This is a genomic window from Pseudomonas sp. MYb327, from assembly GCF_040438925.1.
Taxonomy (GTDB): domain Bacteria; phylum Pseudomonadota; class Gammaproteobacteria; order Pseudomonadales; family Pseudomonadaceae; genus Aquipseudomonas.
On sequence record NZ_CP159258.1, the window covers coordinates 115343 to 171958 of the forward strand.

53 protein-coding genes (2 of these 53 only partly in view) are annotated in these 56616 nt (G+C 58.9%); 26 read left to right on the forward strand and 27 right to left on the reverse strand.

Annotated elements, in window-relative coordinates:
- On the forward strand, window positions 1-395 hold the 3' portion of the coding sequence (locus tag ABVN21_RS00500; protein WP_339556577.1) for a CynX/NimT family MFS transporter. 913 nt of this gene lie to the left of the window's left edge; only the last 395 of its 1308 coding nucleotides appear in the window; its start codon lies off the left edge, out of view; the stop codon is at window positions 393-395.
- 119 nt (window positions 396-514) lie between these two features.
- Here the strand turns inward: ABVN21_RS00500 and ABVN21_RS00505 are convergent, their stop codons facing one another.
- The 7 genes from ABVN21_RS00505 to ABVN21_RS00535 all read right to left on the reverse strand — a co-directional run bounded on the left by ABVN21_RS00505 (window position 515) and on the right by ABVN21_RS00535 (window position 8195).
- Window positions 515-1126: a DUF1120 domain-containing protein gene (locus ABVN21_RS00505; RefSeq protein WP_339556578.1), complete on the reverse strand. Its 612-nt coding sequence runs from the start codon at window positions 1124-1126 to the stop codon at window positions 515-517.
- A gap of 403 nt (window positions 1127-1529) precedes the next feature.
- Entirely contained in the window at window positions 1530-2147 is a 618-nt protein-coding gene (locus tag ABVN21_RS00510) for a DUF1120 domain-containing protein (RefSeq protein ID WP_339556579.1), read from the reverse strand.
- 112 nt (window positions 2148-2259) lie between these two features.
- On the reverse strand, window positions 2260-2877 hold the full coding sequence (locus tag ABVN21_RS00515) for a DUF1120 domain-containing protein (RefSeq protein WP_339556580.1): 618 nt from the start codon (window positions 2875-2877) through the stop codon (window positions 2260-2262).
- Between the two features lie 81 nt (window positions 2878-2958).
- A complete protein-coding gene (locus ABVN21_RS00520; RefSeq protein WP_339556581.1) occupies window positions 2959-4101 on the reverse strand; it encodes a DUF1120 domain-containing protein in 1143 nt (380 codons plus the stop codon).
- 11 nt (window positions 4102-4112) lie between these two features.
- A complete protein-coding gene (locus tag ABVN21_RS00525; protein WP_339556582.1) occupies window positions 4113-6620 on the reverse strand; it encodes a fimbria/pilus outer membrane usher protein in 2508 nt (835 codons plus the stop codon).
- Between the two features lie 139 nt (window positions 6621-6759).
- Window positions 6760-7476, reverse strand: a complete 717-nt coding sequence (locus ABVN21_RS00530; protein ID WP_339556583.1) for a fimbria/pilus chaperone family protein — start codon at window positions 7474-7476, stop codon at window positions 6760-6762.
- Window positions 7477-7568: 92 nt separating this feature from the next.
- The gene (locus ABVN21_RS00535; protein WP_339556584.1) at window positions 7569-8195 is read right to left on the reverse strand and encodes a DUF1120 domain-containing protein; all 627 of its coding nucleotides are present in this window, start codon (window positions 8193-8195) and stop codon (window positions 7569-7571) included.
- Window positions 8196-8620: 425 nt separating this feature from the next.
- Here ABVN21_RS00535 and ABVN21_RS00540 point away from each other — a divergent pair, with 425 nt between their 5' ends.
- The 4 genes from ABVN21_RS00540 (at window position 8621) to ABVN21_RS00555 (ending at window position 11191) form a co-directional block, all read left to right on the forward strand.
- Window positions 8621-9244, forward strand: coding sequence for a response regulator transcription factor (locus tag ABVN21_RS00540; protein ID WP_339556585.1), 624 nt, complete (start codon window positions 8621-8623; stop codon window positions 9242-9244).
- A 121-nt stretch (window positions 9245-9365) separates the two neighbouring features.
- Window positions 9366-9836, forward strand: coding sequence for a nuclear transport factor 2 family protein (locus ABVN21_RS00545; protein WP_339556586.1), 471 nt, complete (start codon window positions 9366-9368; stop codon window positions 9834-9836).
- A gap of 40 nt (window positions 9837-9876) precedes the next feature.
- Entirely contained in the window at window positions 9877-10167 is a 291-nt protein-coding gene (locus ABVN21_RS00550) for a GIY-YIG nuclease family protein (protein WP_339556587.1), read from the forward strand.
- Window positions 10168-10255: 88 nt separating this feature from the next.
- Window positions 10256-11191, forward strand: coding sequence for a glutathione S-transferase family protein (locus ABVN21_RS00555; RefSeq protein ID WP_339556588.1), 936 nt, complete (start codon window positions 10256-10258; stop codon window positions 11189-11191).
- A gap of 122 nt (window positions 11192-11313) precedes the next feature.
- Here ABVN21_RS00555 and ABVN21_RS00560 read toward each other — a convergent pair whose 3' ends face one another.
- Both ABVN21_RS00560 and yejK read right to left on the reverse strand, forming a co-directional pair.
- On the reverse strand, window positions 11314-11664 hold the full coding sequence (locus ABVN21_RS00560) for a glutaredoxin family protein (RefSeq protein WP_339556589.1): 351 nt from the start codon (window positions 11662-11664) through the stop codon (window positions 11314-11316).
- Window positions 11664-12668 (reverse strand): nucleoid-associated protein YejK, encoded by a 1005-nt coding sequence (gene yejK / locus ABVN21_RS00565; RefSeq protein ID WP_034148994.1) that lies wholly within the window; start codon window positions 12666-12668, stop codon window positions 11664-11666. Before yejK ends, ABVN21_RS00560 begins: the two co-directional genes overlap by 1 nt.
- Before the next feature lie 408 nt (window positions 12669-13076).
- Here yejK and ABVN21_RS00570 point away from each other — a divergent pair, with 408 nt between their 5' ends.
- Window positions 13077-13358 (forward strand): HU family DNA-binding protein, encoded by a 282-nt coding sequence (locus ABVN21_RS00570; protein WP_007905514.1) that lies wholly within the window; start codon window positions 13077-13079, stop codon window positions 13356-13358.
- A 194-nt stretch (window positions 13359-13552) separates the two neighbouring features.
- Here ABVN21_RS00570 and rlmF read toward each other — a convergent pair whose 3' ends face one another.
- The 5 genes from rlmF to ccsA form a co-directional block, all read right to left on the reverse strand.
- Entirely contained in the window at window positions 13553-14578 is a 1026-nt protein-coding gene (gene rlmF / locus ABVN21_RS00575; protein WP_339556590.1) for a 23S rRNA (adenine(1618)-N(6))-methyltransferase RlmF, read from the reverse strand.
- 228 nt (window positions 14579-14806) lie between these two features.
- Window positions 14807-17653, reverse strand: coding sequence for a valine--tRNA ligase (locus tag ABVN21_RS00580; protein ID WP_339556591.1), 2847 nt, complete (start codon window positions 17651-17653; stop codon window positions 14807-14809).
- Window positions 17654-17853: 200 nt separating this feature from the next.
- A complete protein-coding gene (locus ABVN21_RS00585; protein ID WP_339556418.1) occupies window positions 17854-19170 on the reverse strand; it encodes an MFS transporter in 1317 nt (438 codons plus the stop codon).
- 359 nt (window positions 19171-19529) lie between these two features.
- Entirely contained in the window at window positions 19530-20762 is a 1233-nt protein-coding gene (locus ABVN21_RS00590) for a transporter associated domain-containing protein (protein ID WP_339556419.1), read from the reverse strand.
- A 12-nt stretch (window positions 20763-20774) separates the two neighbouring features.
- A complete protein-coding gene (gene ccsA, locus ABVN21_RS00595; protein WP_034148999.1) occupies window positions 20775-21587 on the reverse strand; it encodes a cytochrome c biogenesis protein CcsA in 813 nt (270 codons plus the stop codon).
- Window positions 21588-21797: 210 nt separating this feature from the next.
- Between ccsA and ffh the strand changes: the two genes are divergently transcribed.
- The 5 genes from ffh (at window position 21798) to rplS (ending at window position 25369) form a co-directional block, all read left to right on the forward strand.
- Window positions 21798-23174 (forward strand): signal recognition particle protein, encoded by a 1377-nt coding sequence (gene ffh / locus ABVN21_RS00600; protein WP_075945558.1) that lies wholly within the window; start codon window positions 21798-21800, stop codon window positions 23172-23174.
- A gap of 250 nt (window positions 23175-23424) precedes the next feature.
- Window positions 23425-23676, forward strand: coding sequence for a 30S ribosomal protein S16 (gene rpsP / locus ABVN21_RS00605; RefSeq protein WP_003198088.1), 252 nt, complete (start codon window positions 23425-23427; stop codon window positions 23674-23676).
- 5 nt (window positions 23677-23681) lie between these two features.
- A complete protein-coding gene (rimM, locus tag ABVN21_RS00610) occupies window positions 23682-24218 on the forward strand; it encodes a ribosome maturation factor RimM (RefSeq protein ID WP_053155094.1) in 537 nt (178 codons plus the stop codon).
- Window positions 24219-24262: 44 nt separating this feature from the next.
- Complete coding sequence (gene trmD, locus ABVN21_RS00615) at window positions 24263-24973, forward strand: tRNA (guanosine(37)-N1)-methyltransferase TrmD (protein WP_231977984.1); 711 nt, start codon at window positions 24263-24265, stop codon at window positions 24971-24973.
- Between the two features lie 45 nt (window positions 24974-25018).
- Window positions 25019-25369 (forward strand): 50S ribosomal protein L19, encoded by a 351-nt coding sequence (rplS, locus tag ABVN21_RS00620; protein WP_003175895.1) that lies wholly within the window; start codon window positions 25019-25021, stop codon window positions 25367-25369.
- A gap of 90 nt (window positions 25370-25459) precedes the next feature.
- Here the strand turns inward: rplS and ABVN21_RS00625 are convergent, their stop codons facing one another.
- Window positions 25460-27259, reverse strand: a complete 1800-nt coding sequence (locus ABVN21_RS00625) for a sodium:proton antiporter (RefSeq protein WP_339556420.1) — start codon at window positions 27257-27259, stop codon at window positions 25460-25462.
- A gap of 109 nt (window positions 27260-27368) precedes the next feature.
- Between ABVN21_RS00625 and xerD the strand changes: the two genes are divergently transcribed.
- The 6 genes from xerD (at window position 27369) to ABVN21_RS00655 (ending at window position 34146) form a co-directional block, all read left to right on the forward strand.
- Window positions 27369-28265 carry a site-specific tyrosine recombinase XerD gene (gene xerD / locus ABVN21_RS00630; RefSeq protein WP_339556421.1) on the forward strand — a complete coding sequence of 299 codons (897 nt, stop codon included), beginning with the start codon at window positions 27369-27371 and terminating at the stop codon, window positions 28263-28265.
- 324 nt (window positions 28266-28589) lie between these two features.
- Window positions 28590-29321, forward strand: a complete 732-nt coding sequence (dsbC, locus tag ABVN21_RS00635; protein WP_034149004.1) for a bifunctional protein-disulfide isomerase/oxidoreductase DsbC — start codon at window positions 28590-28592, stop codon at window positions 29319-29321.
- A 133-nt stretch (window positions 29322-29454) separates the two neighbouring features.
- Window positions 29455-30759: a homoserine dehydrogenase gene (locus tag ABVN21_RS00640; RefSeq protein ID WP_339556422.1), complete on the forward strand. Its 1305-nt coding sequence runs from the start codon at window positions 29455-29457 to the stop codon at window positions 30757-30759.
- A 66-nt stretch (window positions 30760-30825) separates the two neighbouring features.
- The gene (thrC, locus tag ABVN21_RS00645; protein ID WP_075945553.1) at window positions 30826-32235 is read left to right on the forward strand and encodes a threonine synthase; all 1410 of its coding nucleotides are present in this window, start codon (window positions 30826-30828) and stop codon (window positions 32233-32235) included.
- A 120-nt stretch (window positions 32236-32355) separates the two neighbouring features.
- The gene (locus ABVN21_RS00650; RefSeq protein WP_339556423.1) at window positions 32356-33696 is read left to right on the forward strand and encodes a transporter substrate-binding domain-containing protein; all 1341 of its coding nucleotides are present in this window, start codon (window positions 32356-32358) and stop codon (window positions 33694-33696) included.
- 162 nt (window positions 33697-33858) lie between these two features.
- Window positions 33859-34146 (forward strand): DUF3509 domain-containing protein, encoded by a 288-nt coding sequence (locus ABVN21_RS00655; RefSeq protein WP_339556424.1) that lies wholly within the window; start codon window positions 33859-33861, stop codon window positions 34144-34146.
- Between the two features lie 171 nt (window positions 34147-34317).
- On the opposite strand, the gene ABVN21_RS00660 is transcribed toward ABVN21_RS00655, so the two are convergent.
- On the reverse strand, window positions 34318-35286 hold the full coding sequence (locus ABVN21_RS00660; RefSeq protein WP_339556425.1) for a TIGR02285 family protein: 969 nt from the start codon (window positions 35284-35286) through the stop codon (window positions 34318-34320).
- Window positions 35240-36439, reverse strand: a complete 1200-nt coding sequence (locus ABVN21_RS00665) for a CaiB/BaiF CoA-transferase family protein (RefSeq protein ID WP_339556426.1) — start codon at window positions 36437-36439, stop codon at window positions 35240-35242. Before ABVN21_RS00665 ends, ABVN21_RS00660 begins: the two co-directional genes overlap by 47 nt.
- A 148-nt stretch (window positions 36440-36587) precedes the next feature.
- Between ABVN21_RS00665 and ABVN21_RS00670 the strand changes: the two genes are divergently transcribed.
- The 3 genes from ABVN21_RS00670 to ABVN21_RS00680 all read left to right on the forward strand — a co-directional run bounded on the left by ABVN21_RS00670 (window position 36588) and on the right by ABVN21_RS00680 (window position 40230).
- Complete coding sequence (locus ABVN21_RS00670) at window positions 36588-37130, forward strand: YaeQ family protein (protein WP_339556427.1); 543 nt, start codon at window positions 36588-36590, stop codon at window positions 37128-37130.
- 57 nt (window positions 37131-37187) lie between these two features.
- Window positions 37188-38897: a single-stranded-DNA-specific exonuclease RecJ gene (recJ, locus tag ABVN21_RS00675; protein WP_339556428.1), complete on the forward strand. Its 1710-nt coding sequence runs from the start codon at window positions 37188-37190 to the stop codon at window positions 38895-38897.
- Between the two features lie 226 nt (window positions 38898-39123).
- Window positions 39124-40230 carry an NADH:flavin oxidoreductase/NADH oxidase gene (locus ABVN21_RS00680; protein WP_339556429.1) on the forward strand — a complete coding sequence of 369 codons (1107 nt, stop codon included), beginning with the start codon at window positions 39124-39126 and terminating at the stop codon, window positions 40228-40230.
- A 73-nt stretch (window positions 40231-40303) separates the two neighbouring features.
- Here ABVN21_RS00680 and glpD read toward each other — a convergent pair whose 3' ends face one another.
- From glpD to ABVN21_RS00700, 4 genes are all read right to left on the reverse strand, one after another.
- On the reverse strand, window positions 40304-41842 hold the full coding sequence (gene glpD, locus ABVN21_RS00685) for a glycerol-3-phosphate dehydrogenase (protein ID WP_339556430.1): 1539 nt from the start codon (window positions 41840-41842) through the stop codon (window positions 40304-40306).
- A 263-nt stretch (window positions 41843-42105) separates the two neighbouring features.
- Complete coding sequence (locus tag ABVN21_RS00690) at window positions 42106-42861, reverse strand: DeoR/GlpR family transcriptional regulator (protein ID WP_007971301.1); 756 nt, start codon at window positions 42859-42861, stop codon at window positions 42106-42108.
- A gap of 95 nt (window positions 42862-42956) precedes the next feature.
- Window positions 42957-44462 carry a glycerol kinase GlpK gene (glpK, locus tag ABVN21_RS00695; RefSeq protein WP_339556431.1) on the reverse strand — a complete coding sequence of 502 codons (1506 nt, stop codon included), beginning with the start codon at window positions 44460-44462 and terminating at the stop codon, window positions 42957-42959.
- Window positions 44463-44537: 75 nt separating this feature from the next.
- Window positions 44538-45389 (reverse strand): MIP/aquaporin family protein, encoded by an 852-nt coding sequence (locus ABVN21_RS00700; protein WP_339556432.1) that lies wholly within the window; start codon window positions 45387-45389, stop codon window positions 44538-44540.
- A 367-nt stretch (window positions 45390-45756) separates the two neighbouring features.
- On the opposite strand from ABVN21_RS00700, the gene ybaK reads away from it, so the two are divergent.
- Window positions 45757-46227 (forward strand): Cys-tRNA(Pro) deacylase, encoded by a 471-nt coding sequence (gene ybaK, locus ABVN21_RS00705; RefSeq protein WP_339556433.1) that lies wholly within the window; start codon window positions 45757-45759, stop codon window positions 46225-46227.
- 20 nt (window positions 46228-46247) lie between these two features.
- Window positions 46248-47030: a PhzF family phenazine biosynthesis protein gene (locus ABVN21_RS00710; protein WP_339556434.1), complete on the forward strand. Its 783-nt coding sequence runs from the start codon at window positions 46248-46250 to the stop codon at window positions 47028-47030.
- Window positions 47031-47119: 89 nt separating this feature from the next.
- On the opposite strand, the gene ABVN21_RS00715 is transcribed toward ABVN21_RS00710, so the two are convergent.
- Window positions 47120-48229 (reverse strand): ABC transporter ATP-binding protein, encoded by a 1110-nt coding sequence (locus ABVN21_RS00715; RefSeq protein WP_339556435.1) that lies wholly within the window; start codon window positions 48227-48229, stop codon window positions 47120-47122.
- Window positions 48226-49146 (reverse strand): ornithine carbamoyltransferase, encoded by a 921-nt coding sequence (gene argF / locus ABVN21_RS00720; protein ID WP_339556436.1) that lies wholly within the window; start codon window positions 49144-49146, stop codon window positions 48226-48228. Before argF ends, ABVN21_RS00715 begins: the two co-directional genes overlap by 4 nt.
- Before the next feature lie 462 nt (window positions 49147-49608).
- Here argF and ABVN21_RS00725 point away from each other — a divergent pair, with 462 nt between their 5' ends.
- Together ABVN21_RS00725 and grxD are read left to right on the forward strand one after the other, a co-directional pair.
- Window positions 49609-51714 carry a molybdopterin oxidoreductase family protein gene (locus ABVN21_RS00725; protein ID WP_339556437.1) on the forward strand — a complete coding sequence of 702 codons (2106 nt, stop codon included), beginning with the start codon at window positions 49609-49611 and terminating at the stop codon, window positions 51712-51714.
- 97 nt (window positions 51715-51811) lie between these two features.
- Window positions 51812-52153: a Grx4 family monothiol glutaredoxin gene (gene grxD, locus ABVN21_RS00730; RefSeq protein ID WP_128605459.1), complete on the forward strand. Its 342-nt coding sequence runs from the start codon at window positions 51812-51814 to the stop codon at window positions 52151-52153.
- Between the two features lie 108 nt (window positions 52154-52261).
- Here the strand turns inward: grxD and bfr are convergent, their stop codons facing one another.
- Entirely contained in the window at window positions 52262-52738 is a 477-nt protein-coding gene (gene bfr / locus ABVN21_RS00735; protein WP_339556438.1) for a bacterioferritin, read from the reverse strand.
- Between the two features lie 198 nt (window positions 52739-52936).
- On the reverse strand, window positions 52937-53155 hold the full coding sequence (locus tag ABVN21_RS00740) for a bacterioferritin-associated ferredoxin (protein WP_090324905.1): 219 nt from the start codon (window positions 53153-53155) through the stop codon (window positions 52937-52939).
- A 288-nt stretch (window positions 53156-53443) separates the two neighbouring features.
- Here ABVN21_RS00740 and ABVN21_RS00745 point away from each other — a divergent pair, with 288 nt between their 5' ends.
- Window positions 53444-54046, forward strand: coding sequence for a peroxiredoxin C (locus ABVN21_RS00745; RefSeq protein WP_008057532.1), 603 nt, complete (start codon window positions 53444-53446; stop codon window positions 54044-54046).
- Window positions 54047-54136: 90 nt separating this feature from the next.
- Here the strand turns inward: ABVN21_RS00745 and rnt are convergent, their stop codons facing one another.
- Window positions 54137-54814, reverse strand: a complete 678-nt coding sequence (gene rnt / locus ABVN21_RS00750; protein WP_339556439.1) for a ribonuclease T — start codon at window positions 54812-54814, stop codon at window positions 54137-54139.
- Window positions 54811-55857, reverse strand: coding sequence for a dihydroorotase (gene pyrC / locus ABVN21_RS00755; RefSeq protein ID WP_339556440.1), 1047 nt, complete (start codon window positions 55855-55857; stop codon window positions 54811-54813). The genes rnt and pyrC overlap by 4 nt, the downstream gene beginning before the upstream one ends.
- A gap of 159 nt (window positions 55858-56016) precedes the next feature.
- Between pyrC and ABVN21_RS00760 the strand changes: the two genes are divergently transcribed.
- A protein-coding gene (locus ABVN21_RS00760) for an OmpA family protein (RefSeq protein WP_339556441.1) crosses the window boundary here: on the forward strand, window positions 56017-56616 show its 5' portion. 306 nt of this gene lie beyond the right edge of the window; only the first 600 of its 906 coding nucleotides appear in the window; it begins with the start codon at window positions 56017-56019; its stop codon lies off the right edge, out of view.

Genomic DNA, 56616 nt, shown 5'->3' on the forward strand with positions numbered 1-56616 from the left:
CTACCCGTGGCAAAGATCAACGCCTGGCCATTGTGATCGTCATGGCGCTGACGCTCGGTGGTTTGTTCGGTTGCCTGTACGCGCCGATTGAAGGCCTGTGGGGCTGGGCAATTGTGCTGGGACTGGGGCAGGGCGCGACGTTCAGCCTGGCACTGACGCTGATCGTGCTGCGCTCGCGCGATTCCCATGTCGCGGCGAACCTGTCGAGTATGGCCCAGGGCTTCGGCTACACCCTGGCATCGATGGGGCCGTTCGCGGTCGGCATCGTGCATGACTGGACCGGTGGCTGGTCGGCCGTGGGCTGGATCTTCGGGGTCATTGGCCTCGGCGCGATCATCGCCGGGCTCGGCGCCGGGCGTTCGCTGTATGTGCAGGTGCACAGCGAAAAAGTCTGAGCCTGACGGTAATGCTGTTTACCGAAAGTGCAGGGGTGCAATCAGCGCCCTGTGGCGAGGTTGAGGCGAGTGAGGCGGTACCACACGTGATGACGCGAGGAGAGTGGTACCGCGTGCACTTACAGGTACATCACTTCGATGGTGACTTCTCCGTTGATGCTTTGATCGTCATTGAGTGTCAAACCGTTTGCCGGGGCAATGTAGGTATTTACAGAAAACGGTGTGCTGAGATCTTTCACCGGGACCGGCGTGCCAGATTGATGAGCGAACGACAGGAGATTGCTCGGAGATAAGCTGTTCGAACTCTCCCAGCTTGCTCCGCCGTCATCCGAGGTAATCGGTCGTAGTCGCTGCCCATCGGCCTCTGGATTGGATACGCGAAGTATGATGGCACCCAGTTTTTCGTCGGCCGTGGTGAGTCCTAGACCAAAGTAAGCAGGGAAAGTTGAGGTACCCGCCATGTGATCGATTGCATTCAGTGCGAGCAGAGTCGGCGCGTCACACGCTACGGTCAATTGCAACGTGTTGTTGCCCACTGGTGTGTCGGAGGTTGGATGAAGGGTATGCGACGGGATTTTCCCGAGCTCTATTTGACCGCCTTCGGACAGGCTCGGCGAGCAGGCCGCCGGGGTGATGATTCCGGTAACGGTCAGGTCAGTCGAAGACGCCAGGGCATAAGGCGCAACGCCGAACAGTGCGGTGGCGGAGAGTGCCGCGATGTACTTTTTCATGGGGTTTATCAGTCCTTCAGAAGTTGTTTTCCATCTCAGGCAAAGCGCCGGGGATGGAGGTGCAAGCCGAATCCTTCGCCCTGGCATGGCGAGTGGTTCGGCGTCGGGTGTGCTCACCGAAAATGCAGGGGTGCAATCAGTACCTAGTGGCGAGGGAGCTTGCTCCCGTTGAACTGCGCAGCAGGCCCATTTTTTGCGGCCGCTTCACGACCCGGCGGGAGCAAGCTCCCTCGCCACAGGTACCGTGTTCGCCGGTGTCAGAAGCCTTGCAGACACGGCACTTCCAGGCTCGCTGCGCCATCGAGAAGGGCATCGCGCTCAGGCCCGGCGTTGAAGTGGGCGCGAGAAAGTTTTTCAGCGATCAGTTCCTCTTCCAGGTTGAGGCGAGTGGCACCGCGTGCACTTACAGGTACATCACTTCGATGGTGACTTCTCCGTTGATGCTTTGATCGTCATTGAGTGTCAAACCGTTTGCCGGGGCAATGTGGGTCAATACTGAAAACTGTGTATCGAGATCTTTTAGCGGGATCGGCGTGCCGAGATCCAAGTGATGAGCGAACGACAGCAGATTGCTCGGAGTTAAGACGTTCCAATGCTCCCAGCTTGCTCCGCCGTCGGGCGAGGTAATCGGCTCTACTCGCTGCCCATCGGCCAGTGGATTGTTTACGCGAAGTATGATGCCACCCAGTTTTTCGTCGGCCTCGGTGAGTCCTACACCAAAGGCTTCATAGTTAATTGAGGTACCCGCCATGTGATCGATTGCATTCAGTGCGAGCAGAGTCGGCGCGTCACACGCTACGGTCAATTGCAACGTGTTTTGGCCCACTAGTGTGTCGGAGGTTGGATTAAGGGTGTGCGACGGGATTTTCCCGAGCTCTATTTGACCGCCTTCGGACAGGCTCGGCGAGCAGGCCGCCGGGGTGATGATTCCGGTAACGGTCAGGTCAGTCGAAGACGCCAGGGCATAAGGCGCAACGCCGATCAGTGCGGTGGCGGAGAGTGCTGCAAGGTACTTTTTCATGGGGGTTATTGCTTCTTTTCAGTGGTTGTTTTCCATCCCTGGCAAAAACGCCGGGGATGGAGGTGTAGCCGAACCACACACCCTGAAACGGCGAGTGGTTCGGCGTCGGGTCTTACAGGTAGGTCATTTCAAAGGTCACGGCGCCATCCATCACGACGTCATCGGTCAAGGTCAGGCTGTCGGCGCGCGCAATGTTGGTCTGGACCTCGAAATCCATGGTGAGGTCTTTGGTAAAAAGCGGGGTGCTCAAGTCGGAGGTGGACGCTACTGACAAGAGGTATCCGGGGCTTGTTACATAGGTCCGATTCCAGGATTTGCCGTCGTCATCGGAGTCGATCGCCTGTGCCGCCACGCCGTCTGCGAAGGCATTCTTGACATCGACTCCAACCCAGCCCAGCTTCTCGCCCGCATCGGTCAAGCCCAGGCCGAACCAACTTGTTAAATATCCCGTACCAGAGCGGTGATCGATCGGGTTCAAGGCAAATTGGGTCGGCCCGTCACAGGCCACCGTCAATTGCAGCAGATGAGTGCCGACCCGCGTGGTTTGGGTCGGGTTGAGGATCTTGGCCGAAATCTTGCCGATTTCGACGACACCGCCATTGGACAGGGTCGGCGTGCAGGCAGCCGGGGTGATGACGCCGGTGACCGTCAGATCGGTCGACGACGCAAAGGCATAAGGTGCGACGCTGACCAGGGCCGCGGTCGACAGAGCTACGAAGTACTTTTTCATTTTTTTTCCTTTTTCTGGTTGTTTCCTTGATTGACTCAAGGTGCGTCCAGGCGCCCCGGAGCCGACAAGGTGGGTTGGGTGTTACAGGTAAATAATTTCGATCGTTCCCGAGCCATCGAGCTCAATGGCACTGCTCAGGTCCAGGCTTGAGGTGGGGGCGATGACAGCCTCGACGCTGACGCCGGTTGTCAGGTTCTGGATCGCGACCGGGCCCGCCGTACTGCCGGCGCTGTCGGTAAAGCCCAGGTAGCTTTTCTGGCCAAACGGGATCGGGTTCGAACTCGCCGTGCTCCAGGCCACGCCGCCAGTGGTTGAGTCGGTTCGGTACAGGCGGGCGAAGTGGTCGGCGCTGGCATCGGCCGGGTCGACGTTCAGCGAGTACAGGCCGATCTTGTTGCTGCTGTTATCCCGCGACAGGCCGTAATAAATCTCGCTGTTGACCGTCGCCGAGCCGGCGCGGTTGTCGTGCATCACCAGGGCAAAATGCGTGGGCGCATCGCAGCCGATTCGCAGGGTCAAACCCTTGGGCGGCAGCTGCGTGCCGTTGTCGGCATTCAGCTCGCTTTTCGACATTGGGCCGAAATCGACCCGGCCGCCATTGGACAGTTCTGGCTTGCAAGCGGCGGGGGCGAAACTGGCGCGCAGGACAATTTCTTTCGAGCGACCGGCCGCGACGGCATCGAATACACCGGTGGTTTCCCAGGTCACCGCGTCACGTACCTTCAGCGCCTGTTCTTGCGCCCAAGCGGTCAATTCCAGTTGCGCCGAAAAGTGACTGCCCTCAATGGCAACGCCGCCACGCACCGGTACGATGCCTTGCTCCGGTCGCCACAGCAGGCTCGATGCGCTGGCTTCTGGTGCCTGGCCGACCCTGGAAATAAAACCCAGCTCCACCGACTGCCCGTCAACAACTGCATCGCCGACACGCACGGCGTAGCTGCCGCGCTCGGCAAAATGAAAGCGTTCGGCGGTGGCGGCCAGGGCGCGATAGAAGATACTCAGGTCGGCGGGTTGCTGGCAGGTCAGGTTCAGGCTTAGCCGGCGTTCGCCAAGGTCGCGTTCAGGCAGGGCATCGGTGCGTATCGCCCGATTCATCAAGCCGTAATCGAGTACCGGTTGGCTCAGGGTCAACAGGCATTCATCGGCGAGCGCCCACGCCTGTGGCGTGAGTGTGCTCAGGGTCAGCGCGCCGAGGGTGGACAGCAAAGGGCGGGAAAGCTTCATGACAGTCATCCTTAAAGAGCCCGACACTGGGCGGCGGCGGTCTCGTAGTACGCCTGGGTGTCGGCCTTGGCCGGCAGTTCGAAACGCAGTTGGCAGCGTTCCAGTCCCGGTGCGGTTATCCACAGGTCAGGCGTGTCCAGTGCGTTCGGCAGAAATACCAGCCCGCCCTCCTGAGCGAGGGTGACGAACTCCCCGTCAGCGGTGTTGACCGTCGCCCCACGGGGCAGCGGTGCGCCATCTTCAGTGGTGACCTTGAGCAAGGCGCGGCGAGTCAGCGTGATGCCAAACTCGACCTTGTCCACAGCCCCGCGCCCGGCGGAGACCATCTTCAGTCCGTTGTTGATGTCGACGTTGCGCGGCAGTGAACGGGTGTCGACTTCCACGACGCTGCGCCCATAGGCGTTGAGCTGGGGAACCACGGCCTTGCCTTTCCAGTCGGTCCAGACCGGACCACTTGGGGTCGTGACCTTGATCGCACTGGCCTCACCCACCGACAGCAGCGCAAACGTGTCGCGCACGGCGTACGGCGATAGCGTCAAGCCGTCGCCATGCAGCACCACACCCCCGCGCGCGCCCACTTGATAACTGGAGCGTTCGGCATCGGAGCGGGTATAGCTCAGGTCCAATTGGCTGTAGCGCGGCAGCAGCGAAACACCGGCAGAGGACTGCACCTGCCTGTTACGCGTGTCGTGCTCAACGCCGACCCGGTAACTCAATTGATCGTTGACCTGTTCGTTGAGGCCCACACCGCTACGGTATTCGCCGTCTGTATTGCGCACCCAGGTGCGCGCCCGGCGGTTTTCACCCAGGGGAAGGCTCAGGCTGAGGTAAACACTGTCGTCGCTGCGCCGGGTGCCGCTGACGTGCCATTGCGCCGAGGCCGACACCGACACGCCGCCAAGGTTGGTGCCCCAGGAGGCCAGGGCGCGGCCGCTGTCTTGCCCGTCGAATGCCGTTGAGCGGCTGAAGCTGCCACTGAACGTGCCCAACCCGGCGGACGACCAGGACAACCCGAGGCTTTGCTGGTCGCGGTAACGGGACTGGCTTTTTTCCGAAGCGGTATCGAACACCGTGTCCGCCAGTTCGCGATAACCGAATGTCCGGTACGACGAACCGGCATTGAGCGACCATTGTTCGCCCAGACGCTGCGACAGGTTCAGGTCGGCCTGAAGCCCTCGGTCGGGATGCTTGCCACTGGCGTCGGACGACTGAACGGTGACCTGGACTTGCCCGTCGGACCAAGGCTGAATGCCCAGGCCAGCGCCCGCAGCACGATAATCGTCGGCCAGGGTGGCGCCGCTGCTGAGCAACACACCCGGGCTGAATGCACCGCTCCAGCCACCAGAGATGATCCACGGATCATTGGACTGTGTGTTGCCCTGGTCGCGTACCTGGCCGGCAGCCAGCGAGAAGCCGGGGGCGGGCAGGCCGATCCCGAGCAGTACGGCTGGAACGGTAAAACGCTGCTCGCTGCCGTCCAGTTCCTTGACCGTGACCTCCACGTCGGAATGGCTGTCGAGTCTGCGCACGTTACTGATGGCGAACGGGCCGGCTGGCACCACGGTCGAGTGGATCAGCGAACCGTTCTGGCGTATTTCGACCTGGGCCTGGCTGCGGGCGATCCCTTCGATGGGCGTGCTGTGGCCTTCGGCTTGCAGCGCGTCTTCGGTCATCAGTTGCACACCGGTGATCTGTGCGCCGGCCAGCACCGGGTTGTAGAGGTTGATCTGGCCTGCCTGAAACACCGTTTGCGCACTGGCAAAGGTGCGTTGGGCGTAAGCCGCCAGATGGGATGTAGTGGACACACCGTTCTGCGAGGTCTGTACCTGGCGGCTGCGTACGATCCAGTCGCCGGCATTGAAACCCACCTCGGTGTTGGCCGACAGGTAGCGGCTCGCCTGATTGCCAGACTGGCTGTGCAGGCTGTTGACGTCGTAGTTGAGCAGCCCGGCGACGCCCCCGGTTTGATACCCCGAGAAGTCTCGCTGCGTCGGGCGAATCGCATCGGTGGGCACGATCAAGGCCAGGCTCAGGCTGGCCGGGTCCTGTTCGATCAGGGTTTGCGGCCAGGTGCCGAGCACGTCGAAACAGCGTTTGTCGCTGGCCGCTGCCCCCCCGTTGGGCTCAGTCGTGGTGGCCGGCTCCAGCAGGTTCGCGGCGTCGAGCAGGGCACGGTCGAAGCACAGGTCGCCCTTTCGATTGAACACGACATCCACACGACCATGACGCTGGCCATTGACCGTCAGCGTGACCGGATGCCGGCCGGCGGTGAAGCGTGGCGCTGCCAGCAGCAGCGTAGCCAGGTCCGGGTCGATGCCGCGTTGCAGAAGCATTTTCTGGTCGAACGACATCTGCAACGAAGCGCCATTGAGTTCTTCGGCCATGGCATTGGGCAACATCAGCGCGTTGCTTATCAGCAACACCGCGCCGGCCTGTTGCCGCGACAGGTGAGAACGTGGGCTGGCCGGCCGAATCGCAGGCATGGCTTCGCCATCACGGTATTTCAATACTGTGTTCATGGGATTCACTTGGGTTTTACCTGTGTACTGCCCGGGTCCGCTGCAGCTTCAGGTGCGCATCGGGCGACGGTTTACAGGTCGTCGCGTTGAACATTCAGGGCCCACGCTTCCTTGGTGGGCAACGTTGATCGTTCCGGTGTCAGAGGGTGATCGGTGCCTCATACGGCGGTACGGCAAAGCCATACACCGTGGCGGGTTGAATGCGCACCTGGCTCGCGGTTTTCGCGGTCACCGGCACGCTGATGCGTTCGCCCGGCAATACGTAGGTTTTGGGCAACATCGCACCCGTCGAGGACGGCAGCAACTGAACTTCCTGAGCCAGGCGCACGACGTAGGGAGTGTCGTTGTGCACGGTCAGTTGGTCGTCCTGCAGTGACCATTTCAGATCAGTCCAGGGCGTGCGATTGATGGCCAGGCCCGCCGGGTGAAGGATCAGCGGCAAGTTTTGGCGAACGGTCACACCTACGCGCGCATGCCCGGCTTCGGTGGCCGGCCTGCCTTGAGGAATGCCTTCGAAGATCACTCGTTTCAAGCGCTGGGTCAGCAGGGGTTTTTCCGATTGCAGGATGAAACGTACCAACTGGCTTTTGGACGCCTCGACCCGAGCCAGTGGTGGTGTGACGAACACCAATGGCTCGGCGTCCTCGGGAATGTCTTCAAGGATGACATGCATCAGCGCCAGGCTGTCGTCGGTATTGGTCACGGTAACGGCAGCCTCGCCGTCGGCCTCGTAGACAATCACCACGGAGGTGTCCGGCACCATGCCGTCGGCGCGGGCCTGTGCGATCAGCAGCAACGCGAAGGCGCCGATGCCGGTGTGGAGCAGAAGGCGTGCGGATCTGAAAAACAGCGTCATGACGTGTCTCATTGTGCGGATTGGATAAAAAGGCCGTCGGCAGGTCCCGGAGGGTATGTGTCGCTGCTGAAGGAGAGGCCGGGGCGGGGCGACTACAGATAGCGCAGTTCAACTGTGGCTTTGCCGGTCAGTGGCACCTCCTGAGTGAGGGTCAGGTCCCGGGTCGGGTTTATCAGGGGACGAACCCGAAGATCGACCAGCAATTGCTTGATCAATATCGGTGACCAGGCTCCGGACGATTGATCGCCGAAGGCAGCCAGGTGAAGCGGTGGCACGGGCAATGCGCCTGCTTCTATCCAGGTTTTACCATCGTCCAACGAGTGAATTTTCCTGGTCGGTTTGCCGTCAGCAAACGCGTTGTCCAGGGTCATCAGATAGTCGCCAATGTTCTCGCCGTCCGGCGTTTTACCCAGGCCGAAGAACACCTGGGGATCAGGAGACGAATCCTGATGATGGTCTTTGATCTGGAGGGCATACGTGGTCGGGCCATCGCACATCACTGCCAACTGTAGGCCCCGTGTTGGCAGTATTGTGGGGGTGGTTGAATTGAGTGTCCTGGCGGGAATCTCGCCGAAGTCGACAATGCTGCCACTCGACAGGTAAGGCTGGCAGGCTGCCGGCGTGATGATCCCGGTAATGGTCAGGTCGGTGCTGGACGCGAAGGTCGATGCTGCTGCGCTGAGGAGCAGGGCAGTGCAAAGCGTTTTTAACGAGGTCATGAGTTGTCTCTTGATCTGTCTGGTTTTCATGGGCCCGTTCTTGCTCGCACATCGGCGCAGCGACTGTGCTCAATAGCGACAGCGGGGCATGCGGCTGCGGTAGAAGGGCTTCACCGGTCGACGTGCAATTTAGGCGGGCAAGCCAAGGACTGGAATGCAACAAATACGAAAAGAGACCACCGTCTGTATGAAAGGGTGTTGCGGGCTACGTACTGCATTCTTTCCGAGTGCGTTCCTGCTTAGCTGTTTCCTGTAGTCCTATGCGCGGTGCGGTGTAGGAGTTTTCTTTTTTTGTGCGGGGGTAAAAAATAGACCCTTGATTACATTGGGGAAACTAACAAGGCGGTTTTTGGGGGGCGTTGTCGCGGGGGGAGAACGGCGCTATTTTCCGCGCCTTTTCCGCGACAATCAGGAGGTATCCCACAATGCGAGTCGTAATTGCCGACGACCACTGCGTCGTCCGTGTCGGGCTGCGCATTCTCATCAGCGCCAATCGACGTTGTGTAATCGTCGGCGAAGCCGACAATGCGGACAGCCTGATGGCGCTGCTTTCAAACACCCCTTGTGACCTGCTGATCACTGACTTCTCGATGCCGGGCGGGCAACAGATCGATGGTTTGAAAATGTTGAGTACGATCCGGCGTTGCTACCCGACGTTGCCGATCATTCTGGTGACGATGTTCACCAGTGTGGCAACGGCCCGGGCTGCGTTGGCGCAGGGGGTCAAGGCCATCGTCGCGAAATCCGCCTCTTCCACAGAATTGCCACGGGCCATCGGCGCGGTAGAGGAAGGGCGCAACTACCTCAGCGAGACCCTGCGCACGCTGCTGGCCAGCACCCGCAATCCGTTTCAAGAATCGCCGCTGTCGGCCAAGGAGCATGAAGTGGTGCGCATGCTCGCCAGCGGCATGACCGTCAGCGAAATCGCCAGTCACTTCAAACGCAGCGTGTCGACCATCAGTAAACAAAAAAACATGGCCATGCACCGGCTCGGCATTTCCACGGACGTTGATCTTTTTTCCTACGCCCGGGACAGCGGAATCGCCTGAGGAAATGGCAGAAAGGGACGGGACATTATTTTCGATATGAATGCCAATAGTGTTCGGGGCATTTGCAGACTATCGTGCAGGCCATCCATCGACGTCATTGTGCACATCCAGGGGACCTGCAATGAGTGAAGTTCACAGCGCCTTGATTACCCGTTTCTACCAGGCTTTCCAACGCCTGGACGCCGAAACCATGGCGGACTGCTACACCGATGACGTGGTGTTCAGTGACCCGGCGTTCGGCGAGCTGCGCGGTCGCGATGCCGGCGACATGTGGCGCATGCTCACCACCCGGGCCAAGGATTTCTCCCTGACGTTCGATAATGTTCGCGCTGACGAGCGCACCGGCGGCGCCCACTGGGTCGCGACCTATCTGTTTTCCCAGACCGGCAACACCGTGGTCAATGACATTCAGGCGCGTTTTGTCTTCCGTGACGGCAAGATCTGCGAGCATCACGACCGTTTCGATCTGTGGGCCTGGTCCAGACAGGCACTCGGGTTCAAAGGCCTGTTGCTGGGCTGGACGCCACTGGTGAGAAACGCCGTTCGGGCGCAGGCCTTGAAGGGGCTCAAGGCATTCCAGGCCAGTCGCTGATAAGATCGCGGCTTGTTTCCTTTCAAGCCCTGATCGTTACGTGACCACCCCAAGCGAGTCTCCCGTCAGCAAACCCTGGTTCGTCTACCTCGTTCGTGCGGCCAATGGTTCGCTCTACTGCGGGATCAGCGACGATCCCGTGCGGCGCTTCGCCAAACATCAAAGTGGTAAAGGGGCACGCTTCTTTCTTTCCAGCCCGGCCATGGCGCTGGTCTACACCGAAATCTGCCGCGACAAAAGCGAAGCGCTGCGCCAGGAACGGTTGATCAAGAAGCTCAAGAAAAGCGCCAAGGAATGCCTGGTGGCCAGCGCTGCCGGCTTATCAACCTGACTGATAAGTTCCCATCAGGCAGACCGGTAGGCTGCTTGCGGATAGCACGCTAAGCTGCGAGTTCCTAATCTGTGCGGCGGAGCCGAGCATGTCCGAGTTGATTCTCCATCATTACCCGACGTCCCCCTTCGCCGAAAAGGCCCGGCTGTTGCTGGGCTTCAAAGGGCTGTCCTGGCGCTCGGTGAAGATCTCGCCAGTGATGCCAAAACCCGATTTGACGGCCTTGACCGGAGGCTATCGCAAGACGCCGGTGTTGCAGATCGGCGCCGATATTTATTGCGACACCGCGTTGATTGCCCGTCGACTGGAGCAGGAAAAAGCCTTGCCGGCATTTTTCCCTGAAGGCCAGGAAATGATCGCCGCGTCCTTCGCGACGTGGGCCGATTCGGTGGTGTTCCAGCATGCGGTCAGCCTGGTATTTCAACCGGAATCGGTCGCGGTGCGCTTCGCCAGTTTGCCGCCGGAAGCCATCAAGGCGTTTATTGCTGACCGCGCCGGGTTGTTCAGCGGTGGCAGCGCTACACGCTTGTCCGCCGAGCAAGCCAAGCATCAATGGCCAACGATCATGGCACGCCTCGAACAGCAGCTGCAGCGCGAGGAGGGGGATTATCTGTTCGGCGAGCCGTCGATTGCCGACTTTGCCCTCGCACACCCCATGTGGTTCCTCAAGGCAACACCCGTGACCTCACCGCTTGTGGATAACTATCCGGCGGTCTCGGCATGGTTGGCGCGGGTACTGGGTTTCGGCCACGGTGCGCCGAGCGAAATGACTTCCGAAGAAGCGCTGGAGGTTGCACGCAACACCACGCCTGCGGCCTTGCCGGATGAAGTGTTTGAAGATCCGAATGGTTTCAAGACGGGCCAGCAGGTGATCATTGCCGCGACCGACTATGGCGTCGATCCGGTTGCCGGGGAGTTATTGTTTGCTGGCAGCGAGGAATTGATTGTGCGCCGGGAAGATGAACGCGGTGGTGTGGTGCATGTGCACTTTCCACGGTTCGGATTTCGTATCGAGGCACAGTAAGTACAGTCACACTCCAACCCTGTAGGAGCTGGCTTGCCAGCGATGGCGTCAATCGGGCAGACATCGACCTTGCCTGACACTCCGCTATCGCTGGCAAGCCAACTCCTTCAGGTCACCGAAAGTTATTTCAACGCCGCCAAAATCCCATCCGGGTCATACCCGCGAATCAGCGTCCCGTTCACATCGATGATCGGAATCCCGCCACCGCCCAACGCCTGATAGGCCTTGCGTGCCTCGGCATCTTTCTCGATATCGAACTCCTGGTACGGAATGCCCTTCTGGTCGAGAAAACGCCGGGTCAACTTGCAGTAGCCACACCATTCTGTGGCGTAGAGCACGACCCTGGCCTCGGCCTGGGTCTGCCCGGACACCACTTGTGACGGATTGAACACCCGCTCGATCTTGCCCCAGTTCTGGTAGACCACAACCACCAGCAGGATCAGCAGGAATTTCTTCAATACACTGCCGAGCATCAGTTGCGTCGCTTGAGCTGATCGGTGAGCGAGGTCGGCAGGCCCTTGATGACCAGCGTGCCGGCCTCCTCGTCGTATTCGATCTTCGAGCCAAGCAGATGCGCTTCGAAGCTGATGGACAAACCTTCGGCGCGGCCGGTGAAGCGACGGAACTGGTTCAAGGTACGTTTATCGGCCGGGATTTCCGGCGACAGGCCGTAGTCCTTGTTGCGAATGTGATCGTAGAAGGCTTTCGGGCGTTCTTCGTCGATCAGCTCCGAGAGTTCTTCCAGACCCATGGGTTCACCGAGCTTGGCCTGGCTGCTGGCGTAATCCACCAGGGTCTTGGTTTTCTCGCGGGCGGAGTCTTCCGGCAAGTCTTCGCTTTCGACGAAGTCACTGAAGGCCTTGAGCAAGGTGCGGGTTTCGCCCGGCCCGTCGACACCTTCCTGGCAACCGATGAAGTCACGGAAATACTCCGAGACCTTCTTGCCGTTCTTACCCTTGATGAACGAAATGTACTGCTTGGACTGTTTGTTGTTCTGCCACTCGGACACGTTGATCCGCGCTGCCAGATGCAATTGACCCAGGTCCAGGTGACGGGAAGGGGTGACGTCGAGCTGATCGGTCACTGCGACGCCTTCGCTGTGGTGCAGCAGGGCAATCGCCAGGTAATCAGTCATACCCTGCTGGTAGTGCGCAAACAATACGTGGCCACCGACAGAAAGGTTGGATTCCTCCATCAGCTTTTGTAGATGTTCCACCGCCACGCGGCTGAATGCCGTGAAATCCTTGCCACCGTCGAGGTATTCCTTCAGCCAGCCGCTGAATGGAAAGGCGCCAGACTCCGGGTGAAACAATCCCCAGGCCTTGCCTTGTTTGGCGTTGTAGCTTTCATTGAGGTCGGCGAGCATGTTTTCGATGGCTGCTGACTCAGCCAGCTCAGAGTCGCGAGCGTGGAGAACTGCGGGTGTGCCGTCGGGTTTTTTGTCGATCAGGTGGACGATGCAATGACGGATCGGCATGGGCTTCTCGGCTAATGGGATCGGCTGGTTGGAGAGAGCAGGGCGAGCTCCCCGAAAAAGCGCCAAGTGTACCGCAACCACTGGTTTTGGCGCGGTGCGAAGGGTAATTCCGGGGTGGTCGGTGGCGCTTATGCGGTTTTTTCCCGATTTAGAGCAATAAAGCTGACCAAATGGGTAGCCGGAGGCGGATATTTCCCCGTCTCTGTGCTAGTTTTGCCCGGTCTTGCGCGAAGTCACTGCGTTAAGCCTGCAGTCAGCTCTTGTCAGGTCGAACCAAACCCTGATTTCGGTATCTATAACCCCGATCCCGAGGTTATTTCGCCGAGGGTGCCAGATCCAGAAGATCGGGCTCGATGGCTGACATTGCACTCTGCAATCCATATGAATTTGATAGGGAAGGAACACTACATGGCTCTTACTAAAGACCAACTGATCGCCGACATCGCTGAAGCTATCGACGCGCCGAAAACCACCGCGCGTAACGCTCTGGACCAACTGGGCCAAATCGTTGCCGATCAGCTGGAAAACGGCGGCGAAATCACTCTGCCAGGTATCGGCAAACTGAAAGTGACTGAGCGTCCTGCCCGTACTGGCCGTAACCCTTCGACTGGCGCTGCCATCGAAATCGCTGCCAAGAAAGTGATCAAGCTGGTTGTGGCCAAAGGCCTGACCGATGCTGTTAACAAGTAAGACTTGTTAAAAAGAAACCGTGCGCCGGAGCGATCCGGGCACGGTTTTTTTGTGCCTGCCATTTGCTCGCAATCACATCGAATCAATGTAGGAGCGAGCCTGCTCGCGATAGCGGTGGGTCATTCAACATAAATGTTGGCTGACAGGACCTCATCGCGAGCAGGCTCGCTCCTACAGTTGAATTGTGTGATAGCTCAGCTTTTCTGCGCCCAACGCTCGCGACGCCAGATCTGCTGCTCGGACTTGGTCTGGAAGGTCCAGGCAACGAAGCGGCTCTGCTTCTGCCCCTGCGACATCTCCACGACCTGGCTTTCCAGTACACCGGCCTTTTTCAGGGCGATCTCGATGGCCGGCAGGTTAGAGGCTTTCGACACCAGTGTGCTGAACCACAAGACCTTATGCTGCAAGTTCGCGCTTTCGGCGATCAGTTGCGTCACGAAACGCGCCTCACCTCCATCACACCACAACTCCGCCGCTTGACCACCAAAGTTCAGCACCGGCAGTTTGCGCTTCGGATCGGCCTTGCCCAGTGCCCGCCATTTGCGCGCGCTGCCTTTGGTCGCTTCCTCCAGGGAGGCGTGGAATGGCGGGTTGCACATGGTCAGGTCAAAACGTTCGCCGGGTTCGAGCAGACCCAGCAGGATGTGCTTGGGATTGCTCTGCTGGCGCAACTGGATGGCCTTGTTCAGCCCGTTGGATTGCACGATGGCTTTGGCGGAGGCCAGGGCCGTGGCGTCGATCTCCGAGCCGAGAAACTGCCAGCGGTAGTCGCTATGTCCGATCAACGGGTACACACAGTTCGCGCCCATGCCCACGTCCAGCACCTTCACCGCCGCGCCACGCGGGATCACGCCGTCATTGCCACTGGCCAACAGGTCGGCGAGGAAGTGCACGTAGTCCGCACGACCCGGAACTGGAGGACACAGGTAATCCGCGGGAATGTCCCAATGGGCGATCCCATAGAACGACTTGAGCAACGCCCGGTTGAACACCCGCACCGCATCAGGGCTGGCGAAGTCGATGCTTTCCTTGCCATACGGATTGATGATCACGAACTTCGCCAATTCCGGCGTGCTCTTGATGAGCGCCGGGAAGTCGTAACGACCCTGGTGGCGATTACGCGGGTGCAGGCTGGCTTTCTCCTTCGGCTCGACGGCCGTGGCCGGGGTCTTGGGTTCAGGCTTCTTGCGCGCAGGCTTTGGGGTACGGGGGGCGGTCATGGGCGTGTTCGATTCGGGTAAGGCTGAAAGTGGCGGGCATTGTCCCACATCTATCGTCACAACACGGTGCGCGTTTGTGTAGGCGCCGGCTTGCTGGCGATTGGGGCGACGCGGTTTTTCTGACGGACCGCGTTATCGTTTCTTCGCCAGCAAGCCGGCTCCTACAGGACCGCGGGGTAATGAAAAAGGGAGGCCAATTGGGCCTCCCTTTTTCATTGCGAACTGCCGTTACAGACTGGCAATCCGCGCGTGTTGCTCGGCCAGTTTGCCCAGAGCCTGTTCGGCTTCGGCCAGTTTGGCGCGTTCTTTTTCGATGACTTCGGCTGGCGCCTTGTCAACGAAACCGGCGTTGGACAGCTTGCCACCGACGCGTTGCACTTCGCCTTGCAGGCGCTGGATTTCCTTGTCCAGACGCGCCAGCTCGGCACCTTTGTCGATCAGGCCGGCCATCGGCACCAGCACTTCCATCTCGCCGACCAGCGCAGTCGCGGACAGCGGGGCTTCTTCGCCTGCTGCCAGCACGGTGATCGATTCGAGGCGCGCCAGTTTCTTCAGCAGGGCTTCGTTTTCGGTCAGGCGACGTTGATCTTCCGCGCTGACGTTCTTCAGGAACAGCGGCAGCGGTTTGCCCGGGCCGATGTTCATCTCGCCCCGGATGTTGCGGGTGCCGAGCATCAGGCCTTTGAGCCATTCGATGTCGTCTTCGGCGGCCTGATCAATGCGTGTTTCATTGGCCACTGGCCAAGGTTGCAACATGATCGTCTTGCCTTCGATTCCGGCCAGCGGCGCGATGCGCTGCCAGATTTCCTCGGTGATGAATGGCATGAACGGGTGCGCCAGGCGCAGGGCGACTTCCAGTACGCGCACCAGGGTGCGACGGGTGCCGCGCTGGCGCTCTACCGGGGCGTTTTCGTCCCACAGCACAGGCTTGGACAGTTCCAGGTACCAGTCGCAATACTGATTCCAGATGAACTCGTACAGGGATTGTGCGGCCAGGTCGAAACGGAACTGGTCCAGTTGACGGGTTACTTCGGCTTCGGTGCGTTGCAGTTGCGAAATGATCCAGCGATCCGCCAGGGACAGTTCGTAGGCTTCGCCGTTCTGGCCGCAGTCTTCGCCCTTGTCCAGCACGTAGCGCGCGGCGTTCCAGATCTTGTTGCAGAAGTTGCGATAGCCTTCGACGCGGCCCATGTCGAACTTGATGTCACGACCGGTGGACGCCAGCGAGCAGAAGGTGAAACGCAGGGCATCGGTGCCATAGCTGGCAATGCCTTCGGCGAACTCGTCGCGGGTCTGCTTCTCGATCTTCTTCGCCAGTTTTGGCTGCATCATGCCGGAAGTGCGTTTCTGCACCAGCTCTTCCAGCTCGATACCGTCGATGATGTCCAGCGGGTCCAGGACGTTGCCCTTGGACTTGGACATCTTCTGGCCCTGACCATCACGCACCAGGCCGTGCACATACACAGTCTTGAACGGAACTTGCGGCGTGCCGTCTTCGTTTTTCACCAAATGCATGGTGAGCATGATCATCCGGGCAACCCAGAAGAAGATGATGTCGAAGCCAGTCACCAGAACGTCGGTGGAATGGAATTTCTTCAGGAATTCGGTCTGCTCAGGCCAGCCGAGCGTCGAGAACGTCCACAGGCCCGAACTGAACCAGGTGTCGAGAACATCGTTGTCCTGTTGCAGCGCTACGTCCGGGCCAAGGTTGTGCTTGGCACGCACTTCGGCTTCATCGCGACCCACGTAGACCTTGCCCGACTCGTCGTACCAGGCCGGAATCCGGTGACCCCACCACAGCTGACGGCTGATGCACCAATCCTGGATGTCACGCATCCACGAGAAGTACATGTTTTCGTATTGTTTTGGCACGAACTGGATGCGGCCGTCTTCAACGGCAGCAATAGCAGGCTCGGCCAAAGGCTTGGTGGACACGTACCACTGGTCGGTCAGCCACGGCTCGATGATGGTGCCGGAGCGGTCGCCTTTCGGTACTTTCAGGGCGTGATCGTTGACGCTGACCAGCAGACCGGCAGCATCGAATGCCGCAACGATTTGCTTGCGCGCTTCGAAGCGATCGAGACCGGCGTATTCGGCCGGGATCTTGCCGTCGATGCTCTCGTTCAGCGTGCCGTCGAGGTTGAACACCTGGGCGGCCGGCAGGACGTTGGCGTTCTTGTCGAAGATGTTCAGCAGCGGCAGGTTGTGGCGCTTGCCGACTTCGTAATCGTTGAAATCGTGGGCCGGGGTGATTTTCACGCAGCCGGTGCCGAACTCAGGATCGCAGTAATCGTCGGCGATGATCGGGATGCGGCGGCCAACCAGCGGCAACTCGACGAATTTTCCGATCAGGGCTTTATAGCGTTCGTCGTTCGGGTTAACCGCGACGGCGGAGTCGCCGAGCATGGTTTCCGGGCGAGTGGTCGCGACGATAAGGTAATCGTTGCCTTCAGCGGTCTTGACGCCGTCGGCCAGCGGATATTTCAGGTTCCACAGGAAACCTTTCTCGTCGTGGTTTTCCACTTCGAGGTCGGAAATCGCCGTGTGCAACTTGGTGTCCCAGTTGACCAGGCGCTTGCCGCGGTAGATCAGGCCGTCTTCGTGCAGGCGTACAAACGCTTCTTTCACCGCTTCCGAGAGACCGTCGTCCATGGTGAAGCGCTCGCGGCTCCAGTCCACGGACGAACCGAGGCGACGGATCTGACGGCTGATGTTGCCACCGGACTGATCCTTCCACTCCCAGACTTTCTCGAGGAATTTGTCGCGGCCCAGATCGTGGCGATTCTGGCCCTGGGCTTCGAGTTGACGCTCCACCAGCATTTGCGTGGCGATACCCGCGTGGTCGGTGCCCGGCTGCCACAGGGTGTTGCGACCCTGCATGCGGCGGAAACGGATCAGTGCGTCCATGATCGCGTTGTTGAAGCCATGACCCATGTGCAGGCTGCCGGTGACGTTCGGCGGCGGGATCATGATGGTGTAGGACTCGCCCGCGCCTTGCGGGGCGAAGTAATTCTCTGACTCCCAGGTGTTGTACCAGGAAGTTTCAATGGCGTGCGGCTGGTAGGTCTTATCCATGCGCGGCGGGACCCTATTGGCATTTATTCAGGAAAAGCCGGGAAGTATAGCGGGGATGTGCCGATGCGCGTAGAGCGAGGTGACAATGGGTGGGGGGAAAATGTGGTTTCCGGTGAGAGTTTGTCAGTGAAGACGCCATCGCGAGCAGGCTCGCTCCCACATAACCCTGTGGGAGCGAGCCTGCTCGCGATGGCGATCTATCAGGCGATGCGATTCAAATCGTTATGCCGCGTTTCCTTCAGGCACAGCACGGCAATCAAACTCAGCACCGCCGCCCCGGACACATACCCGCCGACGTAACTCAAACCACCCATGGCCACCAGTTTCTGCGCGAAGAACGGTGCCGCCGAAGCCCCGACAATCCCGCCCAGGTTGTAGGCGGCCGATGCGCCGGTATAACGCACGTGGGTCGGAAACAACTCCGGCAGCAGTGCGCCCATCGGCGCAAAGGTCACGCCCATCAGGAACAGTTCAATGCACAGGAACAACGCCACGCCCCAGGTCGAACCCTGGGTCAGCAGCGGTTCCATCAGGAAGCCGGACAGAATCGCCAGTACACCACCGATAATAAGCACCGGTTTGCGTCCGTAGCGGTCACTGGCCCAGGCAGACAGCGGGGTGGCGGCAGCCATGAACAACACGGCAAAGCACAGCAGGCCGAGGAAGGTTTCGCGGCTGTAGCCGAGCGTTGCCACGCCGTAACTCAGCGAGAACACGGTCGAGATGTAGAACAGCGCGTAACACACCACCATCGAGCCGGCCCCCAGTAGCACCGGAACCCAGTATTGGCTGAACAGCTCGACCAATGGGATCTTCACCCGTTCCTGACGAGCTACGGCATTAGCGAAGACCGGTGTTTCGTGAAGCTTGAGGCGAACGTACAGGCCGACCATCACCAGCGCGGCGCTGAGCAGGAACGGAATGCGCCAGCCCCATGAACGGAATTGTTCGTCGTCCAGGGTCATGGCCAAGGTCAGGAACAGTCCATTGGCCGCCAGAAAGCCGATGGACGGGCCGAGTTGCGGGAACATGCCGAACCACGCGCGTTTGCCTTTAGGCGCATTTTCCGTGGCAAGTAACGCTGCGCCACCCCATTCGCCGCCCAGTCCCAGGCCCTGACCGAAGCGCAAGACGCAGAGCAGAATCGGCGCCCACGCCCCGATGCTGTCGTAACCCGGCAGCACGCCGATCAGCGTGGTGCACACGCCCATCAACAGAAGTGAGGCTACCAGCGTCGATTTTCGGCCGATGCGGTCGCCGAAGTGACCGAACAGTGCCGAGCCCAGCGGTCGGGCAAGGAACGCGATGCCGAACGTGAGGAAGGCCGATAGCATTTGCGCCGTGCCGGAAGTTTGCGGAAAAAACACCGGCCCGATCACCAGCGCGGCGGCGGTGGCGTAGACGTAAAAGTCGTAGAACTCGATGGCGGTGCCGATGAAGCTCGCAGTGGCTACCCGGGTGGCGGAGTTCGTCGGTTGTGCGGGTGTGGAATCGCTGTAAGTCGTGCTGGTCGTCATGCGGTTATCCCTGACAGTCATGTGCCCCAGTGGAGCGAATTATTATGGTCGAATACCCAGGGATGTGGGTGGAGGCGCGGTCGCTGTTCCAGGTAGGAACAGTCGTCGGTTTGATGCGGATGGATCTGATGATCGGGCCGGAACCTGCGGAGTGCGGGGTAAGCACGGGGGCGGCGAGGCTTGGGTAAGCCGCTCGATTATAGGAAGGTGACTAACGATTCAACAAGTGGCGGGTGCGCGTGGTTTTCTGTGGCGAGCGAGCTTGCTCCAGTTCGCGCGCGCAGCGGCCGCAAAAAGCCAGGGCCTGCTTCGCAGTCCAGCGGGAGCAAGCTCCCTCGCCACAGCAAATGTGTCGGCTCTCAGATGACGACAGGCACCACACTGGGCTGCCAGATCAACACCCGTGTCACCCGGTTGTCCTCGGTTTCGAGGATTTCCAGCCGATACCGACCAATCTTCAGGCACACGGCGCTTTCAGGAATGGTCTCCAGCGCTTCGGTCACCAGGCCGTTAAGGGTCTTCGGTCCGTCGCTAGGCAGATGCCAGCCGAGGCTTTTGTTCAGTTCGCGAATTGACGCGGCGCCGTCGATCACCAGGCGGCCATCGGCCTGCGGATGGATATGCGGGTTGTTCAGGCTTTGCTGGCTTTCGAATTCGCCGACGATTTCTTCGAGAATGTCTTCCAGGGTCACGATGCCGAGCACTTCACCATACTCGTCGACCACCATGCCCAGGCGCCGTTGCTGTTTATGGAAGTTCAGCAGTTGCAGTTGCAGCGGGGTGCTTTCCGGCACGAAGTATGGCTCGCGACTGCCCTCCGCCAGTGCTTCCAGCGTCAGGCTGCCATCGGCTAACAAGTGGCCAATTTGTCGGGTGTTGAGTACCGCTTCGACCTGGTTGATGTCGCTGTGGAACACCGGCAGGCGGGTGCGCTTGTTGTGGCGCAATTGCTCGATGATTTCCTCGATCGGGTCGTCGAGGTTGATCCCGTCGACTTCGCTGCGCGGTACCAGAATGTCGTTGACCGTGATGTTGTCCAGCGCATGGATGCCGGGCAATGAATGTGGTCGGCAGACGGATTCGTGATCGTCACGGCGCTCCGCAGGTATCTCGTCGTCGCTCTGTTGCACCACTTTGGCTTTGCGCGCGAGCGGACGCAGCAGCAATTGGCTGAAGGCATTCAGAAGCCAGGCGGCCGGGTAGATGATTTTCAGGGGAATGCGCAGCAGGTTGTTGCCCAGCGCCAGGATCGCGTCCGGATGGCGCACGGCGAGGGCGCGCGGCAGGTATTCGGCAAACACCAGCACCGTGGTGCCGGCACCCAGGCAGGCCAGCCACGGACCGTTCTCGGCCCAGGTGAAAATCGCTACCAATGTGCAGATGACCACCAGCAGCGTGCGGCACAGGGTATTGCAGAAGATCAGGCTATTGAGTGGAAAGCTCAACCTCGCCAACGGTTGGTCGCTTGAACGAGAGGCGTTGCGCTGGGCCAGCACGTGCTGGTGAGCGGCTTCAATGGCGGTGAACAGCCCCGACCAGAGAATCAATACGGCCACTACTGCGAGCATCGGCCCTAAGGGCAAGTCGTCCATTAATGCCGCCCGTCAAATGTGCAGAATGTATTCACGAACCAGCTTGCTGCCGAAATACGCCAGCATCAGCAGGCAGAAACCGGCGAGGGTCCAGCGAATGGCCTTGTGTCCGCGCCAGCCGAGGCGGTTACGACCCCAAAGCAGCACGCTGAAGACGATCCAGGCCAGGCAGGCCAGCAAGGTTTTGTGCACCAGATGTTGCGCGAAGAGGTTTTCGACGAACAGCCAGCCCGAGATCAACGACAGCGACAACAGTGTCCAGCCGGCCCAGAGAAAGCCGAACAGCAGGCTCTCCATGGTTTGCAGCGGTGGGAAGTTCTTGATCAGTCCGGACGGATGCTTGTGCTTGAGCTGATGGTCCTGAACCAGCAGCAACAACGACTGGAATACCGCGATGGTGAACATGCCGTAGGCAAGGATCGACAACAGGATGTGGGCGAGGATGCCCGGTGCTTCGTCGATAATCTGCACGGTGCCTGCGGGGGCGAACTGCGCGAGGAGGGCGGTCAACGCTCCCAGCGGGAACAGCAAGACCAGCAGGTTTTCCACCGGGATGCGCGAGCAGGCCAGCAAGGTCAGGGCGATGACCGCTGCGGCAATCAGGCTGGCGGCGCTGAAGAAGTCCAGGCCCAGGCCAATCGGCGTCAGCAGGTGGGTGAACAGGCTGGCGCTGTGGGCCAGGACCGCAAGCACGCCGAGCGTGACCAGCAGGCGTTTGTTCGCCTTGGCGCCGGTGGCCAGACGAGTGCCCTGATAGAGAGTCGCAGCGGCATATAAACAGGCGGCGGCGAGAGTGGTTAGCAAACTGGGTGACAAGGGGAGCATAAGTCCTGTTAGGCAAGCCCGAAAGGCGCTGAGTTTGGCATAGAACCCAGGCAGCACGAAAGACCAGACAAGCTGACGGCGAGGTGTCCGCCAGCCGCAGTCTTCGCTATAATCCGCGACCTGCCCACGCCGCAGGCTCGCCGAGCACACGTTTAGTCCGGTCCGGGCCGCCATTATCCCGGTCTACACAGGGCCTGAAAGGATCGCGCAATGTTTGAAAACTTAACCGACCGTCTCTCGCAGACGCTGCGCCATGTCACCGGCAAGGCCAAGCTGACTGAAGACAATATTAAAGACACCCTGCGCGAAGTGCGCATGGCGTTGCTCGAAGCCGACGTCGCCTTGCCGGTGGTGAAAGACTTCGTCAATTCGGTCAAGGAGCGCGCTGTCGGCACCGAAGTGTCGCGCAGCCTGACGCCGGGCCAGGCCTTTGTGAAGATTGTGCAGGCCGAACTCGAAAGCCTGATGGGCGCGGCCAACGAAGACCTGAACCTGAGTGCCGTTCCACCTGCAGTCATCCTGATGGCCGGTTTGCAGGGTGCGGGTAAAACCACCACCGCCGGCAAGCTCGCGCGCTTCCTTAAAGAGCGCAAGAAAAAGTCGGTCATGGTCGTGTCCGCGGACGTTTACCGTCCGGCGGCGATCAAGCAGCTGGAAATGCTCGCCGGTGAAGTCGGCGTGACCTTCTTCCCGTCCGACCTGAGCCAGAAGCCGGTCGAGATCGCGCAAGCGGCTATTAAGGAAGCAAAACTCAAATTCATTGACGTGGTCATCGTCGATACCGCCGGTCGCCTGCACATCGATGAAGAGATGATGGGCGAGATCAAGGCGTTGCATGCCGCGATCAACCCGGTCGAAACCTTGTTTGTGGTCGACGCCATGACTGGCCAGGACGCCGCCAACACGGCCAAGGCCTTCGGCGACGCGCTGCCACTGACCGGTGTGATCCTGACCAAGGTCGACGGCGATGCCCGTGGCGGTGCCGCCCTGTCGGTGCGTGCCATCACCGGCAAGCCGATCAAGTTCATCGGTATGGGCGAGAAGAGCGAAGCGCTCGATCCGTTCCACCCTGAGCGTATTGCTTCGCGCATCCTCGGCATGGGCGACGTGCTCAGCCTGATCGAGCAGGCGGAAGCGACGCTCGACAAGGACAAAGCCGACAAGCTTGCTAAAAAGTTGAAGAAGGGCAAGGGCTTCGACCTCGAAGACTTCCGTGATCAGCTGCAACAGATGAAGAACATGGGCGGCCTCGGCGGCCTCATGGACAAACTGCCGAACATGGGCGGTGTGAATCTGGCACAGATGGGCAATGCCCAAAATGCGGCAGAGAAGCAATTCAAACAGATGGAAGCCATCATCAACTCCATGACCCCGGCCGAGCGCCGCGACCCTGAGCTGATCAGCGGTTCGCGCAAGCGTCGTATCGCGATGGGGTCCGGCACGCAGGTGCAGGACATTGGTCGCTTGATCAAGCAGCACAAGCAGATGCAGAAGATGATGAAGAAGTTCTCCGCGAAAGGCGGAATGGCCAAAATGATGCGCGGCATGGGCGGTATGTTGCCCGGCGGCGGCATGCCCAAGATGTAAAGAATTAGCGCCGGCAGTCATGTCGGCGCAACCCCACAGGGAAGTGGGATTCACAGCAAACCCGCACTTGGCGGGAGCTGACTGGCCGTTTTCATCGACGGCTCTATAGCAAATCTGCATGGCGTCCGATAGGCCGCCGGAAAAAGTCATTTGCAAAAGTCCGGATATTCCTTAGAATATGCGGCCTTTCGGGCACCTATGCCCGCTGTGCCTTTAGATTTGCAGCACCGACTACAGGAACGATGTTCACATGCTAACAATCCGTCTTGCCCTTGGCGGCTCCAAAAAGCGCCCGTTTTACCACTTGACCGTAACCGACAGCCGCAACCCGCGCGACGGTTCGCACAAGGAACAGGTTGGTTTCTTCAACCCTGTTGCTCGTGGTCAAGAAGTTCGTCTGTCCGTGAACCAAGAGCGCGTAGCCTACTGGCTGAGCGTTGGTGCACAACCTTCTGAGCGCGTTGCTCAGTTGTTGAAGGAATCTGCTAAGGCTGCGGCCTGAGCAATATGAACGCGACGCCAGCTGTTGCTGATGATTTGATCGTTATCGGCAAGATTTACTCGGTTCACGGCGTTCGCGGCGAAGTGAAGGTGTATTCCTTTACTGATCCGATTAAGAACCTGCTGGAATACAAAACTTGGACGCTCAAGCGTGATGGCAATGTAAAGCAGGTAGAGCTGGTCAGCGGACGCGGGAACGACAAGTTCCTGGTCGCAAAGCTCAAGGGTCTTGATGATCGTGAAGAAGCTCGTCTTCTGGCCGGTTATGAGATCTGCGTGCCGCGCAACCTGTTCCCTGAACTGACCGACGGCGAGTACTACTGGTACCAGCTGGAAGGTCTCAAGGTTATCGACACCCTCGGGCAACTGTTCGGGAAGATCGATCACCTGCTGGAGACCGGCTCGAATGATGTAATGGTGGTCAAGCCTTGCGCTGGCAGCCTGGATGATCGCGAACGCCTGTTGCCCTATACGGAGCAATGCGTGTTGGCCATCGACCTGGCAGCAGGCGAGATGAAGGTGGATTGGGACGCGGATTTCTAAGCGTGGCTAACTTGCGCGTAGAAGTGATCAGTTTGTTTCCCGAGATGTTCTCCGCCATCAGCGAGTACGGCATCACCAGTCGTGCGGTGAAACAGGGGCTCTTGCAGCTCACCTGTTGGAATCCGCGAGACTACACGACGGATCGACATCACACTGTGGACGATCGCCCGTTTGGCGGTGGTCCGGGCATGGTGATGAAGATCAAGCCCCTGGAAGACGCTCTGGTTCACGCCAAGGCAGCCGCCGGGGAGGGCGCGAAGGTGATTTACCTGTCGCCCCAAGGCCGTCAACTGACTCAGTCGGCGGTGCGCGAGTTGGCGAATCTGGATGCATTGATCCTGATTGCCGGCCGCTATGAAGGCATTGACGAGCGTTTTATTGATGCTCATGTCGATGAAGAGTGGTCGATTGGCGACTATGTACTGTCTGGCGGCGAGCTGCCGGCGATGGTCCTGATCGATGCGGTTACACGACTGCTGCCTGGAGCTTTAGGGCATGCGGACTCCGCCGAGGAAGATTCCTTTACGGATGGTTTGCTGGATTGCCCGCACTACACCCGACCGGAGGTGTATGCGGATCAGCGTGTTCCCGACGTATTGCTAAGTGGCAATCACGCGCACATCCGGCGTTGGCGTTTACAGCAGTCCCTTGGTCGGACCTATGAACGACGCGCCGATCTTCTGGAAAGCCGCTCGCTTTCTGGAGAAGAGAAGAAGCTGCTCGAGGAATACATCCGCGAGCGGGACGATAGTTAACAACGTATCGATGGTAGATCCGACGATTTACCTTAGGAGCACAGCATGACTAACAAAATCATCCTTGCACTCGAAGCAGAGCAGATGACCAAAGAGATCCCTACCTTTGCCCCGGGCGACACCATTGTCGTTCAGGTGAAAGTGAAGGAAGGCGACCGTTCGCGTCTGCAAGCGTTCGAAGGTGTTGTTATCGCCAAGCGTAACCGCGGCGTAAACAGTGCTTTCACCGTTCGTAAAATCTCCAACGGTGTTGGCGTAGAGCGTACTTTCCAGACCTACAGCCCGCAAATCGACAGCATGGCCGTTAAACGTCGCGGTGACGTACGTAAAGCCAAGCTGTACTACCTGCGTGACCTGTCTGGTAAAGCAGCTCGCATCAAGGAAAAACTGGCTTAAGTCCAGCTTCCGATGCAGAAAAAAGCAGCCTACGGGCTGCTTTTTTGTTGCCTGCGATTCAGTGCATTTTGAAAAACGGTTTCGGGGACGCTAAGCCTCAGGCTGAATCAACGCCAACAACGTCCACCCCGCCGAAGGCTTGACCGCACTGTCCGGCGTCACCACATGCACCCAGCCGCTGTCATCGCGAGTAAACAGCAGCGTCGCACGCTCGCCATGCAAAGCCTGGTAATCCTCCCAGCCAAAGCCCTCGGTCAGGTTCGTGCTGTACAACTCAGCCCCCTGATGCAGCTGATTGGCCAGCTTGACGTAGGTTAAATCCTCATTGCCCAGCAAACGCCCGCGATGCTCATGGCTCGCCCGGTGCTTGTCGGTACGACGGCTTTCCTGGCCACTGGCCAACCCGAACAGTCGTTGATGGCCGAAGTCATGGCGAAAACGCATCGAGGCGAGCGTGTTCAATTCCCCGGACGGCGACAGCGTCAGCAAATGTCCAAGGCCGACCAGATCCAGGTGCGCATCAGCATGCTGCGACGCCGGGTTGCCAAAATAAGTCGGCAAACCCTCCATGCGCGCCGCCCGGATATTCTCCCAGCTCGAATCCGTCAGCAGTACCCGACTACCCAGCTGTTGCAAGGCTTTGCCCAAGGTTCGCGCGGGCTGATTGGCTCCGACGATCAGGAAGCCGCTAGGTGCGGGCTCGGCGACTTTCAACAAGCGGGCCAACGGCCGCGCCGTGGCGCTTTGCAGCACCACGGTGCCGATGATCACCGCAAACGTCAGTGGTACCAGCAACAAGGCGCCTTGATGTCCGGCCTCATGCAAGCGAATCGCGAAAATCGCCGACACGGCCGCCGCCACGATCCCACGGGGCGCGATCCACGCCAGCAACGCCCGTTCACGCCAATTCAAGTTCGAACCCAGGGTGGAAAGTATGACGTTCAACGGCCGGGCGATGAATTGAATGATGAGCAAGAGAATCAGCACCAATGGGCCGAGGCCGATCAAGGCGTTCAGGTCCAGTCGTGCCGCCAGCAAGATGAACAGACCGGAAATCAGCAACACGCTTAGGTTTTCCTTGAAGTGCAGGATGTGCCGCACATCCACACCCTTCATGTTGGCCAGCCACATCCCCATCAAAGTTACCGCCAGCAGGCCCGATTCGTGCGTCACGGCGTTGGCGGCGATGAAAATCCCCAGCACCGAGGCCAGCGCGGCGAGGTTGTGCAGGTATTCCGGCAACCACTGGCGCCGGATTATCATGCCGAGCACCCAGCCACCGGCGATCCCGAAAACGCTGCCGCATAGAATGACGCCGCCGAACGTCAGCAGACTGTGGCTCAGGCCTTCACCCGCCGCGCTGGCAATAATGAAGCTGTAGACCACTACGGCGAGAAGGGCACCGATCGGGTCGATGACAATCCCTTCCCAACGCAAAATATTGGCAATCGAAGCTTTCGGCCGTACCACACGCAGCATCGGCACGATGACGGTTGGACCGGTGACTAGTGTCAGGCTGCCGAAAAGTATCGCCAGCATCCAGTCGAAACCCAGCAGCCAGTGAGTCGCGAGCGCGATGACCACCCAGGTGGCCAGGGCGCCAAGGGTAACCAGGCGCCGAACAACGCTGCCGATCTCGCGCCACTCCGACAAATGCAGCGTGAGGCTTCCTTCAAACAGGATCAGCGCCACCGCCAGCGACACCAGCGGCATCAGCAAAGGCCCGAACATTTCCTGTGGGTCGAGCCAGTGCAACACCGGACCGACCAGAATGCCGGTCAACAGCAGAAACAGAATCGCCGGTAGCTTCAGGCGCCAGGCCAGCCATTGACACCCCAGTGCCGCCGCACCAATTGCGCCAAACGCCAACAAAATCTGCTGTTCACTCATTGAAGCTCCCTGTTCCTTGAAATAGCTGGCTATGAAAGACTAGCGGCCGTTTCTATTGTCCTCCTGATTTTTTTGCGTGCAGTTTCAAGGCTGTACGTTTTGAGTGCCCATGCCTGCCATCGAACATCCATTGATAGACCAATTCCTTGACGCCCTGTGGCTGGAGAAAGGTCTTTCCGACAACACCCGCGATGCCTATCGCAGCGATCTGGCCCTGTTCAATGGCTGGTTGCAGGAAAAGGGCCTGGAACTGATCAACGCCGGGCGCGAGTTGATCCTCGATCACCTTGCCTGGCGCCTCGAACAAAATTACAAACCCCGTTCAACCGCGCGGTTTCTCTCTGGTGTGCGTGGTTTCTATCGCTATTTGCTGCGGGAAAAGCTGATCGCCGTCGATCCGACCCTTCGCATCGACATGCCGCAATTGGGTAGGCCATTGCCCAAATCCTTGTCGGAAGCCGATGTGGAGGCGCTATTGAAAGCGCCGGACCTGAGCGAAGCCATCGGCCAGCGCGACCGGGCCATGCTTGAAGTTCTGTACGCCTGCGGCCTGCGGGTGACAGAGCTGATCAGCCTGACCCTGGAGCAGGTCAACCTGCGCCAGGGTGTGTTGCGCGTAATGGGCAAGGGCAGCAAGGAGCGCCTGGTGCCGATGGGCGAGGAGGCGATTGTCTGGGTCGAGCGCTACATGCGCGATGGTCGTGGCGAACTGCTCGGCGGTCGTCCTAGCGATGTGTTGTTCCCCAGTCAGCGTGGCGAACAGATGACGCGCCAGACGTTCTGGCACCGGATCAAGCATCAGGCCAAAGTCGCGGGGATCGGCAAGTCGCTGTCGCCGCATACCTTGCGTCATGCATTCGCCACGCATCTGCTGAACCACGGCGCCGATTTGCGGGTGGTGCAGATGCTGCTGGGACACAGTGACCTTTCCACGACCCAGATCTACACCCACGTCGCACGGGCACGCTTGCAGGACCTGCACGCCAAACACCACCCGCGCGGCTAACGATTCCCTGATGGATAACGTTGGCCTCTGTGGCGAGGGAGCTTGCTCCTGCTGGGTCGCGCAGCGGCCCCAAAGCCATGCGGCGCGGTCAATCAGGAATATATGCTTGATCAGTTTGCGACTGCTTCGCAGTCGAGCGGAAGCAAGCTCCCTCGCCACGCCAACTATTGCCAAACTTGCATGGCGAGATCTCTTGCGACAGGCGCATTCGGCCCCGCGAACCTTATGTGGTAGGCTTTGCCGGTTTGCACGATGGGCGGTTATGACCCGGTGCTTCGGCACGGGCGTTCTGATCGTCCCATTTGTCCGCCTTCAGGAGTTCACATGCGTCTGACCCAGATTTTCGCCGCCGCCGCCATTGCGTTGGTCAGCACCTTTGCCGTCGCCGATGACGCGGCCGACAAAGCCATCCGTAAAAGCCTGGAAAACCTCCAGCTCGAAGTGCCGGTAGAGAGCATTTCCGCCAGTCCTCTGCCAGGTCTGTACGAAGTCAAGCTGCAAGGCAGCCGCGTGCTCTACGCCAGCGCCGACGGCCAGTACGTCGTCCAGGGCTATATGTTCCAGCTCAAGGACGGCAAACCGGTCAACCTGACCGAGAAGACCGAACGCCTGGGCGTTTCCAAACTGGTCAACGCAATCCCGGTTGCGGAAACCGTGGTGTACCCGGCCATCGGCGAAACCAAGTCGCACATCACCGTGTTCACCGACACCACGTGCCCGTATTGCCACAAGCTGCACGCCGAAGTGCCCGAGCTGAACAAGCGCGGCATCGAAGTGCGTTATGTAGCGTTCCCGCGTCAGGGCCTGGGCTCGCCGGGTGACGAGCAACTGCAAGCAGTGTGGTGCTCGAAAGACAAGAAAGCGGCCATGGACAAAATGGTCGATGGCAAGGAAATCAAGGCCGCCAAGTGCGATAACCCGGTTTCCAAGCAGTTCGCCCTTGGTCAGTCGATTGGCGTGAACGGTACACCGGCCATCGTTTTGGCTGACGGGCAGGTCATTCCGGGCTACCAGCCTGCGCCACAAGTCGCCAAACTGGCGCTGGGCGCGAAGTAAATTCGCATCGTCACGGCCAGCCTTTGACGATCATGGTCCGGCAGCAACATCGCCGGGCCATTAATAGAGAACCGCGAGCACGCGGTTGTTTTCACGGCCGGCCTCGAGTCGGCCGTTTTATGGGGAGTTCACAGTGAAACCGGTCAAAGTAGGCATCTGTGGGTTAGGAACCGTCGGTGGCGGTACCTTCAACGTACTTCAGCGCAACGCCGAGGAAATTGCTCGTCGTGCCGGGCGTGGAATCGAAGTGGCACAAATTGCCATGCGCACGCCAAAGCCTCAGTTCCAAACGACCGGTATTGCGATTACCAACGATGTCTTCGAAGTGGCCACGAACCCTGAGATCGACATCGTTATAGAGCTGATGGGCGGCTACACCGTTGCCCGTGAGCTGGTACTCAAGGCCATCGAGAATGGCAAGCATGTGGTCACCGCGAACAAGGCGCTTATTGCCGTTCACGGTAACGAAATTTTCGCCAAGGCTCGCGAGAAGGGCGTGATCGTTGCGTTCGAAGCGGCCGTGGCCGGTGGCATCCCGGTGATCAAGGCGATCCGCGAAGGGCTGTCCGCCAACCGCATCAACTGGGTGGCCGGCATCATCAACGGTACCGGTAACTTCATCCTGACCGAGATGCGCGAGAAGGGTCGCACCTTCGAAGACGTACTGGCCGAGGCACAAGCCCTGGGCTATGCCGAAGCTGATCCGACCTTTGACGTTGAAGGTATCGACGCAGCCCATAAGCTGACGATCCTGGCCTCTATCGCGTTCGGCATCCCGCTGCAATTCGACAAGGCCTACACCGAAGGCATCACCAAGCTGACCACTGCTGACGTGAACTACGCCGAAGCGCTGGGCTACCGCATCAAGCACCTGGGCGTGGCGCGCAGCACCGCGGCCGGTATTGAACTGCGCGTGCACCCGACGCTGATCCCGGCCGATCGTCTGATCGCCAACGTCAACGGCGTGATGAACGCGGTGATGGTCAATGGCGACGCTGCCGGTTCGACTCTTTTCTACGGCGCCGGTGCCGGCATGGAACCGACCGCTTCGTCGGTCATCGCGGACCTGGTCGACGTGGTTCGCGCCATGACTTCCGACCCGGAAAACCGCGTGCCGCATCTAGCCTTCCAGCCGGATTCGCTGTCCGCGCATCCGATCCTGCCGATCGAAGCTTGCGAAAGCGCTTACTACCTGCGCATTCAGGCCAAGGACCACCCGGGCGTACTGGCTCAGGTGGCGAGCATCCTGTCGGAACGCGGCATCAATATCGAATCGATCATGCAGAAGGAAGTCGAAGAACACGACGGTCTGGTGCCGATGATTCTGCTGACCCATCGCGTGGTGGAGCAGCGCATCAACGACGCCATCGCAGCGTTGGAAGCCTTGGCAGGTGTGGTCGGTCCGGTCGTACGGATCCGCGTCGAGCACCTGAACTAAGCCGATATCGTTCACCGGGCTCACGGGTTGAGCCCGGCTTACGAACACTGTCCATTGGAGTCAGTCATGCGTTATATCAGTACCCGCGGCCAGGCACCGGCCCTGAATTTCGAAGACGTCCTGCTGGCAGGGCTTGCCACCGACGGCGGTCTGTACGTCCCGGAAAACCTGCCACGTTTCACCCAGGAAGAAATCGCTTCCTGGGCCGGCCTGCCTTATCACGAACTGGCTTTCCGCGTCATGCGCCCGTTCGTCACCGGCAGCATTCCGGATGCCGATTTCAAAAAGATTCTTGAAGAAACATACGGTGTGTTTGCCCACAGCGCCGTTGCACCGCTGCGTCAGTTGAACGGCAACGAATGGGTGCTGGAACTGTTCCACGGTCCGACCCTGGCGTTCAAGGACTTCGCCTTGCAACTGCTCGGTCGTTTGCTCGACTACGTGCTGGAAAAACGCGGCGAGCGCGTGGTGATCGTCGGTGCCACCTCCGGTGATACCGGTTCGGCCGCCATTGAAGGCTGCAAGCACTGTGAAAACGTCGACATCTTCATCCTGCACCCACACAACCGTGTGTCGGAAGTACAGCGTCGGCAGATGACCACTATCTTCGGCGAGAACATCCACAACATCGCCATCGAAGGCAACTTCGATGACTGCCAGGAAATGGTCAAGGCGAGCTTCGCCGACCAGGGCTTCCTCAAGGGCACTCGCCTGGTAGCGGTTAACTCGATCAACTGGGCGCGGATCATGGCCCAGATCGTTTACTACTTCCACGCGGCCTTGCAGTTGGGCGGCCCGGCACGTTCGGTGTCGTTCTCGGTGCCGACCGGCAACTTCGGCGACATCTTCGCCGGTTACCTGGCACGCAACATGGGCCTGCCGATCAACCAGTTGATCGTCGCCACCAACCGCAACGACATCCTGCACCGCTTCATGAGCGGCAACCAGTACGTCAAGGAAACCCTGCACGCCACGCTGTCGCCGTCGATGGACATCATGGTGTCGTCGAACTTCGAACGCCTGTTGTTCGACCTGCACGGTCGCAACGGCGCGGCGATTGCCGGGCTGATGGATTCGTTCAAGCAAGGCGGCGGTTTCAGCGTCGAGCAGGAGCGCTGGACCGAAGCGCGCAAACTGTTCGACTCGCTGGCTGTAGATGATGCGCAAACCTGCGAAACCATCGCCGAAGTCTACGAGCAGACCGGAGAGGTGCTGGACCCGCACACTGCGATCGGCGTCAAGGCCGCCCGCGAATGCCGTCGCAGCCTGGATATCCCGATGGTGATCCTTGGCACGGCCCACCCGGTCAAATTCCCCGACGCCGTGGAAAAAGCCGGTGTAGGAAAAGCGCTTGAGCTCCCAGTACATCTTTCTGATTTGTTTGAGCGAGATGAGCGTTGCACCGTATTGCCGAATGACCTGAAAGCCGTGCAGGCCTTTGTCAGCCAGCATGGCAACCGCGGTAAGCCTTTGTAACCGGAAAAAGCTGTCACACATTGAAGCCCGTCTCCTGACGGGCTTTCTTGTTTTTGCATGCCACACTGGCCGTGAAGTTGCCCACGAAGGACGGGCGAGCGGATCATCAAGGACGTGGCAATGCTGTTTTTCAGAAAATTAAGGCCAGCGGCGTGCTGGCTTGTTTTGCTCAGTGCCCTGGGTTTTTCCCAATGGATACTGGCGGCGCATCCGGCGGTCCGTGAGCACGGTAAATTGATTGGGCTTGATACCGAGGAGTTGCAATGGATAGCCGAGCATCCGCGCGTCATCGTCGCGTCGCTGGAGTATCCGTTGTACCTGTTCAAGGACGAGCACGGTCATTGGAGTGGCTTGAACAAGGATGTGCTCGATCGCATCAGCGCCATGACAGGGCTGAAGTTTGTTCATGCGGAGTCGTTTTCCACTGACCAGATGCTTGAAAATCTGGAACGGGGGGCGGCGGACATGAGCACCACGCTGGCCATGAATGATGAACGCAAGAGGTTTCTGGACTTCAGCTATGCCTTCGGTGGTGCCGGTTGGGTGTTCGTTGGACGGGCGGGGGAGCCGCCGGTGCAATCGCTGCAACAGCTGGCAAAAAGAGTGCTGGTGCTGCCGACCCGGCATGCACTGGAGGCCACGATTCGCCGCGAATATCCTTCAATCGAACTGCGCTCGGTCAAGACCCACGCCGAGGCCCGTGCCTGGGTCGAGAGCGGCGAGGCCCATGCCACTATCGAAAACGAGATCGGCGCCCAACTTTTCCCCTCGGGCCAGCTTCAGGTCGGTCACATCGTGGAGGGCAAATGGGATCCGGACTACCTGGCGGTACGCAAAGGTCAGCCGCAGTTGTTGAGCATCCTCAACAAGGCGCTAGAGGCGTTTCCCCCTGCCGAATTGCGCGCCATCCGCCAGAAATGGCTCAGTGGAATAACGCCGGTGCCAGCGCGGACGGTCTGGCACCGGTTGACTGAGTGGGGCTGCTGGAGCGTCGTCATCGTCGGTATCTTCGGCTTGCTGTCCTTGCTTTGGAACCGTCGACTGGCCGCATTGGTCAAGCAACGGGCGCAGGCCGAGAAAAGCCTCAATGATCAACTCGCTTTCCAGCATGCGTTGATGGACGCCATGCCCGATCCGATCTTCGTTCGTGATCTGCAAGGGCGCTTGATCATGTGCAATAAAAGCTATGAGGAAAACCTGCTGACCCGCTTTGATCAAGTACAAGGTCGGCAGCTGATTGAGTTGGACGTCTTGCCCAGGCACACCGCGGAACTCTTGCATGCCGAGTTCATGGCGCAACTGGCGAGTCGCAAGGGGCACTTCAGCGAACGGCAATTGATGTTCAACAACGGCCTCCGGGATATCTACCAATGGACCGTGCCGTTCTACAGCGCGGACGGCCAGTTGCGAGGATTGCTGGGGGGGTGGAGCGATATTCGCCGGCGTACCCGACAGACGTGATGCGGCTGTTTTTTCTCTGTCATCTTTGCCATGCATGCTCTATCGACCAGAGACGAAGGTGCATCTGCACCGGGAATTCAGAACTTTCTTCTCGGGCCAGCGGTCATTTACTGTAGGCACGCCCCAGGCACTTTGTTTTCGGACTATTGAGTGGTGATCGATTTGGAAAGTATCAGTCTCTTGCTCGGTGAGGCTCTGAGCCCGTACCAGGTGACATTGACCCCGTCAGGCATTCATGGCGAATGCCGGGTGACATTGAAGAATTCGACCGGTGCGGTAATGGTCGAACGCGAATTCAACCACGCTCAGTTAACCGATAAGCGTCTTCTCACGGATGTGGTCGACGGGCTGCACCGCGATGTGCTGATCGCTGAAGGACGCCTGGAGCCCTGCGTTATCGCGGCGTTGCGCAATGCTGCTCAAGACAAGCTGTTGGCCAGCCGCAATTGAATGATTTTTTGTGGGAACCTTCCTGCGCCTAGGTCAGTCAGACCCTTTAGCAACAAGACGCAAGCATTGTGCTCCGGTGATTGTAGCTTGCTGCTACGGGTCTTTTTGTAGACCACGTTTAACCTCGAGTCGTCTCCCCACTTCTCGGGGTTTCTTTTTGCCCGGGATTTGTCATTGCCCGGCCTGACGTTCAAAAAAATCCTTGGCGGCTTTCAGGTAGTCGCTGCGACTTTCCGGGTCGAGCCAGGCGGCGTAGGCCTCGCTCAAGTGATCGCGGGGAAGCGTGCGTAACAGTTCATTGATCTCTACGATCGCCTGCCGGCCTTGAGGCGTGTCTGTGCAACCGATGTAGCCGGACAAGTATTTGCCGGTACCGCGAATCGGGTAGAACTGCAATTCATCCTCCGCGATGCCGTGTTGTTGGGCCTGGTAACGGATTTCCGGACGATAGCCCAGCAGCAGCCGCAAACGCCCCAGGCGTTGCATTTGCAACAGGCTGCCCAAAGCATCGTTACCGTAATGCAGCGTCAGCGCCTTGGGTGGTGCTTGTTTGATCAATGTGTCGAGAAATTCGCCGTAGTTTCGCTCGGCCACAATTCCCATGGTCACATTGCCGGTGGCCAGCAGTGCCGCCAGATCGACCTCGCCCTCGGTGATGAACGGCGTCAACACCTCCCGATCAATACGTCGCACTGCCAGGCCATTGCTCATGGCCCGAAACACCGGAACGGAAAACGCGATCCAGCTTTCACGTTCCTTGCTCCAGTTCAGTGCCGCATCGCACGTCAGGGCGGGCTCGTGGAGCATCTGCAAACCGCGAGCGCGGTTGACCTTCATCACGCTGTGTTGGTACTGAGGCATGCTGGCGATCAACTGCCGCAACAGTTGATCGATCACACCCTGACTTTTTTGCGGGCCGTCGAAAATGAACAGCGGCGGCAGATCCCGCTTCAGCCAAAGCAGGTTTTCCTTGGATTGCACCTCTACCGGCAGTGTCAAAACGGTGATCAAAAGCATGCCCGCCAACGCGCATATCGTGCGTCCGTTACGCAACAGACAGTGCGTGGCGGATCGCGCAGGCCCGCGCTTCAGCTCAGATGGCCCCGTCTTTGCGCAGCTGTGTAATCTGCGACGCGTCATAGCCAAGCTCCTGGAGTACCTGTGCGTTGTGCTCGCCCAGTTGCGGCCCGACCCATTCACAATCACCGGGTGTCTCAGAGAGTTTCGGCACGATGCCCGGCATCTTGAAGTCTTTGCCGTCGGGCAGCTTGGCCTGCAGGAACATTTCCCGGGCCAGGTATTGCGGATCACTGAACATGTCTTCGGCGCTGAAGATTCGGCTCGCGGGCACCTCGGCCTGATTCAATCGCTCAATAACGGTGTCCAGTGGTAACGAGTTAACCCAGCGATCAATGACCCCATAAATCTCATCGCGACGGTTGTCGCGGCCATCGTTACTGGCCAGCGTTGGATCATTGGCCAGGTCTTCGCGGCCAATGGTCAGCATGAAGCGCTTGAAGATCGCGTCGCCATTGGCGCCGATCTGCACATGTTTGCCATCGGCGCTGGTGTGAATGGACGAGGGCGTAATGCCGGGCATGATGTTGCCGGTGCGTTCGCGGATGAAACCGAACACGTCGAACTCCGGCACCATGCTTTCCATCATGGCGAAGATCGCTTCATACAACGCCACATCCACCACTTGCCCCTGGCCACCGTTGACCTCGCGATGACGCAGGGCCATCAGCGCACCGATCACGCCCCAGAGCGCGGCAATCGAATCGCCGATGGAAATCCCGGTGCGCACCGGTGGCCGGTCTTCGAACCCGGTGATGTAGCGCAGGCCGCCCATGGATTCACCGACGGCACCGAAGCCTGGCTGATCTTTCATCGGCCCGGTCTGGCCGAATCCCGAAAGTCGCACCATCACCAGTTTCGGGTTCAATGCGTGCAGTACGTCCCAGCCCAGGCCGAGCTTTTCCAGCACTCCCGGGCGAAAGTTCTCGATCAGGATGTCCGTTTCACTCAGCAGCTTTTTCAGGATTTCCAGGCCTTCCGGATGTTTGAGGTTCAGGGTCAGGGACTTTTTGTTACGCGCCTGAACGAACCACCACAGTGAAGTGCCTTCGTACAACTTGCGCCATTTGCGCAACGGATCGCCACCGTCCGGGGATTCGACCTTGACCACATCGGCACCGAATTCTGCGCAGATTCGCGAGGCAAACGGACCGGCAATCAACGTACCCAATTCAATGACTTTCAGACCTGCGAGCGGTTTGGCGGAGGACTGCATACTGGATCCTGTAGGACAAAATATTGAGCGAATGCAGAGTTTTAACATAGCCGACTGTCAGGCGCTCAAGGTAGATCGCCTTCAATTCGTTGATTGGATGCCGCATCGGTTAGACTTGCCGACTTTCCTCGTATCAAGAAGCCCGTTCATGGCCCAGCCGTCCACGACCTACAAGTTTGAATTGAACCTCACCGACCTCGACCGCAGCGTCTACGAGACCGTCAAGCAGACGATTGCCCGTCACCCTTCGGAAACCGAAGAACGCATGACCGTGCGCCTGCTGGCCTACGCCCTCTGGTACAACGAGCAACTGTCGTTTGGCCGTGGTCTGTCGGACGTGGATGAACCCGCCTTGTGGGAAAAGAGCCTGGACGACCGTGTCCTGCACTGGATCGAAGTCGGCCAACCGGACGTCGATCGCCTGACCTGGTGCTCGCGTCGCACCGAGCGCACCAGCCTGCTGGCCTACGGCAGCCTGCGTGTCTGGGAAGGCAAGGTGATCCCGGCGATCAAAAACCTGAAAAACGTCAACATCGCGGCAGTGCCTCAGGAAGTCCTGGAAACCCTGGCCAAAGATATGCCGCGGGTTATCAAGTGGGACGTGATGATCAGCGAAGGCACGATCTTCGTCACCGACGACCGTGGCCAGCATGAAGTCCAGTTGCAATGGTTGCAGGGCGAACGCGGCTGATCAGTCGCTGTTTCACCAGTTTTATCCTACGTATTGAAGAGAAGCATCCGTCACCCCATGCGCATCGAACCTCGCCTGTTGCCCGCCACCCTGCCATTCCTCGGTGATATTCCGCCGCTGCTGACCCGTCTGTACGCGGCGCGGGGTGTGCAGTCCGAGGCCGAACTGGACAAGAGCCTGGCGCGGCTGATTCCGTTCCAGCAACTCAAGGGCATCGAGGCTGCCGTGGATTTGCTGGTCACCGCGCTCGAACAGCGGCAGCGGATCCTGATCGTCGGCGACTTCGATGCTGACGGCGCGACGGCCAGCACCGTCGGCACCCTGGGCTTGCGCCTGTTGGGCGCGGCTCACGTCGATTATCTGGTGCCGAACCGCTTTGACTACGGCTACGGCCTGACGCCGGAAATCGTCGCGGTGGCGCTGGAGCGTCAGCCTCAATTGCTGATCACCGTGGACAACGGTATCTCCAGCGTCGAAGGCGTGGCGGCGGCGAAAAAGGCCGGCCTTAACGTGCTGGTTACCGATCACCACTTGCCCGGTGACGAACTGCCGCTGGCCGATGCCATTGTCAATCCGAACCAGCCGGGTTGTGAGTTTCCGAGCAAGGCGCTCGCCGGCGTCGGGGTGATTTTCTATGTACTGATGGCGCTGCGTGCACGCTTGCGCAGCTTGGGCTGGTACGAAAACAAGCCGCAGCCGAACATCGGCGAATTGCTCGACCTGGTGGCGCTGGGAAGCGTCGCCGACGTGGTGCCGCTGGATGCCAACAACCGGATTCTGGTGCACCAAGGCCTGGAGCGAATTCGCGCCGGACGTGCCCGGCCGGGGATCAAGGCCATTCTCGAAGTGGCCAAGCGTGACCATGCGCGCATTACGTCCACCGACCTGGGGTTCATTGTCGGCCCACGGCTGAATGCGGCAGGTCGCCTGGATGACATGAGCTTGGGCATCGAATGCCTGCTCACCGAAGACGCGGGCCTGGCCCGTGAAATGGCCGCGCAACTGGACGGCATGAACCAGGACCGCAAATCCATCGAGCAGGGCATGCAGCGGGAAGCGCTGGCGCAGCTCAAGGACTTGCCGGTGGAATCGATGCCGTTTGGTTTGTGCCTGTTCGATGCCGAATGGCACCAGGGCGTCATCGGTATCCTCGCGTCGCGTATGAAAGAGCGTTATTTCCGTCCGACCATTGCCTTTGCCGATGCCGGAGACGGTCTGCTCAAGGGTTCGGGACGTTCCGTCCAGGGCTTTCATATCCGTGACGCATTGAGCGTCGTAGCGGCGCAGCATCCAAATCTGATCACCAAGTACGGCGGTCATGCGATGGCCGCCGGCCTGACGTTGCCGGAAGCGAATTTTCCGTTGTTTGCCGAAGCCTTTGACGCTGAAGTGCGTAGGCAAATGCGTGAAGAAGACTTGACCGGGCGTTTGCTGTCGGACGGCACTCTGGCGGTCGAGGAATTTCACCTGGAACTGGCCCGCGCGCTGCGCCATGCCGGACCTTGGGGGCAGCATTTCCCGGAGCCGTTGTTTCACGGGGTGTTTCAGCTGATCGAGCAGCGCGTGGTCGGCGAACGGCACCTGAAAGTAGTGCTCAGGAGTGAATGCGGTTCGGTCAAGCTAGACGGCATTGCCTTTGGTATCGACCGTGACGTGTGGCCGAATCCGACGATCAAGTGGGTGGAGTTGGCCTACAAACTCGACGTTAACGAGTTTCGCGGTAACGAGACTGTCCAGCTGATGATTGCCCACATCGAACCGCGATAGCTTTTGTGGCGAGGGAGCAAGCGCCCTCGCCACAGTGTCTGTGTTTTCAATTCATGAACCCTCCCTCATTCCTCGTTGTCGACTAGGCTCTAAGCACTGCTTGATTGGCCTTGTGACGTCTTGTCGAATTTTTTGCCCGCGGGGGCGGGTGCTCCACTCTTTTCCTGTCACTCGTGGACTATTCAATCAGAACCCTGGAGCCTGACCATTGATCGAGAGGTGCCCCATGAGTCTGCTGCTTGAACCCTATACCCTTCGCCAACTGACCCTGCTCAACCGAATTGCTGTCTCGCCGATGTGCCAGTATTCCAGCGTCGATGGCCTGGCCAATGACTGGCACCTGGTGCACCTCGGCAGCCGCGCTATCGGCGGTGCGGGGCTGATATTTACCGAAGCCACGGCGGTCACGGCCGACGGGCGCATCACCGCGCAAGACCTTGGCCTGTGGAATGATGAACAGATCGAGCCCTTGCAACGAATCACCCGCTTCATTACCGCTCAGGGCGCCGTCGCCGGCATCCAATTGGCTCACGCCGGGCGCAAGGCCAGTACCTATCGACCATGGCTGGGCAAGCATGGCAGCGTCAAAGCCGAAGAGGGCGGCTGGCTGCCGGTAGGCCCATCAGCCATTGCCTTCGATCCACAACACACACAACCCAAGCAGCTCGACGAAGCCGAAATCGCCGATGTCATTCAGGCTTTTGTCGATGCGGCCAGGCGTGCGCTAACGGCTGGTTTCAAAGTGGTGGAGATACACGCAGCCCATGGTTATCTGCTGCACCAATTTCTTTCGCCCCTGAGTAATCAGCGACGCGATCAATATGGCGGGTCATTCGAAAACCGCATCCGGTTGGTGTTACAGGTCACCGAAGCGGTGCGTGCCGTGTGGCCGGAAGAGTTGCCGCTGTTTGTCCGGGTCTCGGCCACCGACTGGGTGGAAGACGGCTGGAATCCCGATGAAACCGTCGAGCTGGCGCGGCGCCTCAAAGTTTTGGGCGTGGACCTGATCGATGTTTCCTCGGGCGGCACGGCGGCCAACGCGGAAATTCCTACAGGGCCTGGTTACCAGACTCGTTTCGCCGAGCGCGTACGCAAAGAATCAGAAATCGCCACCGGCACCGTGGGAATGATTACCGAGCCGGCGCAAGCCGAGCACATTTTGCGCACCTGTCAGGCGGACATCATTTTCCTCGCCCGAGAGCTTTTGCGTGACCCGTACTGGCCGCTGCACGCGGACGACGATCTGGGCGGACGCAAGGCGATCTGGCCGGCGCAGTATCAGCGGGCGACCCATCGTGATCAGCCCATTCATGAATCGGATTTGCGTGAGTAAAACTATCAGGAAGAACTGATAAAAAAGCCCCTGAATCGTGAGATTCAGGGGCTTTCGTTTATCCGGTCAGCGATCAGGCCGCTTCGATCTTGCTGCGGTTCTGCTCGACCTTGTTCAGGTAATCCCTGAGCTTGTCCTGTTCTGCTGCCGTGGTGAACAAACCGAGCTTGCTGCGACGCCACAGGATGTCCTGCGCGGTGGTCGCCCACTCTTCGCTGCACAGGTAATCCACTTCACGGGTGTAGAGGCCGCCGCCGATGTGCTCGCCCATGTCGCTCAGGTTTTCTACACCGTCGAGCATGCGCCAGGTGCGACTGCCGTAGGTGGTGGCCCAGCGCCGCGAAATTTCGGTCGGGACCCAATCGTACTTGTCACGGATCAGCGAACTCAGCGCTTGCGGGGTAGTCATGTCTTCGCCGCCCGGCAGAGGAGCGTTCGCGGTCCAGCCTGGCTGGATGTCCTGGAAGTACGGCGCCAGTTGCGCCAGTGCCGATTCCGCGAGTTTGCGATAAGTGGTCAGCTTGCCGCCAAACACTGACAATAGCGGCGCTTCGTCGCCACTGCCCGACAACGCCAGGGTGTAATCGCGGGTGACGGCCGACGGATTGTCAGACTCGTCGTTGCACAGCGGGCGAACACCCGAGTAGCTGTGCAGGATATCGTCGCGGCTGATCTGCTTCTTGAAGTGAGCATTGACCACGTTCAACAGGTAATCGGTTTCGCCATCAGTGATCGCCACTTTCGCCGGGTCCCCAGTGTACTCGCGGTCAGTGGTGCCGATCAGGGTGAAGTGGTTCAGGTACGGGATAGTGAAAACGATGCGCTGATCTTCGTTTTGCAGAATGTGCGCGTGCTCCCCTTCGTACAACTTCGGCACGATCAAGTGACTGCCCTGGATCAGGCGGATGCCGTAAGGTGATTCCATCTTCAGGTCGTCGCGAATGAACTTGGCTACCCATGGGCCGGCCGCGTTTACCAAAGCCTTGGCACGAATCGAAAACAGGCTGCCATCGAGGCGTTCCAAATGCAGGTGCCACAGGCCTTTGGTGCGACGTGCGCTGACGCAACGGGTCTGGGTATGAACGTGAGCGCCTTTTTCCCGGGCCGCCATGGCGTTCAGTACCACCAGGCGCGCATCGTCGACCCAGCAATCGGAATATTCGAAGCCTTTGGTGATCTCGCCTTTCAACGCGCTGTCCGGGCCGAATTTCAGGCTTTTCGAACCGGCGAGTTGTTCCCGTTTGCCGAGGTTGTCATACAGAAACAGGCCCGCGCGGATCATCCAGGCCGGTCGAAGATGCGGCCGGTGCGGCAGCACAAAGCGCATTTGCTTGACGATGTGCGGAGCTTTGGTCAGCAGCACTTCACGCTCGGCCAAGGCTTCGCGCACCAGGCGGAATTCGTAATGTTCGAGATAGCGCAGGCCGCCGTGGATCAGCTTGCTGCTGGCTGACGAGGTATGGCTGGCCAGATCATCTTTTTCGCAAAGGAACACCGAGAGGCCGCGCCCGGCAGCATCAGCCGCAATCCCCACGCCATTGATCCCGCCACCGATGACGGCGATATCGTAGACCTCGGCAAGAGGGGGCGAAGACAAAATGGAAGTGGGCATCGGCAAGGCCTCGGTACTTTTTTGATTTTCTGTATTTGAAATCGAACATTAATGTTCATTTGCGAAAATATTAGCCCATAAAGACGCGCACAGCCAGTCAGCTTCGATTGAAAATACTCATCGAAGGGCGGTTAAAGGAAAATTTACGAACATTTTTGAGGGGGGAATGAGTTTTGTAGGAGCTGGCTTGCTGGCGATGGCGATCTCAAAGGCGCCAAAGCCGGCAAGCCGGGCTCCTACGGGTCGTTCAACCGACGTTGCGGTTAAACAACCTCCAGCCGAACCTTGTGCTGATTTAACAGCTGCGCCAGCGCAGGGGAAGGCTGCTGATCGGTGACCAGGCAATCAACCAGGCTGATTGGTCCCAAGCGAATCATGGCATTGCGCCCGAACTTGCTGGAGTCAGCCGCAAGGATCACCTGCCGAGCGTTGGCGATGATCGCCTGGGACACCCGCACTTCCTGATAATCGAAATCCAGCAGGCTGCCATCTTCATCGATGCCGCTGATGCCGACCAAGGCGAAGTCGACCTTGAACTGGTTGATGAAGTCGACACTGGCCTGACCGACGACACCACCATCGCGTCGTACGTTGCCGCCGGTCAGCAGAACGTCGAAGTCGTCCTTGGCGCTGAGCATCGAGGCGACGTGCAGGTTGTTGGTGATGATTTTCAGGTGGCTGTGATTGAGCAGCGCCCGAGCGATGGATTCGGTGGTCGTACCGATATTGATAAACAGCGAGGCATGATCGGGGATCTGTGCTGCGATCGCTTCACCAATACGCTGTTTTTCATCGCGCATCTGATCGGCGCGCATGGCGTAGGCGGTGTTTTCGACGCTGGAGTCGTAAGCCGCGCCGCCGTGATAGCGACGCAACAAATTGGCTTCCGCCAGCTGATTGATGTCGCGGCGAATGGTCTGCGGGGTAACAACGAACAGCGTGGCCATTTCCTCGATGCTGACATAGCCGCGCTCGCGGACCAGTTCGAGGATTTGCTGCTGGCGGGGAGGCAGATTCATGGGGCGTCCTTGGGGCTGCCGTACAAAATTTGCCCATGATGCCGCAGGAATCCGCTCCCTGCCAGTTACAACCGGAAACGCGTCCGGACCATGGCTTATTCAGCTCCCTCGTGCGGTTCCCAATCACGGGTGCGGCTGACCGCTTTTTTCCAGCCGGCGTAGAGTTTTTCCTTTGCCGGTTCGTCCAGGGTGGGTTCGAACTGGCGTTCGATCACCGCTTTGCCGCGCAACTCTTCCAGGCTGCCCCAGAAGCCGCAGGCGAGGCCAGCCAGGTAAGCAGCACCCAATGCCGTGGTTTCGCGCATTTGCGGACGCTCGACCTGAGTGCCGAGGATGTCGGCCTGGAACTGCATGAGGAAATTGTTCGCCACCGCACCGCCATCCACACGCAGGGCCTTGAGGCGTTCGCCGGAGTCCTGCTGCATGGCGTCGAGTACGTCGCGGGTCTGGTAGGCAATCGACTCCAGCGCGGCGCGGATAATGTGATCCACGCGAACGCCGCGGGTCAGGCCGAACAGGGCGCCACGGGCATATGGGTCCCAGTACGGCGCGCCGAGGCCGGTGAAGGCAGGTACGAGGTACACGCCGTTACTGTCCTTGACCTTGTTGGCGAAGTATTCGGTGTCGTGGGCGTCGTTGATGATTTTCAACTCGTCGCGCAGCCACTGAACGGTGGAGCCGCCATTGAACACCGCGCCTTCGAGTGCGTAGGCCACTTCGCCACGCGGGCCACAGGCGATGGTGGTGAGCATGCCGTGGTTCGATTTCACGGCGTTGTTACCGGTGTTCATCAGCAGGAAGCAGCCGGTGCCGTAGGTGTTTTTGGCCTGGCCGGCTTCGACACACATCTGACCGAACAATGCGGCTTGCTGGTCGCCGGCAATGCCGCCGATGGCAATACCACTTTTGGTGCGGCCGTAAATTTCCGACGACGACTTCACTTCCGGCAACATTTCCCGCGGGATATCCAGCAGGTCCAGCATCTTCGCATCCCACTCCAGGGTGTGGATGTTGAAGAGCATGGTGCGCGAGGCGTTGGTGTAGTCGGTGACGTGAACTTTGCCGCCAGTAAATTTCCAGATCAGCCAGCTGTCGACGGTGCCGAACAGCAGCTCGCCATTGCGCGCGCGTTCACGGCTACCTTCGACGTTGTCGAGAATCCACTTCAATTTGGTGCCGGAGAAGTACGGGTCGGTGACCAGGCCCGTGGTGTCGCTGATGTACTGCTCATGGCCGTCGCGCTTGAGCTGCTGGCAAATCTCGGTGCTGCGACGGCACTGCCAGACGATCGCGTTGTAGATCGGGCGACCGGTGTTCTTGTCCCAGACCACCGTGGTTTCACGCTGGTTGGTAATGCCGATCGCCGCGACCTGATCATGATGCAAGCCGGCTTGAGCCAGGGCCTCGACCATTACGGCGCTTTGGGTGGCGAAGATTTCCATCGGGTCATGTTCGACCCAGCCGGCCTGCGGATAGTGCTGCGCGAATTCCCGTTGGGCGGTGCAGACCACATTCGCGTCGCGGTCGAAAATGATCGCGCGGGAGCTGGTCGTACCCTGATCGAGGGCAATGATGTAGTTCTTATTCTGTAGGTCGGTCATGTCGATTGCCTTGGACGAAATAAGGGAATGAAGTCTGGCGCGCGATTAAGTGGGCAGTATCACGCGTCAACGGTATCAAGAAATTCTTGGTTTGCCGTCAATGGCCGGTGTTGTGTCCTTTGTAGCAGGTGCGGTGCCTGGCAGATGGCGGGCGATGAGCCCGCGATACGCCGCGGCGCCGAGGCAGGCACCGACAATCGGGGCAAAAACAGGTACCAGGAAGTACGGAATGTCGCGCCCGCCGGTGAAGGAAATATCACCCCAGCCGGCGAAGAAGGTCATCAGTTTTGGGCCGAAATCACGGGCAGGGTTCATCGCGAACCCAGTCAACGGTCCCATCGAACTGCCAATTACCGCAATCAGCAAACCGATGAGGATGGGCGCGAGCGGGCCGTTCGGCAGGCCATTGTTGTCGTCAGTCAGGGACATGATCACACCCATGAGGATGGCGGTGATGATCACTTCAACCAGAAATGCCTGGGCGGTGGACAGGCTCGGGTTGGGGAAGGTGGAAAACACCGACGCCAATTCAAGGCTGGCTTCGGTGCCGCGAACCATATGGTGAGTTTGTTCGAAATCGAAGAACAGGTTGCTGTACAGCGTGTACACCAACAGTGCACCACAAAAGGCTCCCGCTACCTGAGCAAAAATATAGAACGGCAGTTTGCGCTTTTCGAAGTCGGCGAAAATGCTCAGCGCAATGCTGACAGCCGGGTTGAGATGAGCGCCGGAAACCCCGGCAGTCAGATAGATCGCCATGCTGACGCCAACGCCCCAGATGATGCTGATTTCCCACAGGCCAAAGCTGGCACCCGCGACCTTGAGCGCAGCAACGCAACCCGTACCGAAAAAGATAAGCAGAGCCGTGCCGAGAAACTCGGCCATGCATTGGCTCGAGAGCGATGGTTGTTGTAGAGCGGTTGTCATTCAAACCTCATTTTTATTTTCTGGCGCTTTTTTCAAATCATGGTCGAAGCGCGTTTTTCACTGAGGCAGGATCCCCATCCTGTTCTCGGCTGACTCTCGGGTGCTGCGTTGAAACAATGGTGCATGATTCAGATTCGAAAAAATATAGACAAGAAACGCTACTGTCAAAGGTCGAAAGTGAACCGTCAGTCACAAATTAACTATTAGTTGTATGAATGATCGTGGCGCTGATTAGGCAAATGGGTAACGAGTGAGACATAAATTCGCACCAGGAATTTTGAAACATTCCTGCCATGGAGCCTTTTGCGAATCTATGTCCTAGAATCGGGCGCAGTATTTTTCTACTGCCGCGCAGTCTGGAGCTGTCATGACCCCCGCATTGGATTTGTTGAAAAAGGTTCGGGCCGAACACCGTGTGCACAGTTACGAACATGACCCGAAGGCCGCATCCTATGGATTGGAGGCCGCGGAAAAACTCGGATTGGACCCGGCGCAAGTGTTCAAGACCTTGCTGGCGGCCAGTGAAAAAGGTGAGTTGCTGGTGGCGGTAGTTCCGGTTGGCGGGAGTCTGGATTTGAAGGGGCTGGCTCATGCGGCCGGGGTGAAAAAAGTCGAAATGGCGGACCCTGCGGCAGCGCAGCGTTCAACGGGGTATCTGTTGGGCGGTATCAGCCCGTTGGGGCAAAAGAAGCGCTTGCGTACATTTATCGACAACTCGGCCCAACCCTTGGCGAGCATCTTTGTCAGTGCCGGTCGACGCGGTCTGGAAGTCGAATTGGCACCCGCCGTGCTCGCCGAACATACCCAGGCGAAGTTCGCCGATATCGGCCGCGCTTGAGCTTATAAAGGAGAAGTCTCATGCAGCTTGAGTTTCATCAGGTCGACGCGTTCAGTGATCGGCCATTTGCTGGCAACCCGGCGATGGTTTATCGGTTGGATGCCTGGCTCGCCGATGAGTTGATGCAGAAAATTGCCGCCGAGCACAATCTGGCCGAAACCGCTTTCGTGGTGCGTGAAGGTCAGGGCTGGCACATCCGCTGGTTTACTCCGACCACTGAGGTTCCGCTGTGCGGTCATGCGACCCTCGCCAGTGCTTATGTGCTGTTTGAAATCTACAAAGAACCGGTTGAACGCCTGGACTTCATCTGCAAGTCCGGCCCATTGAGTGTGAGTCGTGAAGGTGGGCGCCTGTGGCTGGATTTTCCGGCGATCGTACCGTCGGAAGTGGGCGTAACCCTGGATGTCGAACGCGCGCTGGGCGTTGAAGCCGTCGATGTGTTGGGATCGAATGAACTGTTCGTGGTGTTGGAGTCTGAGCAGGCGGTACTCGACTGTCAGCCGGATATGCTCGCGCTGGCCCGGTTGCCATGGCTGGGCGCTATCGTCACCGCACGGGGCAGCCAGCACGATTTCGTCTCGCGCTACTTCGCGCCGGCCATTGGCATCAACGAAGACCCGGTGACCGGATCGACCCATTGCAGCCTGATTCCGTACTGGTCTGCGCGATTGGGCAAGTCGAGCCTGACGGCGTATCAGTGTTCGACGCGGGGTGGGGAGTTGTTTTGTCGGCTGGAAGGGGATCGAGTGAAGATTGGCGGGAGTGCGACGCTTGTCGCGAGTGGAACGCTATTGTTGGGCTGACAGCAAAAGATCGCAGCCTGCGGCAGTTCCTACAGGGTTATGTATACACCTTGTAGGAGCTGTCGCAGGCTGCGATCTTTTGATCTTTATCAGTGCGCGGTGCTGAAGCGCCGAACGCCAGATTCTACGGCAGGAATCTGCGCCGCCGTACTTCCCGAAGCCTGGAATAACACCAGATGCTCCGCCGCGACACGAATGCCAACCTCTGCACCCACCAGATGATCAACATGACTCGCAAAGATCGACTCCAGTTGCGCACCAGTCGGTAACTGCAATCGATACAAAGTCGAAGCACCCAGGAAGGTCTTGCCAACGATCCGGGCCTTCAGCGCGCTGTCCGGCGCATAGACGATATCGTCCGGACGCAGCAACACATCCACCGCACCACCGACCGGCCAGGTATAGGCACGATTGCCGCGCAGTTCACCCAACTCTGTCTGCACCGATTCCGGGCTGCTCAGTTGTCCGCGAATGAAATAACCCTGACCGATGAAGCTGGCGACATAAGGCGTCAGCGGTTCGTGATAGAGGTTGTAGGGCGTGTCCCACTGTTCCAGCCGACCCTCCTTGAACACGCCGACGTGATCGCTGACGGCGAAGGCTTCTTCCTGATCGTGGGTGACCAGAATCGCGCTGGTGCCGCGGGCCTTGAGAATGTCGCGCACTTCGTGGCTGAGCTTGCGGCGCAATTCGCCATCAAGGTTGGAGAACGGTTCATCGAGCAGCAACAGTTGCGGTTCCGGCGCCAGGGCGCGGGCCAGGGCGACGCGTTGCTGCTGGCCACCGGAAAGCTCGTGGGGGAACCGCTTGCCGAGGTTTTTCAGGTTAACCAGTTCCAGCAACTCTTCGGTGACGCGATCCTTGTGGGGATGCTTGCGAATGCCGAAGGCGATGTTGTCGGCCACGCTCAGGTGCGGAAACAGCGCATAGTCCTGGAACACCATGCCGATACGGCGCTTTTCCGGGGCGAGGGTGAACCCGGCGCTGGAGATGGTCTCGCCAGCGAGCTGGATATCGCCTTCGTGCACCGGTTCGAATCCGGCAATCGCGCGCAGGGTGGTGGTTTTGCCGCAGCCCGAAGAGCCGAGCAGGCAACCGATGTCGCCGGCGTTCAAATGCAGGTTGAGGTTCTGCACCACGCGCTGGTCTTGATAGCCGCAGGCGAGGTTGCGCAGGTTGAGCAGTAATGGCTGGCTCATGCGTGGTGGTACGCCGGCTCGACGAGAAACTCGAGCAGGGCCTTTTGCGCGTGAAGACGGTTTTCCGCTTGATCCCAGGCGACTGAGCGTGGATCGTCGAGCAGGTCGACACTGATCTCTTCGCCACGGTGGGCTGGCAGGCAATGCATGAACAGTACGTCCGGGGCGGCCAGGTCGAGCAGGGCACGGTTGACTTGATACGGGGCAAACAGTTGCAGGCGCTTGGCGGTTTCTTCTTCCTGGCCCATGGAGGTCCAGACGTCGGTGCTCACCAGATGGGCGCCGCGAACTGCATCTTTCGGATCGCGAACGATGGTCACGCGGTCGCCGGCCTTGGCCATGAATTCGGGGTTCGGCTCGTAACCTTCCGGGCAGGCGATGCGCAACTGGAAGTCGAACTGGATCGCCGCTTCTATATAGCTGTTGCACATGTTGTTGCCGTCGCCGATCCAGGCCACGGTTTTGCCCTGGATGGAACCGCGGTGTTCGAGGAACGTCTGCATGTCGGCGAGCAACTGGCACGGGTGCAGGTCATCGGACAGGCCATTGATCAGCGGGACGCGCGAATTGGCAGCGAATTCGGTCAGTGTGCTGTGGGAAAACGTACGGATCATCACCGCATCAAGCATGCTCGACATGACAATGGCGGCGTCGCCGATCGGCTCGCCACGGCCTAGTTGCGTGTCACGCGGCGACAGGAAGATCGCCTGGCCACCGAGCTGGATCATGCCGGCTTCGAACGAAATGCGTGTGCGGGTCGAGGATTTCTCGAAGATCATCCCGAGCACGCGGTTTTTCAGAGGCTCGAACAGTACGCCGCGGTTACGCAGGTCCTTGAGCTCAACGCCTCGACGGATCACGCTGACCAGCTCTTCGGGCGTGCAATCCATCAGGGAGAGAAAGTGCCTTGCGCTCATCATTGACTACCTTTTTGCTACAAACCGCAGATGCTCAAAGCCTTGTTTAACGGAACAACGGGCGAGACCTGCGGCGTAAGCCGCACGGGGCGACGAAATAGGGGAAGGCGCGATCTTATAATTAAATGTCGCGTCTTACCAATAGGGCTACGGTTTTTAGGGGATTTCAGAGGGGCTACGGGATTACCGCAGTAGCGCTTTTGAAGCCTGTTTCCTGACAGCAGCCGAGCATTTGTACACCGGCCCTGTGGAGCTTGGCAATTAAACGGGGCGGGGACGGTGCGCTGGCGGTCGGTTTCTGACCTGTCGTTCGTAACGCTCAAGGTGAATCGCAGCGGCCATCGGCTGGCCTGATGGCCGCCAATTCACAAGACGTACGTCGCTGGCGCGGTGGCGGGGCAGGCGCCATAGTTTTGTTCCCGCGGCCGATATTGCCCGCCCAGAACAAGACAGAGACTGGCCATGACCAAGACTCTCCATCACCGTGCCTGCCACCTGTGTGAAGCCATCTGTGGCCTGACCATCGAAACCACCGAACTCGAAGGTAATGTGCAGATCACTTCGATCAAGGGCGATCCACTCGATACATTCAGTCGCGGGCATATCTGTCCGAAGGCTGTCGCCCTGCAAGACATTCAGAACGATCCGGATCGCCTGCATCAGCCAATGCTGCGGGTGGGCAGTGAATGGCAGCCGATCGAGTGGGAGGCTGCCTTCAACCTGGTGGCTGAACGTCTTGCGCAGATTCAGGAGCGTCACGGGCAAAACTCGGTGGCGGTCTATCAAGGCAACCCCAGCGTGCACAACTATGGGCTGATGACCCACAGCAATTACTTTCTCGGTCTGCTGAAAACCCGCAACCGCTTTTCCGCGACCTCGGTCGATCAGTTGCCCCATCACCTGACCAGTCATTTGATGTACGGACACGGCTTGCTGCTGCCAATACCTGACATCGATCACACCGACTTCATGCTGATCCTCGGCGGCAACCCGCTGGCGTCCAACGGCAGCATCATGACCGTGCCGGATGTGGAAAAGCGCTTGAAGGCGATACAGGCCCGTGGCGGCAAAGTGGTGGTGATCGACCCGCGCCGCAGCGAAACAGCCGCCATTGCCGATCAGCATTTGTTTGTGCGTCCCGGTGGCGACGCGGCGTTGCTGTTCGGGTTACTCAATACCTTGTTCGCTGAAGGCTTGACCCGCGACACTCATTTGCCGGTAGACGGGCTGGATGAAGTCCGCGCGGCTGTCGCGAATTTTACCGCCGAGGCCATGAGCCCGTTGTGTACGGTGCCAGCCGAGCAGATCCGCCAACTGGCGCGGGATTTCGCCGCTGCCCCGACCGCCGTTTGCTACGGCCGCATGGGCGTCTCGACCCAGACGTTCGGCACGTTGTGTCATTGGCTGGTGCAATTGATCAATCTGGTCACAGGTAATCTCGACCGTGTCGGTGGTGCGATGTGCACGGAGCCAGCGGTGGACCTGGTGGCTTCCACGTCGGGCGGGCATTTCAATTTGTGGCAGAGCCGCGTCTCCGGGCGCCCGGAATACGCGGGCGAACTGCCGGTGTCAGCGCTGGCTGAAGAGATGCTCACTGAAGGCGAAGGGCAGGTTCGCGCACTGATCACCGTGGCGGGCAACCCGGTGCTATCGACGCCCAATGGCCGACAACTGGAGCAGGCATTGGACGGTCTGGAGTTCATGGTCAGTGTCGATCTGTATATCAATGAAACCACGCGCTACGCCGACCTGATCCTGCCGTCCACCTCGGCGCTGGAAAACGATCATTACGACACCACGTTCAACATGTTTGCGGTACGCAACGTCAGCCGTTTCAACCGCGCGGTCTTGGCCAAACCGGAAGGCGCGCTGCATGACTGGGAGATTTTCGTCGGGTTGGCCAACGCGTTCGCGGCGAAGACCGGCAAGCAGCTGAAACCGACCATCGCCCCGGCGCAGATGATCGACCGTGGTTTGCGCATGGGGATGTATGGCGATAGCTCGGAACACAAACTGTCTTTGGCCACTCTGTTCGATCATCCCCATGGGATCGATCTGGGTGCGCTGAAACCCAACTTGGTATCCCGTTTGAAAACCGCCAACCAGCGTATCCAGGCCGCCCCGGCCGTAATCCTCGCTGACCTCGAGCGTTTTGCGGCGTTGCAGGCACCGGCCGCCGATGAGTTGTTGATGATCGGCCGTCGGCATGTGCGCAGTAACAACTCGTGGATGCACAACTATCACCGTCTGGTGAAAGGCAAGCCGCGTCATCAGTTGTTGATGAACCCGGATGATCTCGCTAGCCGCGGTTTGAGCGACGGGCAGAAGGTTCGGGTCAGCTCGCGGGTGGGTGTGATCGAAGTTGAAGTGCTGGGCAGCCTCGATATGATGAAAGGCGTGGTCAGCCTCCCTCACGGTTGGGGTCATGCCCGCCCTGGCGTTCAAATGACCATCGCCAGTGGCCAACCGGGTTCCAGTGCCAATGACCTGACCGACGAGTGTCAGCTCGATGAGTTGTCAGGGAATGCGGCACTCAATGGTGTTCCCGTGACCGTGGCGGCGGCTTGATCGTATCTGACGGAGAGACCGAGCAGGGCGCTCGGCTTTCCGTTACAATGCGCCACCGTGCCGACCCATGAGTCGGAAAGTTCAGCCGAGGTGCTCCATGGATATCATCGAAACGATTAAAGAGCAGATTGCCAACAACACCATTCTGCTTTACATGAAAGGCTCGCCGAATGCCCCGCAGTGTGGCTTCTCCGCGAAAGCCGCTCAGGCCGTGATGGCGTGTGGCGAAAAGTTTGCGTACGTGGACATCCTGCAGAACCCGGAAATCCGCGCCAACCTGCCAAAATACGCCAACTGGCCAACCTTCCCGCAACTGTGGGTGGGTGGTGAGCTGGTCGGCGGTAGCGACATCATGACCGAGATGGCTGCAGACGGTTCTTTGCAAACCACCATCAAGGCTGCTGTTGAAGCCGCTGCTGCTGCCAAGTCCGAAGCCTGATTTGTCAGTACGCGGGTTTCCGGTAAACCTGAAACCCGCGCAATAAAAAAGCCCCGCCTTATTAACAGAGCGGGGCTTTTTATTGCATCGAGATTGGCGGCGTAGAACTTACTCGTCGTCGCCCATCTGCGATTGCAGGTAGTTTTCGATACCGATTTTATCGATCAGGCCAAGTTGGGTTTCCAGCCAGTCGATATGTTCTTCTTCGGACTCAAGAATATCTTCAAGCAGGTCACGGCTACCGAAGTCGCCAACCGTTTCGCAATGAGCGATGGCCACTTTGAGATCAGCATGACCGGTGCGTTCGATACGCAGGTCGCACTCAATCATTTCCTTGGTGTGTTCGCCGATTTGAAGCTTGCCGAGGTCCTGAACGTTCGGCAGGCCTTCAAGGAACAGGATGCGCTTGATCAGCTTGTCCGCGTGCTTCATCTCGTCGATGGATTCGTGGTACTCGTGCTTGCCGAGCTTGTTCAGGCCCCAGTCTTCATACATGCGCGCATGCAGAAAGTACTGATTGATCGCGACCAGCTCATTGGCAAGGATCTTGTTGAGATGCTGGATGACTGTAACGTCGCCTTTCATGATGGGGTCCTGCCCTGTATTAACCGTCAATAGAGAAGAGTTTGAGCCCCGTATTTAATAGTGTCAAACCTAAGTTATTGAAACTTAAATGAAAATTAATCGGAATAAGAATGTTTGTGTTCCGCGTCTAGAGCCTAAGCAATTGATTTTCAGGCATAAAAAAACCGGACATCAGTCCGGTTCTTTGAAATAGGGTATTTATGCGGCTGTAAATTCCGCAGGAAAAGGAATTGCAGCCTGAGCAGTTTGCAGTTTGGTCAGGGTCTCGCGAACCACTTCCTTGGCCAGGCAGGCACATTTGCCACATTGACTGGCAACGCCGGTGGCCTGGCGGACTTCCTTGTAGCTGCAGCATCCTTCATAGATCGCATCGCGGATTTGGCCGTCGGTGACGCCAGTGCAGAGGCAAACATACATAAGTGAAAACCGTCGCTTGTTATGCTCGAATGCGATGGATCTTAATGTTAACGAGAATGATTGTCAAAGTGCTTTGGAGGCGCTTTTTTCAGGCCTGACGAACGGTAGCCAACAACGGAATCCTCTCCGGCGTTTTTATCTGTGCGGGAAAAACCGTTAAGACAGGTCAAAAACGCAGTGTATGATGGCCGGTCTTTTCGAAACGGGTTCGTGTCACAGGGCTGTCGCTTGAGGGTGGCAGGCTGATACCAATCTTGTTTTTCACGTTTCTACACCAGGAGATATCCAATGAGCGTACTCGTAGGCAAACAAGCCCCTGACTTCACCGTACCGGCCGTACTCGGCAATGGCGAAATCGTAGACAGCTTCACCCTGTCGTCGGCCATCAAAGGCAAATACGGCCTGGTGTTCTTCTACCCACTGGACTTCACCTTCGTTTGCCCGTCGGAGCTGATCGCTCTGGACAACCGCATGTCTGAGTTCAAGGCACGCAACGTTGAAGTAGTCGCGGTCTCGATCGACTCGCACTTCACCCACAACGCATGGCGCAACACCCCGGTAAACGATGGCGGTATCGGCGCAGTCCGTTACACCATGGCTGCCGACATCAAGCAGGAAATCATGAAGGCCTACGACGTTCAGTCCGCTGACGGCGTTGCTTTCCGTGGCGCGTTCCTGATCGACGACAAAGGTGTTGTCCGCTCGCAGATCATCAACGACCTGCCGCTGGGCCGTAACATGGAAGAGCTGCTGCGTCTGGTCGACGCTCTGCAATTCCACGAAGAGCACGGCGAAGTTTGCCCTGCCAACTGGAAAAAAGGCGACAAGGGCATGAACGCTTCGCCAGAAGGCGTTGCTGCTTACCTGACCGAGCACGCTGCTGCGCTGTAAGGCACCAGGTACAAAAAAACCGGCCTCAGGGCCGGTTTTTTTATGGGCAGAATATGTCTGGAACCCTGTGGGAGCAGGGTCGCACCCGGATCAATCGTCGAAATCTTCCCAGCCGCCCATTTGCTTCCAGCGGTTAACAATGCCGCAGAACAGCTCGGCGGTCTTCTCGGTGTCGTAGCGAGCCGAGTGGGCCTCGCGACCGTCGAAGTCGATATCGGCGGCCTGACAAGCCTTTGCCAACACTGTTTGACCGTAAGCCAGACCGGCGAGGGTCGCTGTATCGAAGCTGGAGAACGGGTGGAACGGGTTGCGCTTCATGTCCAAGCGCGCGACGGCAGCGTTAAGGAAACCCAAATCGAAGCTGCTGTTGTGCCCGACCAGAATCGCCCGTTTGCAACCATTGGCCTTGAGAGCCTTGCGCACGCCGCGGAAGATATCATTCAGCGCCGACTCTTCACTCACGGCCATGCGCAGTGGGTGATCGAGCTTGATGCCGGTGAACTCCAGGGCGGCTGCTTCGATGTTCGCGCCTTCGAAAGGCTCGACACGGAAGAAGTAAGTGTGATCCGGGTAAACAAAACCCTTTTCATCCATGGCGATGGTGGTTGCGGCGATTTCCAGCAGCGCATCGGTGGCCGAGTTGAAGCCACCGGTTTCTACGTCGACGACAACTGGCAGGTAGCCACGAAACCGTGCGGCCATTGGGTGACGGGAACCGCCTCCACCGCCATTACTTTCCTGTTCGTCGTCGAAATGGTCTTCACTCACGCGTGTTCCTCCAGCAGGCGCCAGCGCAGTTTTTCACCGGCGCGCAGCGGGATAACGGTCAACTCGCCAAATGGCAAGCTGGTTGGGGCGGTCCACTCTTCGCGAACCAGGGTGATGCGATCGGTATTCGCCGGCAGGCCGTAGAAGCGCGGGCCGTTGAGGCTGGCAAAGGCTTCAAGCTTGCCCAGCGCGTTACGCTGTTCGAACGCTTCGGCGTACATCTCGATCGCCGCATAAGCGGTGTAGCAGCCGGCACAGCCGCAAGCGGCTTCTTTGGCGTGCTGAGCGTGGGGAGCCGAGTCGGTGCCAAGGAAGAACTTCTCGCTGCCGCTGGTTGCAGCGTCGAGCAGGGCTTCCTGATGCGTATTGCGCTTGAGAATCGGCAAGCAATAGAAGTGCGGCCGAATCCCGCCCACCAGCATATGGTTACGGTTGTACAGCAGGTGATGCGCGGTAATGGTCGCGCCAACGTTGGCCGGAGCCGAATTGACGAATTGCACGGCATCCGCGGTGGTGATGTGTTCGAACACCACTTTGAGGGTCGGGAAACGCTCGACCACACGACGCATGTGCTCATCGATGAAGATTTTTTCGCGGTCGAACACGTCGACGTCGCCACGGGTGACTTCACCGTGAATCAACAAAGGCATTCCCACTTCGGCCATGGCCTCCAGTGCAGGGAAGATCTTGTCGATGCTGGTGACGCCAGAGTCCGAGTTGGTGGTCGCGCCGGCCGGGTACAGCTTGGCGGCGTACACGAAACCGCTGGCCTTGGCCTCGCGAATTTCTTCGGGCTGGGTGCGGTCGGTCAGGTACAGCACCATCAGCGGTTCGAACTGGCTGCCGGCCGGGCGGGCAGCGAGAATCCGCTGGCGATAGCCGTCGGCTTCGGCCGCATTGCGGACCGGAGGAACCAGGTTGGGCATGATGATGGCGCGACCAAAGGTACGCGCGACATCCGCAACGGTATTGGTCAACACAGCACCATCGCGAAGATGAATATGCCAGTCGTCGGGACGCAGCAGGGTCAGGCGGTCGGACATGAGGGGATTCCAGGCGGGTCAAACTGAAGGGAATGCTACCGGAAAAGACTCTTGCAGGCACTCGCTATCAAGTTTTGCGGGAAGCTTCCGATATCCAACAGGTATGCCGTAAACAAGTGTGTGTCGGTCTTTTTGTTGTAGAAGCCAGTGGAGCCTCCCGTGCGCCAGCGTTATTTAGCCTTGCTCAGTGTGTTTGCCAGCCTTCCTGCGATGGCGCTCACTTTCCAGACCCGTCTGGAGAGCATTGAGTGGACGGTCGAAGGTGACAAGTTCGAATGCCGGCTGACTCAGCCAATCACCGATTTCGGCTCGGGGCAGTTTGTGCGCCGTGCTGGCGAGCAGGCGACATTTCGTCTGAATGCTTACAACGCCATGATGGGCGGCGGTTCGGCCACGTTGCTGGCAGCGGCTGCGCCCTGGCAGCCGGGGCGTGGGGATATCAACTTGGGTACTGTGAGAATTGGCAGCGGTAATGTGTTGTTCAACAGTTCACAGGTACAGGCCGGACGATTGATCAGTGGACTGATGGACGGGCGTAGTCCGGTGATTCGGCATTCTTCGGGCGATGGCCGGGTGTCGGAAGTGCGTTTGCTGCCAGTCAAATTCAGTAAGGCTTACGCTGATTATCAGGGCTGCGTGGCCAAGTTGTTACCGCAGAATTTTGAGCAAGTGAAGCAATCCGAAGTCGGCTTCCCCGGTGGCGGTATCGATCTGGATACTGCCGCGAAAGCCAGGCTACAGGTCATGCTGGAGTACATG

What these genes read in the sequence shown, in the direction of transcription:
- ABVN21_RS00505 (WP_339556578.1), bottom strand. Translation starts at nt 1,126, where the DNA reads ATGAAAAAGTACATCGCGGCACTCTCCGCCACCGCACTGTTCGGCGTT.
- ABVN21_RS00510 (WP_339556579.1), bottom strand. Translation starts at nt 2,147, where the DNA reads ATGAAAAAGTACCTTGCAGCACTCTCCGCCACCGCACTGATCGGCGTT.
- ABVN21_RS00515 (WP_339556580.1), bottom strand. Translation starts at nt 2,877, where the DNA reads ATGAAAAAGTACTTCGTAGCTCTGTCGACCGCGGCCCTGGTCAGCGTC.
- ABVN21_RS00520 (WP_339556581.1), bottom strand. Translation starts at nt 4,101, where the DNA reads ATGAAGCTTTCCCGCCCTTTGCTGTCCACCCTCGGCGCGCTGACCCTG.
- ABVN21_RS00525 (WP_339556582.1), bottom strand. Translation starts at nt 6,620, where the DNA reads ATGAACACAGTATTGAAATACCGTGATGGCGAAGCCATGCCTGCGATT.
- ABVN21_RS00530 (WP_339556583.1), bottom strand. Translation starts at nt 7,476, where the DNA reads ATGACGCTGTTTTTCAGATCCGCACGCCTTCTGCTCCACACCGGCATC.
- ABVN21_RS00535 (WP_339556584.1), bottom strand. Translation starts at nt 8,195, where the DNA reads ATGACCTCGTTAAAAACGCTTTGCACTGCCCTGCTCCTCAGCGCAGCA.
- ABVN21_RS00540 (WP_339556585.1), top strand. Translation starts at nt 8,621, where the DNA reads ATGCGAGTCGTAATTGCCGACGACCACTGCGTCGTCCGTGTCGGGCTG.
- ABVN21_RS00545 (WP_339556586.1), top strand. Translation starts at nt 9,366, where the DNA reads ATGAGTGAAGTTCACAGCGCCTTGATTACCCGTTTCTACCAGGCTTTC.
- ABVN21_RS00555 (WP_339556588.1), top strand. Translation starts at nt 10,256, where the DNA reads ATGTCCGAGTTGATTCTCCATCATTACCCGACGTCCCCCTTCGCCGAA.
- ABVN21_RS00560 (WP_339556589.1), bottom strand. Translation starts at nt 11,664, where the DNA reads ATGCTCGGCAGTGTATTGAAGAAATTCCTGCTGATCCTGCTGGTGGTT.
- yejK (WP_034148994.1), bottom strand. Translation starts at nt 12,668, where the DNA reads ATGCCGATCCGTCATTGCATCGTCCACCTGATCGACAAAAAACCCGAC.
- ABVN21_RS00570 (WP_007905514.1), top strand. Translation starts at nt 13,077, where the DNA reads ATGGCTCTTACTAAAGACCAACTGATCGCCGACATCGCTGAAGCTATC.
- rlmF (WP_339556590.1), bottom strand. Translation starts at nt 14,578, where the DNA reads ATGACCGCCCCCCGTACCCCAAAGCCTGCGCGCAAGAAGCCTGAACCC.
- ABVN21_RS00580 (WP_339556591.1), bottom strand. Translation starts at nt 17,653, where the DNA reads ATGGATAAGACCTACCAGCCGCACGCCATTGAAACTTCCTGGTACAAC.
- ABVN21_RS00585 (WP_339556418.1), bottom strand. Translation starts at nt 19,170, where the DNA reads ATGACGACCAGCACGACTTACAGCGATTCCACACCCGCACAACCGACG.
- ABVN21_RS00590 (WP_339556419.1), bottom strand. Translation starts at nt 20,762, where the DNA reads ATGGACGACTTGCCCTTAGGGCCGATGCTCGCAGTAGTGGCCGTATTG.
- ccsA (WP_034148999.1), bottom strand. Translation starts at nt 21,587, where the DNA reads ATGCTCCCCTTGTCACCCAGTTTGCTAACCACTCTCGCCGCCGCCTGT.
- ffh (WP_075945558.1), top strand. Translation starts at nt 21,798, where the DNA reads ATGTTTGAAAACTTAACCGACCGTCTCTCGCAGACGCTGCGCCATGTC.
- rpsP (WP_003198088.1), top strand. Translation starts at nt 23,425, where the DNA reads ATGCTAACAATCCGTCTTGCCCTTGGCGGCTCCAAAAAGCGCCCGTTT.
- rimM (WP_053155094.1), top strand. Translation starts at nt 23,682, where the DNA reads ATGAACGCGACGCCAGCTGTTGCTGATGATTTGATCGTTATCGGCAAG.
- trmD (WP_231977984.1), top strand. Translation starts at nt 24,263, where the DNA reads ATGTTCTCCGCCATCAGCGAGTACGGCATCACCAGTCGTGCGGTGAAA.
- rplS (WP_003175895.1), top strand. Translation starts at nt 25,019, where the DNA reads ATGACTAACAAAATCATCCTTGCACTCGAAGCAGAGCAGATGACCAAA.
- ABVN21_RS00625 (WP_339556420.1), bottom strand. Translation starts at nt 27,259, where the DNA reads ATGAGTGAACAGCAGATTTTGTTGGCGTTTGGCGCAATTGGTGCGGCG.
- xerD (WP_339556421.1), top strand. Translation starts at nt 27,369, where the DNA reads ATGCCTGCCATCGAACATCCATTGATAGACCAATTCCTTGACGCCCTG.
- dsbC (WP_034149004.1), top strand. Translation starts at nt 28,590, where the DNA reads ATGCGTCTGACCCAGATTTTCGCCGCCGCCGCCATTGCGTTGGTCAGC.
- thrC (WP_075945553.1), top strand. Translation starts at nt 30,826, where the DNA reads ATGCGTTATATCAGTACCCGCGGCCAGGCACCGGCCCTGAATTTCGAA.
- ABVN21_RS00650 (WP_339556423.1), top strand. Translation starts at nt 32,356, where the DNA reads ATGCTGTTTTTCAGAAAATTAAGGCCAGCGGCGTGCTGGCTTGTTTTG.
- ABVN21_RS00660 (WP_339556425.1), bottom strand. Translation starts at nt 35,286, where the DNA reads ATGACGCGTCGCAGATTACACAGCTGCGCAAAGACGGGGCCATCTGAG.
- ABVN21_RS00665 (WP_339556426.1), bottom strand. Translation starts at nt 36,439, where the DNA reads ATGCAGTCCTCCGCCAAACCGCTCGCAGGTCTGAAAGTCATTGAATTG.
- ABVN21_RS00670 (WP_339556427.1), top strand. Translation starts at nt 36,588, where the DNA reads ATGGCCCAGCCGTCCACGACCTACAAGTTTGAATTGAACCTCACCGAC.
- recJ (WP_339556428.1), top strand. Translation starts at nt 37,188, where the DNA reads ATGCGCATCGAACCTCGCCTGTTGCCCGCCACCCTGCCATTCCTCGGT.
- ABVN21_RS00680 (WP_339556429.1), top strand. Translation starts at nt 39,124, where the DNA reads ATGAGTCTGCTGCTTGAACCCTATACCCTTCGCCAACTGACCCTGCTC.
- glpD (WP_339556430.1), bottom strand. Translation starts at nt 41,842, where the DNA reads ATGCCCACTTCCATTTTGTCTTCGCCCCCTCTTGCCGAGGTCTACGAT.
- ABVN21_RS00690 (WP_007971301.1), bottom strand. Translation starts at nt 42,861, where the DNA reads ATGAATCTGCCTCCCCGCCAGCAGCAAATCCTCGAACTGGTCCGCGAG.
- glpK (WP_339556431.1), bottom strand. Translation starts at nt 44,462, where the DNA reads ATGACCGACCTACAGAATAAGAACTACATCATTGCCCTCGATCAGGGT.
- ABVN21_RS00700 (WP_339556432.1), bottom strand. Translation starts at nt 45,389, where the DNA reads ATGACAACCGCTCTACAACAACCATCGCTCTCGAGCCAATGCATGGCC.
- ybaK (WP_339556433.1), top strand. Translation starts at nt 45,757, where the DNA reads ATGACCCCCGCATTGGATTTGTTGAAAAAGGTTCGGGCCGAACACCGT.
- ABVN21_RS00710 (WP_339556434.1), top strand. Translation starts at nt 46,248, where the DNA reads ATGCAGCTTGAGTTTCATCAGGTCGACGCGTTCAGTGATCGGCCATTT.
- ABVN21_RS00715 (WP_339556435.1), bottom strand. Translation starts at nt 48,229, where the DNA reads ATGAGCCAGCCATTACTGCTCAACCTGCGCAACCTCGCCTGCGGCTAT.
- argF (WP_339556436.1), bottom strand. Translation starts at nt 49,146, where the DNA reads ATGAGCGCAAGGCACTTTCTCTCCCTGATGGATTGCACGCCCGAAGAG.
- ABVN21_RS00725 (WP_339556437.1), top strand. Translation starts at nt 49,609, where the DNA reads ATGACCAAGACTCTCCATCACCGTGCCTGCCACCTGTGTGAAGCCATC.
- grxD (WP_128605459.1), top strand. Translation starts at nt 51,812, where the DNA reads ATGGATATCATCGAAACGATTAAAGAGCAGATTGCCAACAACACCATT.
- bfr (WP_339556438.1), bottom strand. Translation starts at nt 52,738, where the DNA reads ATGAAAGGCGACGTTACAGTCATCCAGCATCTCAACAAGATCCTTGCC.
- ABVN21_RS00740 (WP_090324905.1), bottom strand. Translation starts at nt 53,155, where the DNA reads ATGTATGTTTGCCTCTGCACTGGCGTCACCGACGGCCAAATCCGCGAT.
- ABVN21_RS00745 (WP_008057532.1), top strand. Translation starts at nt 53,444, where the DNA reads ATGAGCGTACTCGTAGGCAAACAAGCCCCTGACTTCACCGTACCGGCC.
- pyrC (WP_339556440.1), bottom strand. Translation starts at nt 55,857, where the DNA reads ATGTCCGACCGCCTGACCCTGCTGCGTCCCGACGACTGGCATATTCAT.